Here is a 57671-nt window from a genome sequence, read left to right as displayed (position 1 = left end):
TGACGCGCTCCGGATGCGTCTGGGCATAGGCCAGTGCCAGCGCCGATCCCCAAGATCCGCCGAATACCTGCCAGCGCGCGACGCCGGTCAGGCGGCGCAGCCGTTCGATATCCTCGACCAGGTGCCAGGTGGTGTTGTTCTCCAGTTCCGCATGTGGGGTCGACCGGCCGCAGCCGCGCTGGTCGAACAGCAGGACGCGGTAGCGCGCGGGATCGAACAGGCGCCTCTGCATCGGGCTGCATCCGGCGCCGGGACCGCCGTGCAGGAACACCACGGGGATGCCGTCGGGATTGCCGCACAATTCCCAATAGATCGTGTGGCCGTCGCCAGTTTCCAGATATCCCCGGTCATAGGGTTCGATGGGCGGGTAAGGCAGGCGCGGGGATGCGGTCGTCACGATCATCGGTCCTTCACTCATTCAGGTGGGTCACTTCGGGTCCGGCGCCCGGTCGGGCGTGTCCGCGCGGGGATGCGCGCGGGCCCAGACCTCCATCAGCCGCGCCTCGTCCGCCAGGGTATAGCGCTGGGTCGTCGACAGGCTGGCATGGCCGAGCAGGTCCTGGATGGTCCGCAGGTCCGCCCCGCCCGTCATCAGGTGCGTGGCAAAGGAATGACGCAGCGCATGCGGCGTCGCGTGGTCAGGCAGGCCGGCCATGTGCCGCCACGTCCGCATCGCCCGCTGCGCCACGGCGGGTTGCAGCCGTCCCCCCCGCACGCCGGGGAACAGCGGCGCCTCGGGCAACGGCGCGGGATGCCGCGCCCGCCAGTCCAGCAGAGCCTGCCGCACCGCCGGCAGGACGGGCACCAGCCGTTCCCGCCCGCCCTTCCCGCGGATCAGCAGCGTGCCGCCGCGCGCCAGCGCATGATCGAGGTCCCGGACATCCAGGCCCAGGGCCTCGGAAATCCGCAGGCCGCATCCGTACAGCAACAGGAACAACGCCCCGTCGCGCACGCGCGCCAACGGCGTCACGGCCAAGTCCCCCACGCCCTGCGGGACCTCCAGCGCCTGGTCCCGGGTCAGGGGACGCGGCAGGGTGGCCTTCGCGCGCGGGGCGGCCAGCAGGCGCGGCGCGGGATTGGTGCCGCCATGCCGGCGCGCGAGATAGCGAAAGAACGACCGCATGGCCGACACCCGCCGCGCCCGGGTGCGGGCGGCGCGATCCTGCGTGCTGGCCCGGCCGTCGCGACGGGGCCGCAGCGATTCGGCGTGTTCGAACGCCAGCCACGCGCGCAGATCCGTCAGCGACAGGCGATCCAGCATGTCCAGGTCGACCTCGCCCCCGACATGGCCGCCGATGAAATCGAGAAAGCGGACCAGATCGCCCCGATAGGCCTCGACCGTCAGGGGCGACGCCCGCCGCTCGTCATGCAGCCAGGCCAGGAAGGCCTCGCGCGCTTCGGCCCCGGTCATGGCGCGTCCCCTACCATCACGCTGTTCCGCGACGGCAGGCGAGACACGCGGCGAAGGGAACGATAGAAAACGGCATGGCGCATGCGAGTCTAGACAAACGCGACCCGACGCGAAAGCCGGGAACGACGGTCCGGCCCCGCGTGCGGGTCCTGCTGCCGCTGCCCTTCCCCGGCCCGTTCGACTATGCCGTGCCGGACAGCCTGGCCGCCACCGGCCTGCGCCCCGGCGACATCGTGACCGTCCCGCTGGGGCGGCGGACGGAAACCGGCGTGGTCTGGGACCATGACAGCGTCCTGCCGCCCGAATTCGCCCCCCCCCCGATGCCGACGGTGGCGGACGGACGGTTGAAACCCGTCGCCGCCCGGCTGGACCTGCCCCCGCTGCCCGACGGCCTGCGCCGATTCGTCGACTGGGTCGCGGCCTATACGCTGTCGCCACCCGGACTGGTGCTGGCGATGGCGCTGCGCACGACCGCGACGATCCCCACCGCGCCCGTCCTGGGATGGACGATCGCCGACCCGCCACCACCCGGCCTGCGCGAAACGCCCGCCCGGCGGAAGGTGCTGGAGATCGTATCGGCCCACGGCCCGCTGACGGCGGCCGAGATCGCCCGCCGCGCCGAGGTTGGCCCCGGCGTCGTGCGCGGATTGGCCGATGCCGGGGCCTTGCGTCATGCCCCAATGGCGGCCCCACCCGCCTTCGTCCGGCCCGACCCGAACCATCGGCCACCGGTCCTGACGGGACAGCAGGCCGACGCCGCGCGCGACCTGCGCGCCCTGGCGGAACAGGGCGGATTCTCGGTGACGTTGCTGGAAGGCGTCACCGGATCGGGCAAGACCGAGATCTACATGGAAGCCATCGCCGCCTGCGTCGCCCGGGGGCGACAGGCGCTGGTGCTGCTGCCGGAAATCGCGCTGTCGTCGCAATGGACCGGCCGCTTCGCCCGCCGATTCGGCGCCGAACCGGCGCTGTGGCATTCCGACCTGGGGCCCCGCCTGCGCCGCGTCACCTGGCGCGCGGTGGCGGACGGCGCGGCCGCGGTCGTCGTCGGCGCGCGGTCGGCGCTGTTCCTGCCGTTCCCCGACCTCGGCCTGATCATCGTGGACGAGGAGCACGAGACCGCCTTCAAGCAGGAAGACGGCGTCACCTATCACGCCCGTGACATGGCAGTGGTGCGGGCGCGCGTGGCCGGCGCGCCGGTGGTACTGGTATCGGCGACGCCGAGCCTGGAGACGCTGGCCAATGTCGGCGCGGGACGGTACCGTCATCTGGTCCTGACGGCGCGGCATGGCGGGGCGACGATGCCCGCGGTGCGCACGATCGACATGCGCGCCCATCCGCCCGAACGCGGGTTGTTCCTCTCGCCGGTGCTGACGGCGGCGATCACCGAGGCGACGGGGCGCGGCGAACAGGCGATGCTGTTCCTCAACCGCCGGGGCTATGCGCCGCTGACCCTGTGCCGCACCTGCGGGCACCGGATGCAATGCCCGAACTGCACCGCGTGGCTGGTGGAACATCGCGTGCGCCAGATCCTGACCTGCCATCATTGCGGCTACCAGGAACCGGTGCCCCCGGCCTGCCCCCAATGCGATGCGGAGGCCAGCCTGACGCCGATCGGTCCGGGGGTGGAACGCATCACGGAAGAAGCGCGCGCGACCTTTCCCGACCTGCGGATCCTGGTGATGGCCAGCGACACCCTGCCCGGCCCCGCCGCCACCGCCGACGCCGTCGCCCGGATCGCGCGGCGCGAAATCGATCTGGTGATCGGCACGCAGATCGTCGCCAAGGGCTGGCATTTCCCGCACCTGACGCTGGTGGGCGTGGTCGACGCCGACCTGGGGCTGGGCGGCGGCGATCTGCGCGCGGCGGAACGGACGGTGCAATTGCTGCACCAGGTCGCCGGCCGCGCCGGCCGTGCCGAGGCGCCGGGGCATGTCATGCTGCAAAGCTACACGCCCGACCACCCGGTGATGCTGGCGCTGGTCTCGGGCGATTTCGAAGCCTTCATGCGGCAGGAGGCCGAACAGCGCCGGCCCGGCTTCTGGCCACCCTTCGGACGCCTGGCCGCGCTGATCGTCAGCGCCGACACCCCCGACGCCGCCGACGCGACCGCCCGCGCCCTGGGTCACGCCGCGCCGCATGGGGAAGGGTTGCAGGTGCTGGGCCCGGCCCCTGCCCCACTGGCGATCCTGCGCGGCCGCCACCGCTGGCGCCTGCTGCTGCGCACGCGCCGCGACGTCGCGGTGCAACCGTTGCTGCGTCACTGGCTGACGCTGGTGAAACCCGAACGCGGGGCGCGGATCGACGTGGATATCGACCCGGTTTCGTTTCTCTGACGGGACACTTCGACAGATTTCAGGGCACTGCCCCTTGGAAATCCAGTCGTTTTATCCGTGATCGGGGTTCAGGGCCCCAGGCCCGGGCGGGTTCGGGCAAAGCCCGATCTGCTTTCCTCGTTACTGTCACTTCAAAGAATATGATCGATCGCCGGGGATTTCCGGGGCGGAACCGCCTCGGCCCAGCCGCCGCCCAGCGCCTTGTAGAGCGTGACACTGTTGGACATGGCCTGCAGCCGGGTCGTGATCCCGCCCAGCTGCGCCGCATACAGGGTCCGCTGCGCCACCAATGTCTCCAGGTACGGGTCGTATCCCGCCTGGAAGCGGGCCAGGGCGAGGCGATATTGCCGCGTGCTGGACGCGATCAGCGCCTCCTGCGCCGAAAGCTGGCCGAGATAGGTGCCACGCCCCGCCAGGGCATCCGCGACTTCCCTGAACGCGGTCTGGATCGTCTTTTCGTATCGGGCGACCTCCTCCTTCTTGCGTGCCCGCGCCATCTTCAGTTCGGCCGTCAGGCGTCCGGCATCGAACAGCGGCAGCGTGATCTGCGGCGCCACGTTCCAGGCCCCCATGCCGCTTTGAAAAAGGCGGGTGATATTGTTGCTGGCCGTGCCGTTCGCCGCGGTGATCTGGATCTTGGGAAAGAATTCGGCCCGGGCTGCGCCGATATCGTCGTTGGCGGCCCGCAGCGCGCCCTCGGCCGACAGGATGTCCGGCCGGCGCGCGATCATGTCCGACGGCAGGCCGGGCGGCACGTCCGGAAACCCTTCGACGGTGGCAAGCGATGTCTTGGTCGCCAGCGCCTGCATCGTTTCGGCCGGCAGCGGCGCGCCGACCAGAAACTCCAGCTGGTTCAGGGCCTCGGCCCGCTGGCGCGTGTAGATCTGCAGGTTGGTTTCGGCGTCATGCAGGTCGGATTCCGCCTGTGCCACGTCAAGCTGCGTGCCGGTTCCGACCTGCGCCGTCTGCCGCACCAGCGCATAGGTGCGGCGGCGGTTGTCCAGCACGTCCTGCGTGACCAGCACCGCCTGGTTGTCGGCCGTCCAGGCCAGCATCGCCGAGGCAACGCCGGCGATCACACTGATACGCATGCTCTCGCGCGACAGGGCGTCCGCCATATAGCGGTCGAACGCCGCCTGCGACGCGCTGCGAATGCGGCCCCACAGATCGATTTCATAGGCCGAAACGCCGAAACCCACCGCATACTGGCGCATGTAGAACGGGCCGGAACTCTGCGACAGGCTCCAGATCCGGGAATATTCCTTCTGGATACTGGCGGCCGCCCCCCCATTCAGGGTCGGAAACAGAGCCGCATTTTCGATGTCGAACTGGGCGCTCGCCGCCTCGGCCTGATGCTGGGCGATCCGCAGGTCTCGGTTGTTGTCCAGCGCCATGCCGATCAGCGTCCGCATGACCGGATCCCGATAGAATTTCTTCCAATCCTGAAAACCCGTTGCGGTATCTGTCATGTCGGCGCCGTAGGCCGACCCTTTCGGCCATGACGCCGCCACCGGGGCCGTTGGACGATGATAATCCGGGATCATGGTGCAGCCTGACAGGAACACGGCCATGGCGGCCGACAATCCATAACGGCCGAAGATATCCGCACGCACGCTCATGCTCCCTTCACGTCCGGCCGGGGCGCGACCGGGCTGCCGTCGTGCAACGCCGATGGCGGATGGATCACAAGCTGGCTGCCATCCGGCAGGCCGTCCTGGATTTCGATGCGGTCGCCATAATCGCGCCCGACCGCCACACGATGCATGCGGATGCGATTGTCGGCATCGACGGTCGCGACGGACAGGCCGTCCGCCTCGTAAAGCAGGGCTTCGGCGGGAATCAGGACAGTGCGCGTGTCACGCGGCAATGCGAAACGGATAGTCGTATACAGGCCTGCCGCCAGCCGGCCGTCGCGATTGTCCAGTTCGATCTCGACCGGCAGCATCCGGCTGTCGCGTTCCAGCGCATGGCCCGTCCGCGCGACGGTGCCGGCGAATGCCTGCCCCGGCCGCTCGGGCACGATGACAACGGCCCGCGCGCCGACCGAGACGTCACGCGCTTCCTCCTGCGGCACATGCACCCGCACGCGCAGCCGGTCGGTACGCGCCACGACGAACAGCGGCTGCGCGCCCGTGCTGTCGGCGCTCACCAGGTCCCCGGCCTCGACCGTGCGGGCCGTCACCACCCCGTCGAACGGCGCCGTCACGCTTGTATAGGCCTGGCGTTGCGCGGTTTCGGCCCAGGCGGCGTGCGCGGCGTCCTGTTCGGCCTGGCGGGCCTGCTGCATGATGCGGTCGGTATCGAAATTCTGCTTGCTGACCGCGCCGCCGCCGACAAGGCCGCCCGACCGCCGCGCCGTCACCCGCGCCAGGTCGAGGTCGGCCCGTGCCTGTCCCAGCATGGCCTGGGCGTGTGCCACCTGCTGGTCCAGCTCCGGCGCGCGAATGATCGCCAGCACCTGTCCCGCCTTCACCGGCATGCCGATATCCACGAAGCGCCGTTCGATATAGCCGGAAGCACGCGCGCCGATCGCGGCCGTTTCCAGCGGCGCCGTCTCGCCCGGCAGGTCGAGCAACGCCGGATCGGTCTCCTCCCGAACCTGCATCGTCCGCACCGCGGGAACCAGTTCCTGCCTCTGCATCGCCAGGGCGCGCACGGCCACGCCCCGTTCGACATGGGCATAGACCCCATAGCCCAGGGCCGCGGCCAGCCCCAGGCCGATCAAACTCCCGGTCCGGCGTCCCGTCGCGCGCCCTTCCGTGGTCGGAGACACAGGCTCAGACATCGCTATAATCCTCCAGAATACGGCTCTCGCGCCTGCGCAGGCGGCTATAGAGCCAGGGCACCACGAACAGCGTGGCGCAGGTTCCCATCATCAGCCCGCCGATCACCGCGCGCCCCAGGGGCGCGTTCTGCTCGCCGCCATCGCCCAGCCCCAGCGACATCGGCAGCATGCCGATGACCATGGCCAGCGACGTCATCAGGATCGGACGCAGCCGCGCCTGTCCGGCGGCCAGCGCCGCCTCGGCGGCCGTCAGCCCCTCCGCCCGGCGTTCCTTGGCGAAGGTGACGAGCAGGATCGAATTGGCGCTGGCCACGCCCACACTCATGATCGCGCCCATCAGCGACGGCACGGAAAAGGTCGTGCCGGTCACGAACATCATGAACACGATGCCGCACATGGCCCCCGGCAGGCCCAGCACGACGACGAACGGATCCATGAAGGACTGGAAGTTCACCGCCATCAGCAGGTAGACCGCGACCGCCGCGACCATCAGCCCGATGCCCAGCCGTGCGAAGGCCGAGTGCATGCTTTCGATCTGGCCATGCACCTCCACGATGTTGCCGGGGGACAGTTCGTCGCGATGACGGGCGATCACGCGGTCGATATCCCGCGCGATGCTGCCCAGGTCACGCCCCTCGGCGCTGGCATCGATATCGAGCGTCGGCTGGATGTTGCTGTGGGTAATCACGTTCTGGGCCATGCCGCGCGTGATGGTCGCAACGCTGTTCAGCAACGCCGGCGTGCGATCCCGCCCCATGGCGGAGGAGACGACCGTATTGCGCAGGTCGCCCAGGTCGTTGAGGCGATATTGCGGCGTCTGCACCGCCAGCGGGTACTGGATCCCCGTATTGGGATCGACCCAGAAATTCGGCGTCACGGTGTTGGACGACGCCAGAGAGACCATGACGTTGCGCGCCACGTCGTTCAGCGTCAGCCCCAGGTCCTGCGCCCGCACCCGGTCGATGGCGATCGCCAGTTCCGGCGCCTCGATCTGCTGGTGCAGGTGCACGTCCGTCAGGCCCGGGATGCGCGCCACCTCCTGCCGGATTTCCTGCATCACCTTGCGATCGGTCACGGCATCGTATCCGGCAATGCGGATATCCACCTGCGCGGGCAGCCCGAAATTCAGGATCTGGGTCACGATGTCCGCCGGCTGGAAATAGAACACGCACTCCGGAAAGCGTTGGGCCAGCACCGTACGCAACGTGCGGATATAGTCCGCGGTCGGGTGGTGATCCTCCTTCAGGGCGACCATGATCTGGCCGTCATTCGGCCCGATCGTCGTGCCGTCGTCGAACGGCATGCTGTAGCGGAACGGAATGCCGATATTGTCGAGCAAGAGCTGGCGCTCGCCCTCCGGCACGATCTCGCGGATCGTATCCTCGACCTGGTCGAACAGCCTTTCCGTCGTCTCGATCCGCGTCCCGGCCGGCGCACGGACATGCAGCTTGAACTCACCCGCATCGATGCTGGGGAAGAAATCCTCCCCAACCTGGGAGGATATCCCCACCGCCACGACGATGACGACGAGCGCCAGGGCCGGCACCTGCCACGCACTCGCCAGAAGGCCGACCAGGATGCGGATATATCCGGCGCGCAGGCGCTCGAACCCGCGATCGAACCAGGCGCCGAACCGTTCGATCCGGCCGGGCGGCAGGCTGGCCGCGCGCCGCCGTTCGGCCTCGCGCTCCTCGGACCGCAGCAGGAGGGCGGCGAAGATCGGCACCAATGTGCGGCTGATCGCGTAGGAGGCGAGCATGGCATAGACCACCGCCAGCGCCATCGGCGTGAACAGGAAGCGCGACGGACCGACCAGGAATTCGACCGAGACGAACACGCTGGAAATCGCCAGGGTCGAAACCAGGGTCGGCAGCGCGATCCCGGCGGCCCCTTCCAGGACCGCCAGGCGCAGTTCGGCCCCTTCGTGACGCAGGCGGTGGATATTCTCGATCGTCACCGTGGCGTCATCCACCAGGATACCGACCGCAAGCGCCAGGCCGCCCAGCGTCATGAGGTTCAGCGTCTCGCCGGTTGCCGACAGAACGGCGATCGAGGACAGGATCGCAAGCGGGATCGAGACCGCCACGATCAGCGTGGAGCGCCAGCTGGCCAGGAATGCCAGGATCATGGCCGCCGTCAGCAGTCCGGCGATCACCGCTTCCGATGCCACCCCGGTGATGGCCGCCTTGACGAACACCGACTGGTCGAACAATTCGTCGATCTTCATGCCCGGCGGTGCGGACGCGCGCGTCACCGGCAGGACCGTGTTGCGGATCGCATTCACCACGTCGAGCGTGGAGGCATTCCCCGCCTTCATGATCGACAGCAGGACCGAGCGCTGCCCTTCCCGCCGCACGACGTTCTGCTGCACGGCCGTGCCGTCGCGCACCTGCGCCACGTCCCCGATGCGCAGGATCGCCCCGGTTTTCGCATCCCGCTTGAGCGGCACGTCATTGAGGCGGGCCGCCACGTCCGGCATCCCGTTCATCCGCATGTCATATTGCGTCGGGCCGAATTTCACCGTCCCGCCCGGCAGGGTCAGGTTCTGCACGTTGATCGCATTCGACACGTCAAGCGGCGTCAGCCCCGTGCCGGCGAGCTTGGCCGGGTCGATATCGACCATGACCTGCCGGATCTTGCCGCCATAGGGCGGGGGCAGCATCGTGCCGGGGATCGGCGCAAGCTGCTGACGCACGCGATAGATACCGTAATCGTACAGATCGCTTTCGGTCAGCTTGTCCGACGACAGCGACAGTTGCAGCACCGGCACGCTGGACGCGCTGTACTGCATGATGATCGGCGGCTGGACGCCGGGCGGCAGGAAGGCACGAATGGAATTCGTGGCCGAAACCGTCTGCGCCATCGCAAGGTCGACATTCACGCCGGGCTGGAAATAGAGCTTTTGCAAGACAAGTCCGGGCGTGGTCTGGCTTTCGATCGTCCGCAGATTGTTGACGAAGAAGCTTTCGGAAAATTCCGTATATGTACTGATACGTTTTTCCGTCTCGGCCGCATCCAGTCCGTCATAATACCAGACGACCGTCACCACCGGGATGTCGATGGACGGAAACACGTCCGTGGGCGTCCGGAAAATCGCTGTCACACCCAGCAAGAGGATAAGAACGCCGCCGACCAGAAACGTATAGGGTCGTCGCAGCGCGAAACCTACTATTCCCATAAATCTCTCTTTTCATGAGGCGCGGGACGCACGCGGCCATCGCCGCGGGTCATCCCTCGCACCGTCAGAATGCGAACGCCCACAGGCATGTCGCGGGTTCGATCCAGGGCGCAGCGCAATCGGGTCACACCGATTTCGCGCCCGGCTTCGTTGGTCAGAGCATCCCGTTGCGCGGCCACGTCAGCTGACTGGCCGCGATCCGCTCCATCGAGCGCACGACCTATCGTGCGACGGCGCATCGACGCGCATGGCCCGGTCCCGTCTGCGCCACGCACCGCCGCCGACGTTGTATCATCGAAAGAAAATCGCGGCCCGACCGCTTTCAATGGGAGGATCATGCAACACAGGGGACGAAGGTCGATAGAGCGATACTGCCTTTTTATTGCATGATCCGATCATGAAATAGACTTCGAACAGTCCATCCCCCGGCCATGCCGGCATGACAACAGATCGGAATTCATGATCAATCGGCTTTTGTCCGACATGGAATCGGCACAGACAATAGCACGATCCACTCAGTTTATTGCATCATCCGATCACATCGCGCCGTTGCGTTGGCCAAGCCCACCCGTCTGCGCTAGGGAGAAATGGACCTTCGGCAGGGAGAATCAGATGCATGAACCATTGACCGTTCTCCGCGACACGATCGCCCGCCATTGCCGGGATGCCAGCGCGCGGACCGCCATTCCCGGCCTGGTCTTCTATCGCGCCGACGCACCGACCACGCCGGTCGACTGCGTGTACGAACCGCGTTTCTGCATGATCGTCCAGGGCAGCAAGCAGGTCATGCTGTGCGACAGGATCTTCGATTACGACGCCAGCAACTACCTGATCGCCACCGTGGACCTTCCGGTCACCGGCCAGGTCGTGAAGGCGACGCCCGAACAGCCTTACCTGTCGCTCTGCCTGTCCATCGATCCGGCCCAGATCGCCTCCCTCCTGCTGGACATGCACGCCGCACGGACGGATCACGGCCAGCTTTGCTGCATGTGCCTGGGCGTCAGTCCCCTGACGCCGCAGATTCTCGATCCGGCGGCGCGGCTGGTCGGCCTGCTCGATACCCCGCAGGACATCCCGGTCCTGGCGCCCATGATCGTACGCGAACTGCTCTACAGGCTCCTGCACGGTGAACAGGGCAACGTCCTGCGGCAGATCGCATCGGCCGAAAGCAATCTGTCGCAGATCAACAGTGCCATCAGCTGGATCAGGCGCCATTTCGCGGAACAGTTCGACATCGCGACCGTCGCCCGGATAGCGGGCATGAGCCCCTCATCATTCCATCGCCATTTTCGGGCGGCCACCATGATGAGTCCCCTGCAGTATCGAACCCGCCTGAGGCTACAGGAGGCGCGGAAGCGCCTGATGACCGAAGGCGCCGATGCGGCGGAAGTGGGCTTTGCCGTCGGATATGACAGCCCGTCCCAGTTCAGCCGCGAATACCGGCGCATGTTCGGCAAGCCACCCGTCCGGGATGTCAACGAGATACGCGTCCAGCCCGCCGCCGACGTCAGGATGATGGCCGAATCCCTTTAACCGGGGCCACGGCGGCGGCGAACCTGGTCAGGCCTCTTCTTCGATATATGTCTGTACGATCTCCACGGCGCCGTCATTCAGCCGCGACGCCAGTACGTGGCCGAGCCAGACCGCCCCGATGCACAGCAGGATCGACAGCGCGATATTGGCAAAGGCGCGTCCCCACGCTTCGCCCCGCATCAGGTCGAGGGTTTGCAGGCTGAAGGACGAAAAGGTCGTATAGCCGCCACAAAGACCGATCATGACGAACAGGCGCGCATTTTCGGACAGGGGATAGCGCCCGTGGGCGAGCGTCAGGGTGCCGAAGAAACCGATGATGAACGAGCCGAGAGTATTGATGGCGAAGATCGTGCCCCGGGGCAGATAGCGGCTGATCGGCAGCGTGGCCACCGAGACAAGATAGCGCGCAAGCGTCCCGATGGCGCCACCGACCATCACGACGAGACATGTATAGAACGACATAACCGTTCCTCATTATGGCGGGCGGGGGCCCGGACGCACCCCTGCCGCCTGGATTGACACGGCAGGAGTCATCAGCCCTTGCGAGGGCGGTTAATGGGGGAACCCCATCCCCATGTCGGCGACTATCGCGCCACAGGCATGCCGGTGCAAGCCGGGCCACGCATGGATTTCCGCGCGCCGATTTCTGCCCGCGTCCTGTTGCGCACGACCGCTCCGCGCTACTGCGCGGCGGCGGTGTGGGTCATCGTTTCGCGGATCAGGCCGTCCACCGGGCGACCGGCCATCGTCAGGGCGACCGCCTCGGCCACGCGAATGCCGTCGATCCCTGCCGACAGGATGCCGCCGGCATAGCCCGCGCCCTCGCCCGCCGGATAGAGGCCGGCGGTGTTCACGCTCTGCCCGTCCGGACCGCGCGGGATCCGCAGCGGCGATGACGTGCGGGTTTCCACCCCGGTCATCACCGCGTCGTCCATCGAAAAGCCGCGCAACCGTCGCTCGAACATCGGCAGGGCCTCGCGCATGGCCGCCACGACATAGTCCGGCAGGCAGGTCGCAAGATCGGTCGGCGTCACGCCGGGGCGGTAGGACGGTTCCACCGTGCCCAGGTGGGTCGATGGCCGTCCGGCCAGGAAATCGCCCACGCGCTGCGCCGGCGCGCGATAGGCGCCGCCGCCCGCAAGAAACGCCTGGCGTTCCCAGTGACGCTGGAAGGCGATGCCGGCCAGCGGGTCGTCCGGATAATCGACCCCCGGCGTCACGCCCACGACGATGCCGGCGTTGGCGTTGCGCTCGGCCCGGGAATACTGGCTCATGCCGTTGGTGACGACGCGGCCTTCCTCGGACGTCGCGGCGACGACGGTGCCGCCCGGGCACATGCAGAAGGAATAGACCGCGCGCCCGTTGGCGGCATGATGCACCAGCCGGTAGTCCGCTGCCCCCAGCAGCGGATTGGCCGCCTGCGTGCCGAACCGGGCCATGTCGATGACCGATTGCGGATGTTCGATGCGCACGCCGATGGAAAAGGGTTTCGCGCGCATCTCCACTCCCGCGTCGCGCAGCATGGCGAACGTGTCGCGGGCGCTGTGGCCGATGGCCAGCACGACATGACCGGTCGGAACGATGCCGCCGTCGGACAGGCGCACGCCCTCCACCCGCCGGGCGCCGGCAGCGTCGCGGACGATCAGGATCTCCTCGACCCGGGTGCCGAAGCGATATTCGCCGCCCAGCGATTCGATCTGGGCACGGATATGCTCGACCATCGATACCAGGCGGAACGTGCCGATATGCGGCTTCGACAGGTACAGGATTTCCTCGGGCGCGCCGGCCCGCACGAATTCCGCCAGGACCTTGCGCCCGTAATGGCGCGGGTCGCTGACCTGGCTATAGAGCTTGCCGTCCGAGAACGTCCCCGCCCCGCCTTCGCCGAACTGGACGTTGCTTTCCGGCGTCAGGATCGATTTGCGCCACAGGGCGAACGTATCGACGGTGCGTTCGCGCACGATCTTGCCGCGTTCCAGGATCAGCGGCCGCAACCCCATCTGCGCCAGCAGCAACCCTGCCAGCAACCCGCACGGCCCGGCCCCGATCACCACCGGACGCCGGTATCCGTCGCGCGCCGCCAGGGCCGCGCCGTCGTCCACGACGAAACGATAGGCCGTGTCCGGCGCCAAGGCGACATGGCGGTCGTCCGCCAGCCGCGCCAGCACCGCGTCCTGGTCGTGCACCGCGCAATCGACGGTATAGACCAGCACGATCGCCCCACGCCGCCGTGCGTCATAGCCCCGGCGGAATACCGTATGGTCCAGCAAGTCCCCGGCCGGGATGCCCAGCCGCCGCACGATCTCCGCCGCCAGCGCGTCGGGCGCATGGTCGAGGGGAAGCCTGATTTCGGTCAGTCTGATCATGTCGGCGGCCAGATTCATCTCGGTTGGGGGGCGGGGATCGATAATGGGGCGGATCGCACCCTTTCCGGGCGTGCCATATCACGACGGCCGGCCGCGGCAAAAGGCCGCGTCCCGCACGCATCGCGCCCGGGGTGGCAACGCGGGGCTGGCCGCGCCGTCCGGGCTTCTGTTAGAGAAAGCCCGCCCCTCCCCGGACATCGAGACATCCAGGACGCCATGGCCGACGCGCACGACCATTCCCACACGCATCCCCACGACGATGCCGACGAGGGACATTCCCATGATCACCACCATGGACATGACCACGGGCATGGCCACGGTCACGGCTTCGGGCATCATCACGCGCACGCCCCGTCCTCCTATGGCATGGCCTTCACCATCGGAATCACACTGAACCTGGTCTATGTCGCGGCAGAGGCCGCATGGGGCGTGCTGTCCCATGCGCTGGCGCTGCTGGCCGACGCGGGGCACAACCTGTCAGACGTGCTGGCCCTGGCGGCCGCCTGGCTGGCACAGCGCCTGTCACAACGCGCCCCCAGCGCCGATTTCACCTATGGCCTGCGCCGGTCGTCCATTCTGGCCGCGCTGACCAACGCCATCGTGCTGCTGCTGGTCACCGGCGGCATCGTGTGGGAGGCGATCCTGCGCCTAGCAACCCCCGCCCCCGTTGCCGGCGGCACGATCATGGCGGTCGCGGGCGTCGGCATCCTGGTCAACGGGGTCACGGCCCTGCTGTTCGCCAGCGGCAGCCGCGACGACCTGAATATCAGGGGCGCCTTCCTGCACATGGCGGCGGACGCGCTGATGTCGCTGGCCGTGGTGATCGCGGGCGGGGTGATCCTTTATACGGGCTGGCTGCGCGTCGATCCGGTCATCAGCCTGGTGGTATCGGCCGCGATCGTCGCCGGCACATGGTCGCTGCTGCGCGATTCGCTGGACATGGCGCTGGATCGCGTGCCCCGCACCATCGACCGGCAGGGAGTCGAGGCCTATCTGCGCGCGCTGCCGGGGGTGACGGACCTGCACGACCTGCATATCTGGCCCCTCAGCACCACCGAGACCGCCCTGACCGTGCATCTGGTCCGTGCCGCCTGCCCTGGCGGCGACGCCGCACCCACCGACGACACCCTGCTGCGCGACGCGACCGAGGCATTGCGGACGCAGTTTCGGATCGGCCATCCGACCTTCCAGATCGAGACCCTGTCGGATGCCGCGCACTGTACCCTGGCCGACGCGCATACGGTCTGATCCATGCCGCAGATCAGCAAATACGCCATCGCCTGGACCAGCCTGGGCGTCAGCCTGGTTGCGCTGGCCCTGAAATACGCCGCCTGGCGGGTGACGGGCAGCATCGCGCTCTATTCCGACGCGATGGAGACGATCATCAACGTGGTCGCGGCCCTGGCCGGATTATGGGCGCTGCGCGTCGCCAGCCTGCCGCCGGACGAAAACCACACCTATGGCCATTACAAGGCCGAATATCTGTCGGCGGTGGTCGAAGGCGTCCTGGTCATCCTGACGGCACTGGCCATCGGGCGCGAGGCCTGGCTGGACTGGCAGCACCCCGTCCTGCCGCGCGCACCGCTGCCGGGCATCCTGCTGAACGGTTCGGCGGGCGTGCTGAACCTGGCCTGGGCGCTGGTCCTGCTGCGGGCCGGGCGGGCGCGGCGGTCGCCGACGCTGGTCGCGGCGGGGCAGCACGTCATGTCCGACGTCTGGACCACCGTCGGGCTGATCTGCGGCTTCACGCTGATCCCGCTGACGGGATGGGTCCGGCTGGACGCGACCCTGGCAGGCCTGATCGCGCTGAACGTCCTGCGGGTCGGGTGGGACATGATGCGGACCTCGATCGCCGGATTGATGGACGAGGCCCCCGATTCCGACACGCTAGCGGACATCCGGACCATCATCGCCGACAACGCCCAGGGCGCGATCGAGGCCCATGACCTGCGCGCGCGCATCGTCGGCGCCATGGCGTTCGTCGAATTTCACCTGGTCGTCCCCGGCGGCATGAGCGTCGACACCGCCCACGAGATCTGCGACCGGATCGAGGCCGCCTTGCGCGCGCGCATCGGCCAGGCCCTGATCCACATCCATGTCGAGCCCGAGCGCAAGGCAAAGCATGAGGGGATCGCCATCTCCTCCTGACGGGCCGGCTGGCCCCTTCCCCGTGCGTGGGACAATACAGCCTGTACCCCGAAACAGGGGTCGCGAACGGGTTCCTGTGGAACCGCGCCGACGATCCGCGGTAAAGGGGCACATGCCGCCGCACACTCACCCTGCCCCCTGCGGGCAAGGACCATCATGCCGCACATCCGAATGATGAAGACCGACCTGACTGAAATGCGCGTCCGCCACATGCGGCAGTTGCGCCGGTCCGCCCGGGTGACGACGGCGCAATGGCGGCGCAAGCTGGTGTACTGGACGGCCGCGATCTTGGTCGGGCTGGTGGCCGTGGGCTTCGCCACCGCGGCGGACGAAGCCGAGTCCCTGCGGACCCGCATGATCGCGTGGGATCCCTGGATCGTGCTGGCGCTGACACCGGCGGGGCTGGCATTGTCGTCCTGGCTGACCCGCACCCTGTTCCGCGGCGCGCAGGGCAGCGGCATCCCGCAGACGATCGCCACCCTACACCTGGAAGATTTCACGGTCGTCGACCGCCTGCTGTCGCTGCGGATCGCATTCGGCAAGATCCTGCTGACGACGCTGGGCCTGCTGGCCGGCGCCTCGATCGGCCGCGAGGGGCCGACGGTACAGGTCGGGGCCGCGATCATGCATGCGTTCGGCCGGTGGCTGAACCTGTCTGCGATCGGCATCCGGCGGGGGCTGATCCTGGCGGGCGGCGCGTCGGGCGTGTCGGCGGCCTTCAACACGCCGCTGGGCGGAATCGTCTTCGCCATCGAGGAACTGAGTCATTCCTTCGAACAGCGCACCAGCGGCACGATGCTGACCGGCGTCATCCTGTCGGGCGTCACCGCCATCGCCCTGGTCGGCAACTATACCTATTTCGGCCATACCGACGTCGTGGTGCCGATCGGCATCAGCTGGATCGCAGTGCTGGCCTGCGGCATCCTGGGCGGCGTCAGCGGCGGCGCGTTCTCGGCCATCCTGATCCGTACCTCGGCAGGACTGCCCGGCCTGCTGGGACAGTTCGTGAGCCGCCATCCGGTCGCCTTCGCCGCGCTGTGCGGCGTGGTCCTGGCCGTCCTGGGCATCGCGTCCGGGGGAATCACCTATGGCACCGGCTATGTCCAGGCGCGCGAGATCATCGCCGGGCAGACGCATTACCCGGCGTCGTTCTTCATCCTGAAATACGTCGCCACCATCGTGTCGTACTGTTCCGGCATTCCGGGCGGACTGTTCGCGCCGTCGCTGGCCGTCGGCGCCGGGATGGGCGGATGGGTGGCGCAGTTCTTGCCGCACACGACGCCGGGCGCCGTCGTTCTGCTGGGAACCGTCGCCTATTTCTCGGCCGTGGTACAGGCGCCGCTGACGGCGACGGTGATCGTGATGGAAATGTCGGACAATCAGCAGGTAACCCTGGCGCTGCTGGCGACGTCGTTCCTGGCCTATGCCGTGTCGCGCATGATCTGCGGCCATTCGCTTTACAGCGCGCTGGCCGAAAAATTCCTGGGCGTGGTGGAAAACGCCCCGCCCCCGCAGGCCGAAACGGCGGCGCCGGCACACGCGACAGGCCTACCGGACCGCGCCGTCCCCAAGGCGACCTGAAAGGTCCCGCCCTGAACGCCATACGCGTTCAGGGCGGCCATCCCCTTATCGCGCCGTCAGGTCCACGACGCCGATCTGCCCGTCCTCGGTCCCGAAGGCCAGGGCGCAGCCGTCGGGGCTGAACGCCAGCGCCGACACGGGGCCGTCCCCCGCGCCGCGTACCGGTAGCACGCGCTGCGCCGCGGCGTCCTCCAGCAGGATCGTGCCATCGGCGAAGCCCGCGGCGACGATCTCATGCACCGGGTGGCAGGCCACGCGCTGGCAGATCACGCCCGGCACGCCGGCCAGTTCGGATGGCGGCTTGCCCATCGGGCCGCCGCCGAAGAACGGCCACATCACGACGCTGTCCGCCCCGCTGGTCACCAGCCATTTTCCGGTACGGGAAAACGCCATCGACTGCACCTTCTGCGGATAACCGCTCATGCGCATGTTGTGGCCGTCGGACAGGCGCCAGCCATGCAGGTCGTTTTCCTGCATGGTGGTCACCAGCGCCTCACCGCCCGGATGGATCGCGATGCCGGTATGGCTACCCTTCCATTCCAGGCGCCGGGGCGTGTCGACCTTGGCATGCACGAACCACAGCGACGCGCCGTTATAGTGCGACGCCCCGATCCGCTTGCCCTTGGCGTCGAAGGCGATGCCGCTGACGGTCGAGGGATGTTCCAGCACCTTCAGCGTCTTCGTGCCCGTGGCATCGCGCAGTTCCACCTGCTTGGCGGAGGCGAAGGCGATCACCCCGAATTTGCCGTCCGACCAGCTTGCGACATGCTCGACCCAGCGCCGGCCACGCACCAGGTCGGTCACCGACCCGTCAGCCCCCACGCGGCGCAGGGTGTTGTCGTCGCCCCCGGTCAGGAAACCCGACGGCGCGGCATCGGCCGAAACCGACAGGATCGCACCGTCATGCACGGTCTGTACCTGCCACGCCGCCGCGTCGGCGAAATCCTCGCGCGCCGCCAGGATGATATCGCCCTCGCCGGTCACGAACGCGAACTGCCGGCTGTCGCGCGACGCGACGCAGCCGATGACATGGCCCTCGACGCCGCGCACCGCGCCGCGTGTCTCCAGCAGGCCGGGCGGCGCGCCGCCCGTCACCGACCCGCTCATTGCGCGCGGCAGCTTTCGAAACCGCGACGAAGGCGCGGACGATTGAGGTTCCGGCCGATGAAGACCAGACGGGACTCCCGCTTCTCGCCGTCCTTCCAGGGGCCGATGAAGCCGCCGTCAGCCATCATGTGCACGGCCTGGAAGGCGAAGCGCCGGTCCTCGCCGGCATAATTCAGGATGCCCTTGGCGCGCAGGATGTCCGGCCCCTGCTCCTGCAGCACTGCGCCGATCCAGGCCTGGAACTTCGCCGCATCCAGCGGTTCCTCGACCTCATAGGACACCGACGTCACGTTTTCCTCGTGGCTGTGGCTGGTGTCCTCCAGGAAACGCGGGGCATGCTGCAGCGCGCGTTGCAGGTCGAACCCGCCCTGGTCCAGCACGTCAGTCAGCGCCACGTCGCCGCGCTGTGCGCGATGCAGTCGCGCCACGGCGTTGATGGCGCGAATGCGCGATTCGATGGTCGCGATCTCGACCTCGTCCACCAGGTCGGTCTTGTTCAGGATGATGACGTCGGCGAAGGCGATCTGGTTCACCGCCTCGGGGCTCTCGTCCAGCGTCTGGAGCACATTCTTGGCGTCCACGACGGTCACGACGGCATCCAGCCGCGTCTTGCCGCGCACGTCTTCGTCCACGAAGAAAGTCTGCGCGACCGGGGCCGGATCGGCCAGGCCCGTGGTCTCGACGATGATGCCGTCGAACTTCCCGCGCCGCTTCATCAGGCTGCCGAGAATGCGGATCAGGTCACCCCGCACCGTGCAGCAGATGCAGCCGTTATTCATCTCGAACACTTCCTCGTCGGCATCCACCACGAGGTCGTTGTCCACGCCGAGTTCCCCGAACTCATTGATGACAACGGCATATTTTCGCCCGTGCTCGGCCGTCAGGATGTGGTTGAGCAGCGTGGTCTTCCCCGCGCCCAGGAAGCCGGTCAGCACCGTCACCGGCACCAGCCCGTCACTAGCCCCGGCCTGCGGTGCCTGCTGGGTCTCAGACATGTGTTCTCCTGTCATGCATCCAATCGTCCCTGCATATAGGCCCGCCGGGCAACCAGTCCCATCCCCCCGGGGCAGGAAACGTCATGCGCGGGGCGGTGATCCCCCTTCCATGCAGGCCCGGCGCAGATCCTCCAGGCGCGCGCGCGCCGCCGGGCGCGCGAAGGCCTGTGCCCGCGCCAGTCCCCGGTGCGACAGGTCGGTGCGCAATGTCTCGGACCCCGCCAGGCGCCCGATCGCCTCGATCAGGCCCGCCGCCGGCTCCGGCTCGGCCAGCAGGGCGGCGTCGCCCACCACATCGGCCAGGCCGCCGCGGGGCGACGCCACCAGGGCCGCGCCACAGGCCATGGCTTCCAGGGCCGTCATGCCGAAGGGTTCCGGCCACCGGCTGGGCACCACGACGATGGCGGCCCGGGCCATCGCCGCCAGCACCCGATCATGCGGCTGGTAACCTGCCATGCCCACGCCCGCCGCGCGCGCGCGCGGACGCAGACCAGCCAGGAACGGGGTTTCCGGCGAATCGGGCCCGAAACGGTCCGCGCCGATCATTTCCGCCCGCCAGCCCGGCAGGTCCGGCAGCAGGGCGGCGCAGGCGGCCACGAACGCATCGGCCCCCTTGTCCGCCACCACCCGGCCGGCGAACAGGATGGTCCGCTCCCGCTCGGGGACGGGCAGCGGCGGCGGCAGAACCGTCAGGTCGATGCAGTTCGGCGCCACGTCCACCGTGTGGCCCGGGGCGGCCACCCCGTCCATGAACCGGTCGCGCAGCCAGCCGGACACCGTGACGACGCGCATGCGCCGCAGGATTGCCGCGCGCTGCCCCGCGCTCCGGGCCTGGCGCATCGCCTGCGGATCGTTGTGCAGGACCAGCATCATCGGCAGTCCCACAAGGCGCCGGGCCAGCGTCACGGCGATATCGGGGCGGTTATGCACCTCGATCATCGCCGGGCGCAGGGTCCGGATCGTCCGGGCAACGGCAGCGACATAGCGCCCGCCATCCCAGAATGAGGGGACAGCCGGAGAGAACGTCACGTCATCGAACGGCACATCGACCCGCGCGCCCACCACCACATCGCCCGGACCGGCCAGGCGGTGGACCAGCAAGCCGATCGCACCGGCCTGCCCCCGCGCGAACCGTTCGCGCGGGGGCAGGATCGTTACGACCGGGCGCCTGTCCGTCATCCGGCCGTCAGGGAACGGATTCGTAACGGTCGAGTCGCCAGGATTCCGGTTCTGCCGCCGCGTCGGCATACCATTGCACCATCAGCGGGTGCGCCCGCAGCGCCGCCGCGTATTCCGCCGCCACCGGCGACAGCGCCACGCCATAGGACAGGAAACGGGCGATGATCGGCGCGTACATCGCATCCGCGACCGTCAGGACGGGGCCGAACAGGTAGGGCCCGTCCGCCCCGAAGGCCGCACGGGTTTCGGACAGGATCGTATCGATCCGCGCGGTGTCCGCCACGACATCCGGCGTCAGGCCGTCGGCCAGCGGGCGGGCATCACGGCCCAGATTCATCGGCATGGCGATGCGCAGCGCGCGAAAGCCCGCATGCATTTCCGACGCGATGCTGCGGGCATGGGCGCGCGCCACCCGCTCGGACGGCCACAGGGCCGGTGCGATTTCGGCGCAATATTCGCCGATCGCCAGGCTTTCCCAGACCCGCGCACCCCGATGTTCCAGGTAGGGCACCAGCCCGTTGGGCGACACCGCCTTGATCCCCGCCGTACCGCCCCCGCCGGCGATAGGGATTACGACCTCATCGACGTCCAGGCCGGCCGCATGGACGACCAGCCAGCCCCGCAGCGACCAGGACGAATATCGCCGTGTTCCGATGACCAGTCTGCCGTCCGTCATGTCGTTCCCCATTTTCCGCGCCGGGCCGTTCAGGCCGCCTGCGTCGCGCGCCGTCGAATGAACCCGCCGCCCAGGACCCGGCTGCCGTCATACAGGACGCAGGCCTGCCCGGGGGCCGGCATCGCGGCCTCGTCCAGCACCACCGTGGCACCATCCGCCGTCCGCCGCACGACCGCGTCGCGCGCGATCTCACGCGCGCGGATCTGCACCTTGCAGCGCAGATCGCCCTCGGGCGGCGCGATCAGCCAGTTCATGTCCCGCAGCACCATGTCCCGCACCGCGCTGCCGGCCCGGGGGCCGATCACCACGCGCCGCGCCGTGGGCTCGATGCCGACCACCATCTGCCGCGCGCCGTCGCGCATCGCCGCCGATCCCAGGCGGCGGCTCTGCCCGACCGTAAAGCGCGTGACGCCGTCATGCCGCCCTACGACCTGACCGCCGGCATCCACGATCTCGCCCCCGCCCGCCATGTCGGGGCGCAGTTTTTCGACCAGGGCGGCATAGGATCCGTCGGGAACGAAGCACAGGTCCTGGCTGTCGGGCTTGGCGGCAACGGCCAGGCCGAACCGTTCGGCCTCGGCCCGCACGGCAGCCTTGTCCGACAAATCGCCTAGCGGAAAGCGCAGGAAATCGAGCTGCGCCCGCGTCGTGGCGAACAGGAACCAGGACTGGTCGCGCTCCGCATCCACGGGGCGATGCAGTTCGGGGCCGTCCGGCCCCTCGATGCGGCGCACGTAATGGCCGGTGGCCATCGCATCCGCCCCCAGGTCGCGCGCCATGCCCAGAAGATCGGTGAATTTTACACCCTGGTTGCAGGCGACGCAGGGCACGGGTGTTTCGCCCCCGGCATAGGCGTCGGCAAACGTCTCGATCACGCTCTGCCGGAAGCGGCTTTCGGCGTCGATGACGTAATGGGGAATACCCAGCCGGTCGGCGACGCGGCGGGCATCGTGGATATCCCGCCCCGCGCAGCACGCGCCCTTGCGCGCGCCTTCACGCGAATCATAGAGCTGAAGCGTCGCGCCGAAGACCTCGTGCCCCTCGGCCACCAGCCTTGCCGCGACGACGCTGCTGTCCACGCCGCCGGACATGGCGACCATGATTCGCATGGGCAGGGTCCTTCCGCCTGTTCCTCAGGCCGTACGCGGCAGGCGCACGACCAGCCCGTCCAGCGCCTCGGTCATGACGATCTGGCAGCCGAGACGCGACGTCTTCTCCAGCCCGAAGGCCAGGTCCAGCATGTCTTCCTCGTCCTCGGTCGGTTCGGCCAGCTTCGGCGCCCAGTCGGGATCGACGACTACGTGGCAGGTCGCGCAGGCCAGCGACCCCTCGCACGCGCCTTCCAGATCGACCCCGTGCTTGTGCGCGATCTCGAGGACCGAAAGACCCAGCGGGGCGTCGACCTCGCGGCGCGTACCGTCGCTCTCGATGAAAATCATGTGCGGCATTCTGCTATCCTGGCCGTATCGTCTTGGGTGGAACCGTCATCGGCGGATTGGGCGGCGCGCTCCCGTCCCGCCGCGCGGACATCCTCCACCGCCCGGCACAGGATCGCGGCCGCACGATCCATATCGGCGGCTGAGGTATAGCGTCCCACGGCCAGACGCAAGCTCCGTGCCGCCGCATCCGCGTCCAGCCCCATCGCCGTCAGCACGTAGGAAGGCACCAGTTCGGCCGATGAGCACGCCGATCCGGTGGAGATGCACAGTCCCTCGGCCCGGGCGATCACGTCCAGCGCCCGCACGTCGGGCAGGCACAGGTTGAGGTTGGCCGGCAGGCGATGCGCCATCGACCCGTTGACCGCGATCCCCGGGATCGCCGCCTGCAACCGCGCCAGCAGGCCGTCGCGCAGGGCGCCCATCCGCCGCGCCTCCGCCACCCGGTCAGTGCGTGCGATGCGGCAGGCTTCGCCGAACCCCACCAGCAGCGGCGTCGGCAAGGTGCCGGAGCGGACCCCGCGTTCCTGCCCGCCGCCCGAGAACAGCGGGGCCAGCCGGACGCGCGGCCGCCGGCGCACATACAGTGCACCCACGCCCTTGGGCCCGTACAGCTTGTGCGCCGACACGGACGCCAGGTCGACATCCATCGCCCGCACGTCCAGCGCCGTCTTGCCCGCCGCCTGCGCCATGTCGCTGTGCAGCAGCGCGCCGGCCGCCCGCACGATCGGCGCCAGCGCCGCCAGGTCGTGCAGCACGCCGGTCTCGTTATTGGCGGCCATGATGCTGACCAGCAGGGTCGGGACCGCCAGTGCCGCGCGCAGGGTTTCGGGATCCAGCCGTCCGTCCGGGCCGACCGGTAGGATGACGGGGTCGAATCCTTCCGCCGCCAGGTCGCGCACGGCCTCCAGCACGCATTTATGCTCGGTCGCCACGGTGACGACCCGCCGGCGTGTGTCGCCCCGCGCCGCCAGATGGCGCACCGCGCCCTTGATGGCGATATTGTTGGCCTCGGTCGCGCCCGAGGTAAACACGACCTCGCGCGCATCGGCCCCCAGCAGGGCCGCGACCTCGGCGCGTGCGACCTCCACCGCGTCCCACGCGCGCCGGCCCATCGCATGGTCGGCACTGTGCGGGTTGCCGAATTCGGTGGTGAACCAGGGCAACATCGCCTGGACCACCGCCGGATCGCACGGCGTCGTGGATTGATAGTCGAGATAGAGTTCCGCCGTCATGCCCGCACCTCCTCCGTCCCCACATTCTCGGGCACCGAGACGCGGGCCGGCAACCGTGCCGCCATCGCGGCATAGGCGGCGATGAATCGTGCCACATCTTCGGTGCGCGTCGTCCAGGGCAGCGAGACGCGAATCGCCTCGCCGGCCAGCGCGCCCAGCCCCATTGCCGCCAGCACGTGGGACCGCGCGACCTTTCCGGACGAACAGGCCGATCCCGCCGATACGCAGAACCCTGCAAGATCCAGCGCGATCAATTGCGTTTCCGCCCGCCGTCCAGGCAGCGCCAGCATGGTGGTATTGGGCAGGCGCGGCCCGCCGCCCCCGCAAACAATGGCCCCACCCGCCCGCGCGGCATCGTCGATCGCGTCGCGCCACCGCGCCGGAACGCCGTCCCCGGCCGTCATGTCCCGCACGGCCTCGGCCGCCGCCGCCGCCATCGCCGCGATCGCGGGCAGCGCCGGCGTGCCGCCGCGCCGCCCCTGCTCCTGCCCGCCGCCGGCCATCATGGGGGGCAGGGTCCGGACGACATCCCCGGAGAGCAACAAGGCCCCCGCCCCTTTCGGGCCGCCGAACTTGTGCCCCGAAATCGCGATGCTGTCCGCCCCCAGCGCGGCCAGATCCACCGGAATCCGGCCCGCGGCCTGCACCGCGTCGACATGCAGCAACGCCCCGCGCGCCCGGCAGACCCGCGCCGCCTCCGCCACCGGCTGGATCGTCCCGACCTCGTTATTCGCCAGCATCAGGCAGACCAGCGCGGGACGCCCGCCACCGTCCTCGGCCAACAGGCGGTCCAGCACGTCCAGGCGGGCGACGCCGTTCCCATCCACCGGAATGACCGCGCCGGCCGGCACGGCGGCGCGCACCGCGTCATGTTCGGTCGCGCCGGCCAGCAGGCGCCGGCCGCCCCCCAGGCCCGCGATCGCCAGGACGTTGGCCTCGGTCCCGCCGGAAGTGAAGATGCAGTTTTCCGCCCGTCCACCGAACGCGGCGGCCACCTCCTCCCGCGCCGATTCCAGAATCGCACGCGCCCGCCGTCCCGCGCGATGGACCGACGACGGATTGCCCACGACTGCCGCCACGTCGGCCATCGCCGCCAGGGCCGACGCGCGCACCGGTTCGGACGCATTGGCGTCGAAATAGGAAAAATCGTCGTCCATGCCACGCATCCTTGCGTTTACCCCCTCCTGCTCTGGACGGTCGGCCCTTGCCCGCGCCATGCCGCCCATCGTCGACCGACACGATTTATCTGGCAATTGGCGATTCCGGATCGCTATATACACTCACCTGTCCGGCCGGTCGGCACCTGCCCGGTTCCCGGACAAGCACATGTTTTCATGGCTGCACGCGCCATTCCGCCCGACGCGAAGCCGACGGCGGAACCGATCGGAGGGCTGAAAAAGGGATAGTGGACTATGGCCATGTCATGCTGGAAGTCAACCGGCCCGCGCGAGCCCGCCCGTCCGGCCTCCCGAATGACTGACAGGAACGCATCCCACGCCCGACAAACCAGCATTTTGAATGGTGCGCGGCTTGCCTCACAATAATAAAAAAACGATTTCGAAGGCACTCCAGGCCCCAACGGGCCAGCGGTGCCGAAATGACCAGGTTTGACATGAAGCGGCTGCCCGATCGCGCCTCCCGGCCCGGAGGCGCCCGACGGGGCTTTTTTCTTCGCCGACAGATGACGGGGCATCGTCATCCGCAGGCCGTAACAGTAACAACTCCACCGCCATGCCCATGGGCGCGGAGAGACACATCGCGGGATACGAATGCCTGAGGTCATGTTCGCCGGCCCTGACGGCCGCCTGGAGGGACGTTATCACCATTCGAGCGAGCCCAATGCGCCGCTCGCCCTCGTTCTCCACCCCCATCCGCTGCATGGCGGCACGATGAACAACCGCATCACCTATGCGATGTATCGCTCGTTCGAGAAGATGGGTTTCTCGGTCATGCGTTATAATTCGCGTGGGGTCGGCCGGTCGCAGGGTCGCTATGACGGCGGCATCGGCGAAATTTCCGACGCCGCGGCGGCGCTGGACTGGATGCAGATGGTCAATCCGAACGCCGAGGGTCTGTGGATCGCGGGCTATTCGTTCGGTGCGTTCGTCGGCATGCAGCTGCTGATGCGCCGGCCGGAAATCACCGGCTGGATCAGCGTGGCCCCGCCGGCGAATCATTACGATTTCGGCTTCCTCGCGCCCTGCCCCTGCGGCGGCCTGATGATCGCGGGCGAGGCCGACGAGCTGGTTCCGGAACCCGCGATCCGCAAGCTGGTCGACAAGCTGAACACCCAGAAGGGCGTGGCCGTCGATTATCGCGTCTTTGCCGGCGCCGACCATGTCTTCGCCAACCATGCCGACCAGGTGGCCGACGCGCTGGAAGATCATGTCGGTACCGTCATGACGCGCGGCGCGCTGGCCCTGGCCGCGGACTGACACGGCCGGCCGAACGGGTGAAATTCCCGTTCGGCGGCAATTCCTCGGTGTTTCGTACTACCAGCCGGGCCGATGCCGGCGTCCTTGCCGGGTTCATGTCGCGGGACGGGCGTGCTAGTGCATGGCGCGACCCGTTCCGGCCCCGGCCGGCCCGATACGAAACCAGAGTGACCGATCATGCCCCAGAGCGAATTCCTCCGGGAAGCCGAAGCGCGCGGCTTCATCTTCCAGTGCACGGACATGGAGGCCCTGGACGCCGCCATGCAGGCCGGACCGGTAGCGGGCTATATCGGCTTCGACCCCACGGCCGACAGCCTGCATGTCGGCAGCCTGATCCAGATCATGATGCTGCGCCTGCTGCAGAAGCACGGCCACCGGCCGGTGGCACTGCTGGGCGGCGGCACCGCGCGGATCGGCGACCCCTCGTTCCGCGAGGAAGCCCGCATGCTGATGACCGGCGACACCATCGCGGCCAACCTGCGCGGCATCGAGGGCAGCCTGCGCCAGTACCTGTCCTTTGCGGATGACAGCACCGGGGCGGTTCTGGCGAACAACGCGGACTGGCTGGACCGGCTGTCCTATATCGACCTGCTTCGCGACGTGGGCGTGCATTTTTCGGTCAACCGGATGCTGTCCTTCGATTCCGTCCGCTCGCGGCTGGAGCGCGAACAGGGGCTGACCTTCCTGGAATTCAACTATTCCATCCTGCAATCCTACGATTTTCGCGAACTGAACCGGTCCCTGGGCGTGACCCTGCAGATGGGCGGGTCCGACCAGTGGGGCAACATCGTGTCGGGCATCGACCTGGTCCGCCGCACCGACCAGAAGCAGGTCTTCGGCCTGACGACACCGCTGCTGACCACCGCCTCGGGCGCCAAGATGGGTAAGTCCGCGCGCGGGGCGGTCTGGCTGTCGGCGGACAAGCTGCCGGTATTCGAATACTGGCAGTTCTGGCGCAACACCGAGGACGCGGATGTCGGCCGCTTCCTGCGCCTGTTCACCGACCTGCCGTTGGCGGAATGCGACCGCCTCGCCGCCCTGCGGGACGCCGAGATCAACGAGGCCAAGAAGATCCTCGCGACCGAGGCCACGGCCCTGTGCCACGGCCGCGCCGCCGCCGAGGCCGCCGCGGAAGCCGCCCGCCGCACCTTCGAGGAAGGCGCGGCGCCGGCCGACCTGCCGACCCGCCCGATCCCCGCCGCCTTGCTCGAGGCCGGGATCCCGGCTTTCCGCCTGTTCGTCGACAGCGGGATGGCGGCCAGCAATGGCGAGGCCCGGCGCCTGATCCGTGGCGGCGGCGCACGGATCAACGACGTCCCGGTCCGTGACGAAGGCGCCGTGATCTCGACCGTCGACCTGACGGACGGCGCGATCAAGCTGTCGTCGGGCCGCAAGCACCATTTGCTGGTACGCCCGGAATAGGCTGGACGAGGCGCAGGAGGGGGCAATGACCACAAACGCACCGCCGCCTGCCCCGCCTCCGCCCGTTCCCGATGCGCTATGGGCGCAGCTCGGCCGCTCGGCCTTCCGGGCGCGCTTTCACCTGGACGCACGCGACCGCGCCTATCTCGACGCGAAGGGCATCGCCAGGGTGATGTCCCATGCCGCCGATTTCATCGCCGGACGCCTGGCCCCGGCCCATCCGGCCCGCGACGGACGGCAGACCCCATGGCGGGGCCATCCCGTCTTCGTGGCGCAGCATGCGACTGCAACCTGCTGCCGGTCGTGCCTGGAAAAATGGCATCGCCTGCCGAAGGGCCGCGCGCTGGCACCGGTCGAGCAGGCCTATGTCCTGACGGTGATCCGAAGCTGGCTGGACCGCGAACAGGACCGGTAGGCCCTCGCGTCATTCCCTTTCGGTTACGGCATCGATCCAGACCCCGCCGTCGCGCAGACGGGCGTCGAATCGCCTGACAATGCATGTCGGGTGGGTCGCCCCATCGGGCCCCACGGCCCGGCCCGCTTCATCGAATGCCCACAGATGGAAGGGACAGACCAGCCGTCCGTCCGCGACATACCCGGCGGACAGGCGGGCATCACGATGCGGGCAGCGATCCGCGAACACGCGCGGCCCCCCGTCGGATGTCATCCAGACCACCAGCGCCTGTCCGCCGATCACGACGCGAACCGGCCGTTCGCGAACGGCCGCGATCCCGCACAACCGAACGCCGTCGCCTTCCGCCCCCGCGACATCCGCCATGCTTCGGCCATGCATCCGCGCCATACCCCCGTCCTGCCTGCCGATGCCGGGGTGTTGCCTAGCCCGGCGGAAGCGATCACGCTACGCTGGAAACATCAGGAATTACAGGATGACAGGTTCATGACTTCCTCATCATCCCATGACCGGCTGCTGGACCGTTTGGGCGAGGTGGCGGTCCGGATCGGGCTGAATATCGCACCGGGCCAGCAATTGCTGATCACCGCGCCGCTCGACGCGGTGCCGCTTGTCCGCCGGATCACCGAACATGCCTATCGGGCCAGGGCATCGCTGGTCACGCCGTTCTTTTCGGACGACGAGATGACGCTGGCGCGCTTTCACCACGCGCCGGATGCCGCTTTCGACGTCGCGGCGGGCTGGCTGCAGGGCGGCATGGCCAATGCCTATCGCGACGGCGCCGCGCGGATGGCCATTACCGGCGGCAACCCGGTCCTGCTGAGCAACGAGGACCCGGACCGCGTCGCCCGCGCCAACAAGGCCAGTTCGCTGGCCGGGCGCCCGGCGATGGAACTGATCACCAATTTCGCCATCAACTGGAACATCGTCGCCTGCGCAACGCCGGCCTGGGCCGCGCAGGTCTTCCCCGACGATGCGCCGGACGTGGCCCTGGCCCGACTGTGGGACGCGATCTTCCTGGCGTCGCGCGTGACGGTGGACGACCCGGTGGCGGCATGGACCGAACATAACACGACACTGCACCGCCGCGCCGACTGGCTGAACGAACGCCGGTTCGCCGCCCTGCATTTCACCGGCCCCGGCACCGACCTGACCGTGGGCCTGGCCGACGGCCACGCCTGGGCCGGCGGATCGGAACCCGCACGCAACGGCATCGTGTGCAACCCCAACATCCCGACCGAGGAAGTCTTCACCACGCCGCACGCCCTGCGTGTCGAAGGCCATGTGCGCGCCACCAAGCCGCTGTTCCACCAGGGAACGCTGATCGACGGGATCGAAGTACGCTTCGAAGGCGGCCGGATCGTGGAGACGCACGCGACCCGGGGCCTGCCGGTGCTGGAGCGGATCCTGGCGACCGACGAAGGGGCGAGCCGCCTGGGCGAAGTCGCCCTGGTGCCCCATTCCTCGCCGATCTCGCGGAGCGGAATCCTGTTCCGCAACACGCTATTCGACGAAAACGCGTCCAGCCACATTGCGCTGGGCCAGGCCTATACCAAATGCATGCTCGATACCGACGGCCAGACGCCCGAGCAGATCGTGGCCCGGGGCGCCAACAGCAGCTTCATCCATATCGACTGGATGATCGGTTCGGCCGAAATCAATGTCGACGCCATCACCCAGGATGGCGGTCGCGAACCCCTGATGAGACATGGCGAATGGGCCAATCCGGTATGAAAATGCGCATCTCCCTCCTGGCGACGGCCCTCGCCGTCGCCATTCTGCCCGCCGCGCCGGCCCTGGCGCAGCAGCAGGGCGGCCTGCCCCCCGGCGTGGATCAGGCAACGTTCCAGCGCGACATGCAGGAGGCGGCACAATATCCGTTGCCCGCCGATTTCCTGCCCCGCATGACCGCCACGATCCGCGCTATCCAGGCCGCCCGAATCGCGCCGCCGAATGCGCCGAACCTGTCGCTGGCCCAGACGATCGACCGCACCGCGTCCGTCCCCGGCCTGTCCCCGATCCTGTCCGCCCACGGCTTTACCCCGCGGGAGTTCGTGTTGGGCATCACCACCTTCGGCCTGACCGAGGCGCTGATCCAGCAGCCCCCGCCGGCCGAGGCGCATGCGCCGCAACCGAATCCTGCAAACGTGGCGCTGATCCGCAATAACCCGCAGGCAGTCCAGGCCCTGGCGCAGGCCATGGGCGGCCCGGGCGGCAGCCAGCAGTAACCGCCCGGTCCCGCAGGCGGGGCAAGGGCCCATAGGTCCTTGCCGGGCCGGGCAGTGCCCGACCTGCCTTACTCGACGGTGCCCAGCAACCCGTCGAGGGTCCGGTCGATAACGCGGGCCTCGTCATACCTGGCCAACGCGCGGGCGCGTCCGGCGGCCCCCATCCGGGCGCGCAATGCCGCATCGCGGACCAGACGCGTCAGCGACCGGGCCAGCGGATCGACCTCGCCGGCCGGCACCAGCAGGCCGGTCCGTCCGTTGACCACCTGCTCCCGCGGTCCGCTGATATCGGTCGCTACCACAGGCAGGCCGGTCAGCATCGCTTCGATCACGGACATGGGCAGCCCCTCGAAATGGCTCGGCAGGGTGAAGATATCCGCCGCCGCCAGCAGGGCGGGAATGTCCCGACGATATCCCAGGCAGCGCAGACGCCCCCCCAGCACGCGCCGCGCCTCGGCAAAGCACGCGTCCAGCGCCTGCCCGTGATCCGAGGCCAGGCGTTCGCCGACCACCCACAGCATCGCGTCGGGTACATGGGCCATCGCCGCCAGCAGTTCGGGATAGCCCTTATGCCGGACCAGCCTGGACACGACGACGATGACCACCGCGTCGTCGGGAATGCCCAGTTCGGCCCGGACGCGCGCGCGCGCCTGCGCGTCCGGATGGAACTGTGCGGGATCGCGCCCGTTGCCCACCGCCAGGGCAGCCGGATGGATATGCAGGCGCCGGGCGTCGTCGGCTTCCTGGGACGACACGGTCAAATACCGGTCGGTGATTCGCCCCGCGCACCATTCCAGCACCAGCGACATGCCGCGCCGTACGCGTGAACCCGGCTGGTTGAACAGGAAGCCGTGGCAGGTATAGGCCACGCACGGCACGCCGCACAGCCGCGCCGCCAGGCGGGCCAGCAGGCCGCTGATGGGCATGTGGGCATGCACGATGTCCGGCCGTTCCCGTCGGATCAGGCGAATGAGCGCGATCAGCGCCCGTCCCTGCGCCAGCGGCGAGAAAGACCGCGCCATCGGCAGCGCTTCCACCCGAAATCCCTCGGCGCGGACATCCGCCAGCAATGCCCCATCCGCACAGACGCCGACAACCTCGTGCCCGCGCGCACGCAGGCCGCGCATCAGCGGCAGCAGGAAATGCCGCAGAGAAAAATCGACGTTCGTGATCTCGAGAATCTTCATCGTTCCGGCAAGCGGCCCTCGGAAACTGCTTTTCAGGAAAACCTGCCGGGCAGAAGTGCAGCGCTGTGTGGCACGCCCGGCGCGTATTTCACGGGGGTGGAGCGGAACCCGGAAAACGCACGTCGGATCGCCGCCCGTGCGCTTTTACAGACAGACCCTTAGCCATCGGTCCGCATCAGGGCCCAGCGCACGACCTGCCGCGTCCGTCCCCCGGCCTCCGTCGGACCACTCGCGGCAACCTCCGGCGTCGATGGCGCAGGTGCGGGGGCTTCCTCGGCTGCCGGCTGTTCGGATGCAGAGTCCTCGGTGGCAACTGGAGCCACCCCGCCGTTTTCGGCGCTTTCGGTCCCGGGCGATTCTCCAGCCATTTCGGTCCCCGGTTCTGTCTCCACCGCGATCGGGGGGGACTCGGCCGGCCCCTCCCCGTCGCCGGGCCGGACCCTGACGACGATCTGACGGGTCCGTTCCGGCGCCGTCCCGCCGAAATAGACGCTTTCCTCGAGGCCGACGATGCCGCCATCCGCGCGGAATCGCCAGATTCGTCCGCCGACATCCAGAACGATCACCTGGGCGTCGGCATCCAGTTCGGCCTCGACCGACGGATGCAGATGGAACCGCAAGACGAAGGACTGAAGGCGCTCACCCTCCACGACCTCCTCGCCGCGTAAATTCTCGCCGCCGTCGCCCAGGTAGAGACGTCGCCGCCATGATGCCCCGAACGACGCATGATAGCCGTCATGGGCCAGATCCAGCCAATGGGACCCGTCCTGCGCAAACTGTTCGACCGTCACATGCGCCGGGCGCCGCTGGATCCCGCCCTGCGGGGCGAAATCGGAGGACGAGCTGTCTTCCAGGACCAGCAGCGAATGGGCGGCGCTCTCGCGCAGGGCACGACGCCATTCCGGCAGTTGGCCGGCCCCGCAATTGACGATCAGCCGCTGCCGCGCGACCGAAAACTCGAACGACAGGGTACCGGCATGGGCCTCTTCGTCGAAGCCCGGCGGCGGCGGTGCGGCGGCGTCGACCAGCAGCAGCGAGCGCCCGACCTGCAGGCGGATGAAACCGCCATCGGGCATCGCCGTCGCAACCACCCGCGCCCGCGTCGCCTGCGACAGGACCATCTCGATCATCGCGACGCTGCCGGCATGGCTGCCGTTGAACAGCGCCAGGCCGCCATCGCCATGTCGCAGCGCCCGCAGCACCGGACTCATCCGGTCCAGGGCCAGGGCCAGGGAATCCGGCACCGCGATCTGCGCCGCCTGCAGCATCACCCGCATTTCCGCCAGTTCGCGCAGCGCCAGGAACTGGATCTCCGGACTGCGCTGGACATGACATCCGTCCTGCAGGACCTGACGCGCCAGTTCTCCGTCGATATAGCGCATGAAGCGGGCCAGGAAACCGTTATGGTCCGGCATCGCGACCGCCGCGGCCAGCAGGCCCTTGAACGCCGTCAGCACCCGCCAGTCATGCGAATCGGGCGGCAGAAGGGCGGCCAGCGTCCGGCCCTCGGTCAACAGGCGCGTCATCAGGCGCTGGCGAAAGGCGTCGTCGGCGGACGCGGCAAAGAAATCGTAATGGCCCAGCCAGGACGCCAGCCTGGCCCCCGTCACCGCGCAATCGCGAACCATCGGGTCGGTCGGCGGGTGGGACAGCCAGTCATTGACCAACGCCCGCGCCTGCAGCCGCGCCGAATCGGTGCCAACGGCACGCAGGTCGCGCAGCCAGGTAAATCCATGCAGATGGGCACGGAAACGCTCGGGGTAGGAGAGATCTTCCCACCGGCCGGGACCGATGCGGCGGGTGACGCCGGCATGGGTCAGGCTGCCCTTTACCAGGCGCGCGCCCGACGCGGGGTCGCCGGGCCACAGGTCGCGAATCGCGTGAACGGGGGCAGGCGGCACGCGGCCCAGCCCCGCCAGGGACGGCAGGCGCGCCAGCGAAAGGCGCGCATCCTGGCTCCATCGTCGCAGGACCATCAGGCCCCTCTCATCCCACGGCGTCCGGTCATCCTCCCGACGACCGCAAGCCCGGTTTTCGTCATTCGGGCCGTCGTCCCGCCTCGCGCAAGGCAGTGATCGCCCGGCCGTAATCCGGCTGGCCATAGACCGACGTGCCGGCCACGAGCATGTCTGCGCCGGCCGCCGTGGCCAGGGCAGCGGTCTCGACATCCACGCCGCCATCGACGCCGATGCGGATATCCCGTCCGGTCGCGTCCGCCATGCGCCGCAGGGTACGGATCTTGTCCAGCTGGCTGGTCAGGAATTTCTGACCGCCGAATCCCGGATTGACCGTCATGACCAGGATCATGTCCACCAGGTCCAGCACCTCGGCCACCGCCTCGGGCGGGGTGGCGGGGCACAGGGCGATGCCCGGCTTGACCCCCAGCGCGCGCACATGCTGAAGCGACCGATGGGTATGCGCCCCGGCCTCGATATGCAGATGGATATGGTCGGCCCCCGCGCGGGCGAACATTTCCAGGTACGGGTCGACCGGCGCGATCATCAGATGCACGTCGAACACCAGGCCGGATTGCGGCCGCAGCGCCTTGATCAACTGCGAGCCGAACGACAGGTTCGGCACGAAATGGCCGTCCATCACGTCCAGGTGCAGCCAGTCCGCACCCGCGCGTTCGACGGCAATCACTTCCTCGGCCATGCGGGAGAAATCGGCCGACAGGACACTGGGGGCGACGAGGGGAGGAAAATGAGCAGGCATGGCCATAGTGTAACAGGAAATCACAGCCTCGGTGCAAGCGGTTGCGTGCGCGCTGCGCCGTACCGCCCGATCACGTTATCCTAGCGACGGCGAAACCGCGCGGCGAAGAACCCGTCCATGCCGCCCTGCTCCGCCCACAGCCCGGGATGTGTCCGCAGCCAGCCTTCGGGCGTCCGGGCCTCGGGCAGGGCCGCAAGCTCCTCCAGCGTGAAAGGGTCGGGCTCCAGCCCCATCGCGATCGCCGCGCGAACGCGCTCCGGCCCTTCCTCGGGCTGGAGCGAGCACACGGCATAGACCAGGCGCCCGCCGGGACGCAGCATGTCCCGCGCCGCCGCCAGCAGGCGGTCCTGCCCCGCGGTCAGGGCCGCCAGGTCGCGCGGACGCTTGATCCACAGCACGTCGGGATGCCGGCGCGCCGTGCCCGTTGCCGAACAGGGTGCATCCAGCAGGACGGCGTCCAGCGGGATGTCCGGCCGCCACGCGACCGCGTCGCCCTGCACCGTCACCACGCGTTCGATCAGTCCCAGCCGATCCAGATTTTCGCGCAGGCGCGCCATCCGCCCGGGCTCCCGCTCCACCGCCGTGACGTCGGCGCCGGCCAGCGCCAGCTGCGCCGTCTTGCCCCCCGGCGCCGCGCACAGGTCGGCGACCCGCTCGCCGGGGCGGACGGCCAGCAGGCGTGCCGGCAGGGCCGCCGCCGCGTCCTGCACCCAGAACGCCCCGTCGGCATAGCCCGGCAGGTCGGCGACGCGGGTTCCCGCCGGCAGGCGCACGCTGCCCGTCGGCAGGATGATCCCATCGGGCGGACCGGCGGCGCCGGGCCGCAGGGTCAGGTCAAGCGGAGCCTCCTGCCCCAGGGCCTCGGCCACCGGGCGGGCCAGTTCGCCCCACGAACTCCACAGCCAGGGGGGTACGTCCAGTCGGGCCTGATCCAGCCCCTCCAGCGCGCCGCTGCCCGCCTGCGCGACGCGGCGCAGCACCGCATTCACCAGGCCCGCGAATGGCGTCAGGCCCCGCCGACGCGCCAGGGACACCGCCGTGCCGACGGCCGCGTGCGCCGGGGTGTCCAGCAGCAGAAGCTGCGCGACGCCGATCAGCAGCACCACGCGCACGGGCGCAGGGGGCTCCTTCTTCAGGAAGGGTTCGAGCACCATACCGGCCGTGCCCATGTGCCGCAGGACGGTGGCCGCCAGCCGGTGCGCCGCCGCGCGGTCGCGCGCATCCGCGTCCTTCGCCGCCGGCGAATGCTCCAGGCTGGTTTCCAGCATCCGCCGGTGCTCGACGACGCCCAGGACGATGTCGAAGGCGATATCGCGCGTCGGATCGGTGTCGGCCACGCGCGGCCGGCTCCTTGGTCCCTGGCTCATGATCCTGCGGCCTCGCCCTTTTCCCAGTCCCTGGATTACGTTTCGAGCGTGCGTCACCGCACGACGGTTCGAGGCGTGCGTCACCGCACGACGGTTCGAAGCGTGCGCTGATGGCACGACCCGGCCGGCGCCGCCAGCCCCCAGCCCCGAAAACCGGCCCCGGCCGCACGAAAGACCCCCCGGCCCCCTTGACCCGTGGCCCTGCCGGGCCAACCGTAACGCGATGATCCCGTCCCTGCCCGACCCCGCCGCGCCCGTCGCCGAGGCGCCCGCGACCGATGCACCAGCCGCCTCCGGCACAGCCGTGGCCGGGGCGCTGGCGAACATCCGCGCCCGGATCGCCACCGCGGCACGGCAGGCGGGGCGCGACCCCGCGGGGGTGACCCTGGTCGCCGTCTCGAAATTCCATCCGCAATCCAGCGTCATCGCCGCCCTGCAGGCCGGCCAGATGGTATTCGGCGAAAACCGCGTGCAGGAAGCCGTGGCGAAATTCCCGCCCCTGCGCGCCGAATGGCCCGACATGCGGCTGCACGTCATCGGCGGCCTGCAGACCAACAAGGCGCTGGATGCTGTGCGGATCGCCGACATGATCGAAAGCCTGGACCGCCCGGCGCTGGCCGACGCGATCGCGCGTGCCGCCGACCGCGCGGGGCGGCTGCCGGACCTGCTGGTGCAGGTCAATACCGGCGACGAGGCCCAGAAGTCCGGCGTCCCGCGCAACGAGGCCGATGCCTTCGTCACGGCCTGCCGCCGCCGGTTCGGCGACGCGGTGCGCGGGCTGATGTGCATCCCGCCGGCCGACCGGGATCCCGCCGCGCATTTCCGCTACCTGGCGGAACTGGGCGGCCATCATGGCCTGACCGTCCTGTCGATGGGCATGTCCGCGGATTTCGAGGCGGCGATCGCCGCAGGGGCGACCCATGTGCGCGTCGGCAGCGCGATCTTCGGCCATCGGCCTCCGGCTCCTGCGAATGGGCGGGTCCCGGCAACTCACCTTGCCGCCCCCGGATCATGACGCTATGCGAGGACAAGGTCGGCCTGCCCGCCGTTCCCCCTACCTGAACAGCGGAGACGTCACGACATGACGCCAGCCTCGGGCGATCCCGCCCCCGGACCCACGCCCGCCGCCCCGGCCGGGCCGCACGCACCCGGGGACAGCTCGCCGGCCAGAAAGGCTCCGCAGGTTACGGAATTCGGTGCCGACCAGCACGAACATGCCGCCAATCCGGTCGGCTTCGCGGCCCTCATGGTCGTGCTGGGCGTGGTGTTCGGCGACATCGGCACCAGCCCGCTCTACGCCCTGCGTTCCACCGTCATGATCGTTTCGCAGCATCACCAGATCGAACCGTGGGAGGTGCTGGGGGTCGAAAGCCTGATCATCTGGTCCCTGATCCTGATCGTCACCGTCAAGTACGTCCTGCTGGTCATGCGGGCCGACCACAACGGCGAAGGCGGCATCATCTCGCTGATGTCGCTGGCGCAGCGCGTATCTGAAAACAACCGGCTGAAGCTGCTCCTGGGCATGGTGGGCATCGCGGGGGCCTGTCTCTTCTTCGGCGACGGGCTGATCACCCCCGCAATTTCGGTCCTGTCCGCCATCGAGGGGCTGGAGGTCAGCTTTCCCGCCGCCCACGGGCTGGTGATTCCCCTGGCGATCCTGGTCCTGATCGGGCTGTTTTCGGTGCAGTCCTACGGCACCGGCAAGGTCGGCACCGTCTTCGGACCCGTCATGCTGGTGTGGTTCAGCATGCTGGGCATCCTCGGCGCGCTGGAAATCCTGCGCCATCCCGGCATCCTGATGGCGATTTCCCCGGTCTACGCGATCCGCTTCATCGCGTTTCACGGCTGGCTGTCGTTCATCGCGCTGGGGTCGGTGGTACTGTCGGTCACCGGCGCGGAAGCGCTCTATGCGGACATGGGCCATTTCGGCCGGCAGCCGATCCGCTATGCGTGGCTGTTCTGCGTCCTGCCCTGCCTGGCCCTGAATTACCTGGGCCAGGGGGCCCTGATCATCGCCACCCCGTCCGCGCTGAACAATCCGTTCTTCCTGCTGGGTCCGCACTGGATGCAGATCCCGATGATCGTGCTGTCGACGATGGCGACGGTGATCGCCAGCCAGGCCGGGATCTCGGGCGGGTTTTCCCTGTGCCGGCAGTTGATCCAGCTGGGCTACCTGCCGCGCATGCGCATCACCCATACCAACAAGAACGAGGAAGGGCAGATCTACCTGCCTGAATTCAACCGGTTCCTGATGGTCGGCGCCTTGCTGCTGGTCGTCTCGTTCCGCAGCTCGGATGCCCTTGCCTCGGCCTACGGCATTGCGGTGACGGGCACGTTCATGTGCACCTGCGTGCTGGCGATGGTGGCGTTCCGCAGGCTCTATCACTGGTCGCGCCCGGCGGCCGTCGCGACGTTCGGCGGCTTCTTCATCATGGACAGCGTCTTTTTCGCGTCCAACGCGCTGAAGATCCCGCAGGGCGGCTGGGTGCCCGTCCTGCTGGGCATCACGCTGACGCTGATGATGACGACGTGGAAACGCGGCCGCGGCCTGATCATGAGCCGGCAGAAACTGGACAGCCTGCCGGTCAATTCGTTCCTCGCCCGGCTGCCGCAATCGCGCACCATCCGCGTGCCCGGCACCGCCGTGTTCATGACCGCCACGCCCGAATTCGTACCGACCTGCCTGCTGCACAATCTGAAGCACAACAAGGTGCTGCATGAACATGTGCTGTTCGTGACCGTCCAGACCCTGGACCAGCCGGAGGCCGCGCGCGGCCATCGCGTCGCGTTGCAGGAACTGGCCCCGAACATCTATCGCGTGATCCTGCGGTACGGCTTCATGGAAACGCCCAACCTGCCCCGCGCGCTGGAAGACCTGAAGGCCAACGGCATCGATTTCGACGTGCTCCAGGCGTCCTACTTCACCAGCCGGGAACTGCTGGTCCGTTCCTCGGTGCCGAAGATGTCGCGCTGGCGGATGTCGCTGTTCCTGCTGATGGCGCGCAATGCCACCCCCGCCACAGAATTCTTCCGCATCCCGCCGGACCGCGTCGTCGAACTGGGCGTGCGGCTTGCCATCTGACGCCATCCTGCCCGCCGGGGCCGAGCCCCTGGCGCTCTATGTGCACTGGCCATTCTGCCTGGCCAAATGCCCGTATTGCGATTTCAACAGCCATGTCCGCGACATCATCCCGCAGGCCCGCTTCGCCGCGGCGCTGCGGCGCGAACTGGCGCACGAGGCCGCGCGCCTGAACGCCCAGGGCGGACGACGCCGGCTGGCCTCGATCTTCTTCGGCGGCGGCACGCCCTCGCTGATGGCGCCCGACACCGTTGCCGCCCTGATCGCGGACGCCCGCGCCCTGTTCGACGCGGCCCCGGACCTGGAAATCACCCTGGAGGCCAACCCCACCAGCGTCGAGGCCCAGCGCCTGCGCGCGTTTCGCGACGCCGGGGTCAACCGGATCTCGCTGGGGATCCAGAGTCTGGACGAGGCGGCACTGCGCCTGCTGGGACGGGAGCACTCGGCGGTGCAGGCCGTCGCCGCGCTGGACTTGGCGCGCACCCTGTTCGACCGGATTTCCTTCGACCTGATCTATGCCCGCCCCGGCCAGTCCCTGGCGGACTGGCGGGCGGAACTGGACCGGGCGTTGTCGCTCGTCTCGGACCATCTGTCCCTGTACCAGCTGACGATCGAGCCCGGCACCCGGTTCGAGGGACTGCACCGCCAGGGCCTGCTGGCCTTGCCCGACGAGGACGACGCCGCCCGCCTGTATGAGGAAACCGCCAGCGTGGCCGCCCGCCACGGCCTGCTGGGCTATGAGGTTTCGAACTACGCGCGGCCGGGGGCTGAGAGCCGCCATAACCTGACCTACTGGCGCTATGGCGATTATCTGGGTATCGGTCCCGGCGCGCATGGCCGCATGACGCTGGATGGCAACCTGCACGCCACCCGCCGCCACCGCGCGCCCGAACCCTGGGCCGAGCGGGTCGAGCGCCACGGCACGGGCCTGATGCAGGACGAAATCCTGTCCCCCCGCGACCGCGCGCGCGAAATGCTGCTGATGGGCCTGCGCCTGACCGAGGGAATCGACGAGGCCCGATTCGCCCGGCGCACCGGACTCGCGATGGCGGACGCCCTCGATCCCGCCATTCTGGAAGCGGCGACGGAAGAAGGCTATCTTCGCCGCGACGCAACGCCGGACGGGACGATCCTGCGCGCCACGTCGTCGGGTCGCCTCCGGCTGGAGGCGCTGCTGGCGGCGCTGGTGCTGTAAGGGCGCCCGTCCGACGCCCCACCCACCGTCTCACAGGACCCGCATGACCCCCTTCCCCTCCCGCGCCCGCCATCGTTCCGTCCCCGACATGCTGCGACGGGGGGCGGCGGCATTGCTGGCCGCCGGCCTGCTGGCCGGAGGGACATCATCGGCGGCGCGGGCCGCCGAACCGCAATTGGTGATCGAGGACAATGATTTCCTGGGTCCGGGCGGGTCCGACCAGCAATCCATCATTCCGTTGCTGTTCAATCCTGCCGTGAAGGTCCTGGGCTTCACGATCGCCAGCGGCGACGCCTGGGAAAACCAGGAATCCGCCCATCTGCGCCGGTTCCTGGAAATCATCGGCCGGACCGACGTCCCCGTGGCCGACGGCGCCGTCTATCCGCTGATCAACAGCGTGCCCATGATGCGCCTGCGCGAACAGCAATTCGGCATCATCCCATGGAAAGGCGCATGGGGCGGAATCGGATCGATCGACGGCACGCCGTCGGTCCAGCCGCCGCTGCCCCACCAGAAGGAAGGCGACCCGACGATGCGTCCCGTCGATGAAAGCGCCGCGCTGTTCCTGATCCGCCAGGTCCATGCCCATCCGCACCAGGTCACGATCGTCGCCGCCGGACCGCTGACCAACCTGGCGCTGGCGATCCGCATCGACCCGACCTTCGCCGCCACCGCCCGGCAACTGGTGTTCATGGGCGGCCTGCTGGACACCAGCATGAAATCGGTGACCGGGAACGCGGATTTCGCGTCCGACTTCAACATGATCTTCGACCCCGAGGCCGCCCATATCACGCTGACCGCGCCGTGGGCGGCGATCACGGTCGTCGGCAACGTGTCGAACGACCTGATGATGACGCGCGACTATCTGAAGCAGATCATGCGGAAGAAGACGCCGATGACCGACTATATCGGCGCCTATTACGACCCGCTGCCGATGTGGGACGAGATGGCCACCGCGATCGCCGCCGATCCCACCCTGGTCACCGCGTCGGTCGAAGCCTACATGGACATCGATATCTCGAAGGGCCCGAATTACGGCCACGCCTATGTCTGGCCCGACCAGACGGCCCCCAAGGCGATGGGCGTGCGCAAGGTCCGGATCGTGCAGTCCATCGATTCGCGGCGATTCCTCGACACGTTCCTTCGTCAGGCCCAAAGTGACGTGCCAGTACACGCCGCACCCGTCCACCACTGAGGACACGCCCCGCAATCATGCTCCACCTGGTCAAGCTCGCGGTCGGGATCACGTCCCTCGACGACCTGGCGCATCGGCAGCAGACGATGATGGACGGCGCCGGCGACGGGCTGGACGGCACGCGCATGGACGGACGTCCCTGGCTGCGGACCCGGATGTTCCCTCGCCGGGCGGAGGACATCCTGGCTGGCGGGTCGCTCTACCGCGTCATCGGCGGGATGATCCTGTGCCGCCAGCGGGTCGTGGACATCCGCCCCGATGTGCGTGAGGATGGGGCGGCTTGCGCCCTGGTGGTGCTGGACCCGTCGATCGTCCCGGTCACGCCGCGACCGATGCGGCCGTTCCAGGGCTGGCGCTACCTGTCCCCTGCCGACGCGCCCGCCGATTTCGGCGGCACGACCGGCGCGGGCGGCGCCTTGCCCGAGGCCCTGCGCCGCGAACTGGCCGGCCTGTGCCTGATCTGAACGCCTGTCTGGAAATGCGCGCAGCTGGCGATCCGACGCGCATTTCCAAGCAGGCTCCGGCCGCCCCCGCGCGCAGGATTGCGCGAAACGCTGCCCGGGCGCAGCATGCCGCCATGGCCGGACGCCCCATGCCATCCGATTGCACCGCCCCCACCGACGCGCCGCGTGCATCCGGCGGGCGCGGCAATGTCGCGCGGGGGGCGGCGATCCGTCTGTCGCTGCTGTGCGCGGCGGCATCGCTGGCGGCCTGCAGCAGCGGGCCAGCGTCGCGCTATTCCCGCTATTACGCCCGCAACGGGGCCTATCGCGCACCCGGCCCGGCCGAGGATCCCTGGCGGCCCTATATCCTCGATGCATCATCGCGCTTCTCGGTCCCGCAGGAGTGGATCAGGGCGGTCATCCAGCAGGAATCGGGCGGCCACGAATATCTGGACGGCGAGCCCATCACCTCGTCCGCCGGGGCGATGGGCCTGATGCAACTGATGCCGCAGACCTACGCGGACATGCAGCAGCAGAACGCGCTGGGCCCCGATCCGTACGAACCGCATGACAATATCCTGGCGGGGACCGCCTATCTCCGTCAGATGTACGACCGATACGGCGCGCCGGGCTTCCTTGCGGCCTATAATGCCGGACCCCAGCGGCTGGACGATTATCTGCAGACCGGGCGCGCCCTGCCGAACGAAACCGTCAACTACCTGGCGTCGGTGACACCCAACCTGGGCAATGCCGTCGCCCTGAGCGGCCCGCTCGCCGCCTATGGCGGGGCCACGCAGATGGTATCGGCCTCGCCGACGGCCCTGCCGATCGTCATGGCGTCCGCCACCCGTCCCGCATCGCCCGCGCTGCCGGTAGTCGTTACCCCGACCATCGCCAATCCGACCGGCGGTCAGCCCGTGCAATACGCGGCGTACGTCCCCCGTGCACGGATCGGGCGCGCCGCGCGGTGCGCGCAGAATCCGGACTCGGCATATGACCCCGACGCGCCATGCCCGCCGGCGTCAGGCCCAGCAGGGACGCTTCCGCCGCCCAGCCCGACCGTGCCCGAAGTCCTCGCCCCTCCGATCGCATCCGCGCCGCGCATCGTGCCTGCCGTGATCCGCATGCCCGCCGCGCCGCACGTGCTGCCGTCGGACGGCGTGAATTACGGCCAGTGGGCGGTCCAGGTGGGCGCCTTCACGTCGGAAGGCCAGGCCCGCTTTGCCAATACCATGGCCCGACAGGCGGCGTTCACCGCCCTGAACGGCGCACGCAGCGTCGTGCAGCCCGTCCCCCTGGCCGGCCGTGCCCTCTATCGCGCCCGCCTGTCCGGGCTTGCGCAGGGCAGCGCGGCCTCGGCCTGTTCCACGCTGCGCCAGCAGGGCCTGGCCTGCATGGTCATTCGTCCCGGACAGTAGAATCCGCCGCCAGCACGGGGGGCAGGGTGCCGGGCACGTGCATTTCCGGCAGATGCAGGGCGACCTGCCGCACCAGATTGGCCGAATGGGGCCCCAGCGAGACGGCGTAATCACCCGCCGGCACGACCCATTCCAGGGTCGGCGCATTCCAATGGCCCAGCAGATGCGCATCGATGCCCACCGACAGATGCGCGCCCTGCCCCGGCGCCAACTGCACCGTACGCCAGCCCACCAGCCGCTTGGGCGCGTCCCCCGCCCCGGCCGGCAGGTCCAGATAGACCTGCGGCACGTCCCGGCCGGCGCCGCTGCCGGCATTCGTCACACCGAACGACACGACCAGCCGCGTCCCGTCGCGGGTGACGCGCAAATCGGAATAGGCGAAGCGCGCCCGATTCGACAGGCCGTATCCAAAGGGGAAGAGCGGCGCGACATGCGCGCGGTCGAACGCCTTGTATCCGGCCCGGCCGAAATCGGCTGGCGCACGGCCGCCCGTGAAGGTCGCCGGCAGCCGTCCAGCGAAATCCCTCTGCCCGGTCAGAAGCGCCGCCAGCGCCGACGCACCGCCTCCACGCCACGACCAGGCCTGCACGACACCGTCGACCAGGTCCAGCCACGGCATCGGCCGATCCGGATCGTCGGACAGCAGGACGACTACGACATGGCCGCCATTGCCGGCGATCGCGGCGATCAGTCGGTCATCCTGGGGCCCGTCGGAAAAGACCAGCACACGGTCCGCCTTCGCCGCGTCGGCAGCCACCACGCCGTCACCCGGAGAATCGGCCGCCACACGAACGCCCAGGCCCGTACGCCGCATCGCCTCCGCCACCGCGCGCGCCGCATCGTGCGTTCCGTTCGTGCCGACCACCAGGACCGGCGCGGCCTGCGTCCCGCCCAGCGGCAGGACGGCATTCTCGTTCTGCAGCAGGACCGCACCCTCGGCCACCTCCTCATCCAGAAGCGGGTCGCGCGCGGATGCCGGGCTCGATGCGCCATGGGGGGCGACATAAGGCGGCGGCCGATCGATCACCCCCGATTCGTCGAGGGTCCGCAGGATCCGCTCCGCCATCGCATCCAGCCGGGTCCACGGCACGGCCCCGGTCCGCAGGGCCTGGCGCAGCGCCACGACATACAGGCCGTCCGCAGCTGGCGCCCCCTCCAGGTCCACCCCGTCGGCGATGCTCGCCAGCAGGAACGGCAGGCGCGACGCCCCGTCGCCATCGGCCTCGCGGTCCGCGACTTCGGCGACCATGCCGCCGAATCGCCAGCCGTCACGTATCGTCCGCCCCATCCCGTCCATGTCGCCGCACGGATGGGCGGCGGCAACGACGGCCCGGCACAGGATCCCCCCGCCACGGGCCTGTCCGATCGCCAGGTAGAGGCCCAGCATCCGATCCTCGGTCATGCTTGGGGGCGTCGCGCCGGTACCGGCATCGTCACCCCCGAACAACGGCAGCACATGGCCGGACATCAGGCCGGCGGCCATCGCCCCCATCACACTGCCGGCCAGCAACGGGTCCTCGCCATCGCGCGCACGTCCGGCGCCCGTCGGGCCGACACCCCCCACCGGCAGGATCGCCTGCCCGGTCGCCCGCACCGATCGGGCAGACGCCTGCCCGACCCGATGCGCCAGTCCGACATCCCAGCTTGCCATCAGCGCCAGGGGCGATGCGGCGCCCCCTGCGTCCTCCAGTGCCATGCGCACCGTCGGCAGGCCGACCCTGGGAATGCCCGGCAGGGCGACGATGGTCGGCTGGCCCGCCTGGGGACGGGGCATGCGAAGTTGCACAAGCGCCAGCTTATCCTCCGGCGTCAGGCGCGCCAGCAGGGCCGCCAGCCTGGCCGGCCGTTCGACGCCTCCGGCCGACGCAATCCCCCGGTCCCCGATCATGGCAACACTGACCGCCATCACGACCGCCAGGGCCCTGCACCCACGTCCCTGTCCGGCCCGCCGCCTCTTCACGCCCGTCACCCGTACCACCCTCGTCCTGCTTTCTTGTCATTGGAGGCGCGCGCAACACCTCGACCGTGTGCCCCCTGCATCGCCGGCCCCGCAGCATTTCGCAACACCCCATGCCTCAACGCGCATGTGGCGAAAACGTCGCTACCCACATGCTTCGATCCGCGGCCGCATGAACACTCTTTTCAAGCGAAACGGAACAGAGAAGAAGGACGTCCGCATCGCCCCTTCCTGTGCGATGCCCCTTCTCCGGAACCCATCATCGTGCCCCTGCCCCTCCTTGCGCTTGCCTTGGCGTCCTTCGGTATCGGGACGACCGAGTTCGTCATCATGGGCCTGCTGCCGCAATTGTCCGCCAGCCTGCATGTGTCGATTCCCGCCGCGGGACAGCTTGTCTCGGGCTATGCACTGGGGGTGACGGTCGGCGCGCCGATCGTGGCCGTCGCCACCGCGCCGCTGCGGCGCAAGACTGCGCTGCTGGTGCTGATGGGCATGTTCATCTTCGGCAACCTCTTCTGCGCCCTGGCGCCGGGATATGGCCTGCTGATGGTGGCCCGCGTGATGACCGCATTCTGCCACGGCGCATTCTTCGGCACCGCCGCCATCGTGGCGGCCGACCTGGTGCCCCGTGAAAAGCGGGCACAGGCGCTGTCCCTCGTCTTCGCCGGGCTGACGCTGGCCAACGTGTTCGGGGTGCCGTTCGGCACGGCACTGGGCCAATGGGCAGGATGGCGCGCAACTTTCTGGGCAGTGTGCGCCATCGGGGTCGTGGCCCTGCTGGCGATCGCGGCGCTGCTGCCGGGCGGCGACGGGCATCCGCCCGCCCGCGTCCTGGCCGAACTGCGCGTGCTGCGCCGGACGCAGGTGCTGCTGACCATGGTGATCTCGACCGTCTGCTCTGCCAGCCTGTTCAGCGTGTTCACCTATATCGCCCCGTTCCTGCAGACCCGGGCCGGCCTGTCGCCGCATTTGGTCACCATCGCCCTGCTGCTGTTCGGGGCCGGCATCACCATCGGCAACCTGCTGGGCGGCCGTCTGGCGGACTGGAAGCTGCTGCCGTCGGTGATCATGACCCTGGTCGCTTCGATCGTCGTGCTGCTGGCCTTTCTCGTGACCAGCCGGATGGCGGTGCCGGCGATGGCGACGCTGTTCCTGTGGGGGGTGATCGTCTTCACTCTCATCCCGCCGCTGCAATACCGGGTGGTGCAGCAGGCGGCCGAGGCGCCGAACATGGCCTCCACGCTCAACCAGGGCGCCTTCAACCTGGGCAATGCCGTAGGGGCCTGGATCGGCGGCATGGTCGTGCCGACCGCATGGTCATATGGCGGGCTGCCGGTCGTGGGCGCGGCCCTGGCGCTTCTGGCACTGCTGCTGGTGCTGTGGGCGCAGGCGTCCGAATCCGGGACCGCACAGGCCTAGCCGGATCCCCGCGCCGACAGGAGAAAATCGAGAAAATCGCCGGGCGACTTGGCGGGGCTGGCGGGCCGGGATATGAAGGCGGCATCTAAACCGGCAGGACCGTGGCACGCTCGTCGCCGAAGCAGGCAGGATACGCCACGGCGGCCGGTCCATATACGGGTCCATACCCGAGGGGGCCACAGGGGCATCATGACCGTTCGACCGCCATTCGTCGCCATTCGCCGTGCCCTCTCGCCATGGGGGCGCGTGCGTTCCGCCATGCTCCTCGTCCCCGTCATGGCCGGTCTGTCGGCCTGCTCGGGCTCGTCGCACCGCGGCGATACCGGCCTGGCCCTGCCCCGCAACCACCTGATCAACGAAGACCGGTCGGCGAACGGCGGCGACGACCAGCTCGCCAACAACGGCGTCAATGCCTATCTGTGGCGGGGCGCGATCGACACGCTGTCCTTCATGCCCTTCGCCTCGGCCGACGCCGTCGGCGGGGTGATCCTCACCGACTGGTACACTCCGCCCGCGACGAAGAACGAACGGTTCAAGATCACGGCGTATGTCCTGTCGCGCAACCTGCGGTCCGACGCGATCCGGGTCTCGGTCTTCCGTCAGGCCCTGACGGATGGGCAATGGATGGATACGCCGGTCGCGCCGAACACCGTGTCGGACATCACCTCCAAGATCCTGACCCGTGCGCGGCAGCTGCGCGCCGACGGCGGCGGCCACTGATCCCGTCCCCCGTCCCGGCGCGCGTGTACCGGGACGGGGCCACGACCTTTCCGTTCCGCACCGGTGACCCGGCCGCGCGCCTGGCCGCCCTTCCCTTCTTCCGCCTATCAGGGCCCACGCGCCCCGGACCGAAATCATGACCGAGATCTCCCCCGCCCCATATGATTTCCGCACCGCCGAGCCGCGCTGGCAGGCGGAATGGGAACGGGCGGGGGCCTTCGACGTGCCCGACGTCCCCCCCGCCGACCGGCCGAAATATTACGTGCTGGAGATGTTTCCCTACCCGTCGGGACAGCTCCACATGGGTCATGTCCGCAACTACACGCTGGGCGATGTCGTCGCGCGCTACAAGCGCGCGCGCGGCTATTCGGTCCTGCATCCGATGGGGTGGGACGCGTTCGGCCTGCCCGCCGAAAACGCGGCGCGGGAACGCGGCGTGCATCCGCGCATCTGGACGCTGGATAATATCGCCACCATGCGCGGAACGCTCAAGCGCCTGGGCTTCTCGTTCAACTGGGATCGTGAAATCGCGACCTGCCTGCCCGATTATTACGGCAAGCAACAGAAGCTGTTCCTGGACATGCTCCAGGCCGGCCTGGTGGAACGGCGCGAAAGCTGGGTGAACTGGGACCCGGTGGACCACACCGTCCTGGCCAACGAGCAGGTCGTCGACGGCTGCGGCTGGCGGTCGGGCGCCCTGATCGAAAAGAAGCAGTTGTCGCAATGGTTCCTGCGGATCACCAAGTTCGCGCCCGACCTGCTGGACGGCCTGTCGCACCTGCCGCGCTGGCCGGACCGGGTCCGCACCATGCAGGAACGCTGGATCGGCCGGTCGGTCGGCGCGCGCGTGCGCTTCGCGCTGCACAGCCCGCCTGCCGGGTTCGACACGGACCTCGATTCCGTCGAGGTTTTCACCACCCGTCCCGACACGCTGTTCGGCATGGCCTTCATCGCCGTCGCCGCCGACCATCCGCTGGCCGCCCGGGTCGCGCAGACCAACCCCGAAGCCGCCGCCTTCATTGCCGAATGCCGGCGCCTGGGCACGTCCGAGGAAGCGATCGAAACCGCGGAAAAGCGCGGTTTCGACACCGGCCTGCGCGTATCCCATCCCTTCGCGCCCGATCAGACCTTCCCGGTCTGGATCGCGAATTTCGTACTGATGGAATATGGCACCGGGGCAATCTTCGGCTGCCCCTGCGGCGACCAGCGCGATCTCGATTTCGCCCATGCCTACCACTTGCCGTTCCGCCCGGTCGTGTTGCCGCCCGGCGAGGACGCGACGAATTTCACCATCACCGGCAAGGCATGGGATGGCGACGGCACGCTGTTCAACTCCGGGTTCCTCGACGGGCTGGACACGGTCCAGGCCAAGGCCGAGGCGATCACCCGCCTCGAAGGGATGGGCGTCGGCCGGGGCGTCGTGAACTGGCGCCTGCGCGACTGGGGCATTTCGCGCCAGCGCTACTGGGGCTGCCCGATCCCGGTCATCCATTGCGCGTCCTGCGGCGCGGTGCCGGTGCCGGACGACCAGTTGCCGGTTGTCCTGCCCGAGGACGTGACGTTCGACCGTCCCGGCAACCCGCTGGAACATCACCCGACGTGGAAACATGTCGCCTGCCCCCGTTGCGGGGCCGACGCCACGCGTGAAACCGATACATTCGACACATTCGTCGACAGTTCCTGGTACTTCACGCGTTTCACCGCGCCGCATGCCGCCGCCCCCACCGTGCGCGCGGCCGCCGACGGCTGGCTGCCGGTCGACCAGTATATCGGCGGCATCGAACACGCGATCCTGCATCTGCTTTATGCCCGCTTCTTCACCCGCGCGATGCGCGAGACCGGGCATGTCGGCCTGGACGAACCGTTCGACGGCCTGTTCACCCAGGGCATGGTGAACCACGAAAGCTACCGCGACGCCGATGGCAGCTGGCTGTACCCCGATGAGGTGGAACGTCGGGGAGACGGCGCCGTCCGCCGCGATACCGGCATGCCGGTCACGGTCGGCCGTGTCGAGAAGATGTCCAAATCCAAGCGGAACACCGTCGCCCCGGTCGCCATCATCGAACGGTTCGGTGCCGACACCGCCCGCTGGTTCGTCCTGTCCGACAGTCCGCCGGATCGCGACATGGAGTGGACCGAGGCCGGGGTATCGGGCGCCGCGCGATTCCTGCAGCGCCTGTTCCGTACGGTCCGCACGGTGGCCGAGACCGTACCCGACGTCGCGGCACGACCCGAAACCCTGTCCGACGCTGCCGACACGCTGCGGCGCATCACCCATCGCACGATTGCATCGGTGGGCGACGCGCTGGACGGATTCGCCATCAACGTCGCCGTGGCACGCCTGCATGAACTGACCTCCGCCCTTGCCGATTCCGAGCGCACGGCAGGACAGGACGGCATGGATTTCGCCCGCCGCGAAGCCGCGCGGACCCTGTGCCTGCTGACGGCCCCCATGGTTCCACACCAGGCCGAGGAAATGCTCTCGATCCTGGAGCCCGGCCAGGCGCCGGCCGTTCAGCGCGCATGGCCCGAAACCGACCCGGCGCTGCTGGTCGCCCGACAGGTGACCATCGCGATCCAGATCATGGGCAAGCTGCGCGCCACGATCGATGCCCCCCCCGATGCCCCGGCCGCCGACATCCTGGCGCAGGCCGAGGCCGAACCGAATATCGCGCGCCTGCTGGACGGGCGAAAGATCGTCAAGCGCATCCACGTGCCCAACCGTATCGTCAATTTCGTGATCGCGGGCTGACCGGATGATCCTTTCCCCCTTGTCCCGCCAGACCTGCCTCCGGTACGCATACCGGACCGTGGCGGCGGCTGTGCTACTGGCCCTCGGGGGATGCGGCTTTCAACCCTTGTACGGCAGCAGCGGCGAAACGGCGGATGGGGGTACGATTCCGGATAAGCTGCGACAGGTCTATGTCGCCGGCATTCCGGAACGGTACGGCCAGGAACTGCGCCTGTTCCTGCAACAGGACATGGCCGGATCGGCCCCCGAGAACCCGACCGGCTATACACTGCAGGTCAGTTCGTTCGTCATGAACGAAAGCCTGGACATCCATCAGGACAATACGTCGGGCCGGACCCGCGCCACCGGCCACGCCCACTGGATCCTGCAGACCGTGGCGCCGGCTCCGGTCGTGCTGGCACAGGGCGATGCCCAGGCCATGGACGGCGAAAACGAAACCTACGAACAATATTTCGCCCAGAACCTGAACCAGGCCACACTGGCCCGGCGGGTCGCCAATGCGCTGGCCGAACGGATCACCCAGCAGGTCGCGATCTGGTTCCGGACCAAGGCCCCGCCCCCGCAGCAGCACGTGGCAGGCCCGCGGCCCAGCTATGTCGACCCCAACGTCATGCCCAATTCCAGCACCGACATACAGGAGCAATCGGTGGGCGAGGACGGCATGCCCGCGATGGCGATCGGGCGCACCAACCCCAACCCCTCGGGCACGAGCGAGAGCCAGCCCGCGAACGGAACGATAGGCAACCAGTGAAGGTCGACGCGCGCTCGGCCGCCCGCATCCTGCGCGAACCGGGGGCCTTGCGCGTCATCCTGCTGCACGGCGACGATACCGGCCTGGTCCGCGAACGCGCCCGCACGGCCGCCTTGGCCGTGGCGCCCGACCTGGACGATCCGTTCCGGGTCGCCGTCCTGGACCGCGACGCCCCCGACCGGCTGGAAGAAGAGGTCTTCGCGCTGTCGCTGACCGGGGGGCGGCGCGTCGTCTGGGTCCGTGACGCCACGGATGCGATGACGGCCCCCCTCAAGCACTGCCTGGGACAACCCTCCGATACGCTCGTGATCGTCGAAGCGCCTGGCCTGGCCTCGCGCTCGCGCCTGCGCACGCTCGTCGAGGCCCATGCCGAAGCGGCCGCCATCGCGTGCTATCCCGAGGAAGGCCGGGCGCTGGAGGCATCGATCCGCCAGATGCTGGCCGCCGAGGAAATCCGGATCGACCCGGACGCCCTGTCGTGGTTCGCCGGCCTTCTGGGCCCGGACCGCGCCGCCACGCGGGGCGAGGTGGAGAAACTGGCCCTCTATGCTGGCCGGGGCGGACAGCTTTCGCTGGATGACGTGCGCACCTGCATCGGCGACGCCGCAGGCGTGTCGCTGGAGGACGCGGCCTTCGCCGCGACGGCCGGCGACCGGGCGGCGGCCGACACGGCCATCGAACGCGCCCTGGCCGAAGGCACCAGCCCCATCGCCATCGCACGCTCGCTACTCTCGCACCTGCACCGTCTGCGCCGGGCGCGAATCGCGATGGATTCGGGGCAGAGCCGTGCCGATGCCATGCGCGGCCTGCGTCCCCCGGTCTTTTTCAAACGCACCGAAGCCTTCGGCCAGGCCCTCTCGCTCTGGACCGCCGACCGCCTGATGGACGCCGCCGAGCAGACCCAGCATCTGGAACGGGAGTGCAAGCAGACCGGCGCGCCGGACCTCACCTTGTGCCGCCGTCACATCGCCCGCCTGGCCGGCACCGCGATGATGCTGCGGCGGGAACGATAAGCCTTCCGCTCGTCACACATCGGCTGATCGCCCCTGCCCGTCCCTCCCCGCCCGGAAACCTTGGCGACGAACGCTTGCCCGAATCCCGGTGGTCGTCTAGACAGGCATCTGTGTGTCCGCGTAGCTCAGCAGGATAGAGCACAGGATTCCTGGTTCAAATTGGGCGTCGCGGTGGGAAACCTCGTGACGGATCTGCTCAAATTCGGGGAACGCTGCGGCCGCGCGCCATGCCGATCCCGAGCCAAGCCCGGCTCCGGCCGGGAAGGTGTAGAGACTGGACGGGCAGCACCTAACGGCCCTCGGGCCCAAGGTGAAGGGACAGTCCAGACCACGAACGCCATCACCCGATGGCGGCGGCGAAAGCCGAAGTGGGATGAATCCTGGGGCCGTGGGTTCGAATCCCGCCGCGGACACCACATACCCCGCCAATTCTGACAGGTCCTACATGTGTCTCAGCCCCCGGACCTCGAAAAATTCTTCGCCAGGATCACCCAGGACCCACCGCTTGCCCGGCGCTTACGCCCTGCCATCAACCGTTTACTGGGACACGATGATAGAGCCGATCTGTCGGATCTCTTCTCCGATCATTATCTTGCTAACCATCCGGAACTGACACGACCTGACATCCGTTCGCCTGATATTCTGGATATTCGGCACGTCGCCGAAATCGTTCCGCTGACTGACGCCTGGACCGCGGAACTACCACCACCGAATTGCCTGACGCCCGAACACCCGCAGGCCCTGCCCGACCATGTGACGGCGCGTCATCTGCCTGCGATCGACGGATATGTGTCGAATGTCTCCGGCTTCGAACTGTCATTTCGCCACGATCTGCCCACCTGTCTGCGGCGGACAGAGGACGGACGCAATGTCGTCGTTCCGCTGTCCAGCCCCGGTCACGACGGCCTGTATCTGCAAGGAGGCCTCGCGGCCCTGAAGGGCGAGCGGATCCATATCGAACGGGTAGCGATGATTCACGACCATTTCGTGGGCAATAATTACTGCCACTGGGTGCTGGATTGGCTTCCGCGGCTCCATCTGCTGGAACAGACGGGCGCCAACCTGCGGGACCATACCTTCGTCTTTCCTCGTGCCCTCGCCCCCTTCCAGCGACAGAGCCTGGACGCCCTGGGAATCGGACCCGGGCAGATCATCGAAATCCCCAAAGATCCGGACCAGACACACCGCCCGATTGTCGCCTTCCGCCACTTTGTCGCGACATCCACGATACGATCGTCGTACGCCCATGCGTTGCACGGCGGGGCCCGATGGGCCGCTGATTTTTTGCAAACCCGGCTGGCACGGCGCATCCGACCCGCGGGAATTCGCAATATCATCATCGAACGCCGGCGCACCCGCCGCCTGATCCTGTCCCGCGCCGACCAGCGTCGATTGAGCCGCAATGGCTTCGTTTCGATCGATCCGGAAACCCTGACCCTTGCCGAACAGATCGCCCTCTTCCGGGGGGCTAGGCGCATTATCGCTGCCCACGGGGCCGGTCTGGCCAATCTGGTTTTCTGCCGTCCCGGTGCCCGCGTGCTGGAAATCTTTCCTCCCGATTACTCAACCCCTGCCTACTGGCTGACGGCCGTCGCCGCAGGGATGAAATACAGTTGTGCCGTCGGCACGCGCGTCCTACGCCCCGATGTGCGACATATCCGGGATCATGACATTCTTCTTTCTCATGACGTCTTGTCCAAATGGATGATCTCTTGAAAGAGGAACGCCGATTTTTATTGGATTTAATATTTCAACACGCGCCATTCAATTCATCATGATACATTCGTCTCCGAAATAATTTCTTTCGGAAACGATTTGGCCCGACGAAGCTCTGAGCGCTCCGCACTCGTCCTTCCTTTGCAACCGGGCGCCCCCCAGCCGCAATCCTTTCACGAGGACGAAATTCATGCTGTTGTTAGCAGCTAAGACAGTCGCCGGACGAACCCTATCAAGTTGGAAAAAGATTCCGGCAAAATGACGCATTTTACCGAAGAGACCGCAATGGCTGAAAGAACGACCCCCTCGGACCTCGCTGCATGGGAACTCGACGGCAGCCTTCATGAGGCCGAAGGACTGCGTCTGTTCCTTGCAGACAATGACCGTCTCCAGCACCGACTGATCAACCAGGGCATGCACGAACCGGCGGAAACCGCCTTGATGGGGAGTGTTGTGCAGCGAGGATGGACCTGCCTGGATATCGGCGCCAATATCGGATGGCATAGTCTGCTTCTCGGCCGCCGGGTGGGGCCGGAGGGATGCGTACATGCCTTCGAACCGATGCCAATCAGCCGCACGCGGCTGCTGCGCAATATCGAATTGAACAATGCCAACAATATCGTCGTCAGTCCGCTTGCGCTTTCAAGCAAGGCAGAGGTCAGCCATCATGCGATGATGGCGGGCGTGCCTGTCCTGGAAGGACGGTTGAATCTGGGGGGCTGGAGCATGAAAGACCCCGTGAACGGCGCAGCCGCCGATACGGTCGAAGTCCATTCAACGACTCTGGATCGCTATGTCGCCGAACAGGGAATCAAGCATGTTCATTTCATCAAGATGGACATCGAGGGATACGAAAGCCGCGCCCTGCAAGGGGCCCACGCCGTCATTTCCAAGAACCGACCCTATATCGTCATGGAAGCGACATATGACGGCGACGATCGCACACGCGGCAATGTCGAGAAGCAGCTGAACATCCTGATGATGGCTGGCTATACGATCTGCGTCATCCGCAAGAACCCGTGGCCACATATCAGGTCCTTCCCGAGGCCTGATTTCCAGACCCCGTTTCATGTCAATCTGTTCTGCTATCATGGACCGAAATGTGATGCGCATCCGTGAAAGAGACGGTCACGGGGAACGGCGATCGGCTGTGGCAGGCAGTCCGGCCGACGCGCCTACCGATAATATATCTCGCGAACGCATCGATAACGAATGCGACGTAAACGAAGCCACTCCATGTCGCAGTAGAATAGGAAGGGCGTGGGGCGCTTCCCCTCCCGAATCGTACCTGTACCTGCACGAATCAAAAAACTGTGTCTTGGTGTGAATAATGGCCTGACATTTGGGGGCTATGCGCGTCGACAAATCCGACCCTCATCCTGACAGAAAGCACCCATCGCGATTTGCGCCGGAAGCCTGTAGAGTGTGAATTGCAAGCTAAGGAGTTCCGGGTATTGACAAGCCATTTCCCGACCGTTTCCCCTGACCCGACGGATCTTCGCGCAACCACTCAGGCCGCATCCTTGTCGATGGCCAGGGGTGATCTCGAGACCGCGGCGCGGATCATTCAGGCAGCCATCGACCATAACGACCGTCCGGTCGGAATGCTGCTGCGACTGGCCGATATCCGGCAGAGACAGGGTTATTTTGATAAAGCCGGATCCTTGCTGCGCGAGGCCATTGCCTCGCAGCCGACCGTGCCGGACGGTCATTTCCAGATCGCCAGATGGTATCTCGCCACCGGCCGAGTAGACGAGGCCGTTGCCTCCGCCGCGCGGGCGGCGGAATTGTCGTCCGAACCCGCCAAGGCGCTGCGCCAGTTCAGCGGGTTGCTGATTGCCGCCAACGATCTGCCACAGGCCCTGAAGCGGGCGCAGGAAGCCGTCGCCCTGGCGCCGATGGACCCGTATAGCCACCAAGCGGTTGCCCAGGTGCATTTGCGGCGACAGGATTTCGCCGCCGCCGAGGCGGCATTGGCACGGGCGCTTGAAATCGCGCCGCAGGATCCGTTTCTTCTTCGCGGGATGAGCGATGTAGCCGCACGAGACGGCGACGTGTCGCGGGCGCTCACCCTGGCCCGTAGCGCACTCAGTCACGATCCTCAATCCATTCCGTCTCATCTGCATCTCGGGCGTCTGCATATGCAGGCCGGAGAACTGGAGGAGGCGCAAAATGTGCTTACGCGCGCACTCGCCCTGCAACCCGAGCATATCGGCGCGCTGAGGCAACTGAGCGACATCAAGGCCAGGCAATTCGACCTGAAGGCCGCGCTGTCCCTGCTGGACCGGGCGATGGCGCTTGCCCCGCGCGACGCCATGATCGCCAGCGCCAAGTCCGGCCTGCATATCCGTGCCGGAGAGTTGCAGGCAGCCGAGGATGCCGCCCGGCAGGCCCTGGCATTGTCACCCGCCTCGCCCCAACTGAAACAGCGACTGAGCGACGTTCTGGCACGTCAGGGCAGAATGCCGGAGGCTCTCCAGCTTGCCGAAGCGGCGGTAGAGGCCGCGCCTGCGGATATCGGCAGCCTGTTTCACCTCGTCAACCTTCATACCAACGCGGGTCGACTGGATACGGCTGCAAGCCTGATCGAACGGGCGATGGAACGCTCGCCAAACGACGTGATGGTGCTGCGTCGCGCATCGGACCTCGCCCGGCGCCAAAGCCAGTTCCCCCACGCCATCGACCTGGCCCGCAAGGCCATCGCCCTGAATCCGCTCGATGCGTCGTCCTACCTCCATCTCTCAACCATCATCCTGTATTCAGGGGATCTGGCGGAAGCCGAGAGGGTGGCCGAACAAGCACTCGCCCTGCAACCCGAGCATGTCGGTGCACTGAGGCAACTGAGCGACATCAAGGCCAGGCAGTTCGACCTGAAGGCGGCACTATCCCTGCTGGACCGGGCGATGGCGCTTGCCCCGCGCGACGCCATGATCCCCAGCGCCAAGTCCGGCCTGCACATCCGTGCCGGAGAATTGCAGGCCGCCGAGGATGCCGCCCGGCACGCCCTGGCATTGTCACCTGCCTCGCCCCAACTGAAACAGCGACTGAGCGACGTTCTGGCGCGTCAGGGCAAAACACCGGAAGCGTTCCAGATTGCCAAAGCGGCGGTAGAAACCGCGCCTGCGGATATCGGCAACCTGCTTCACCTCGCCAACCTCCACGCCAACGTGAGCGATCTGGATATAGCCGCAAGCCTGATCGAGCTGGCCCAGAAGAACGCTCCCCGGGACGTGACCGTTCTACGCCGTGCATCGGATATCGCCCGACGCCGCAGTCAGGTTTCCCGTGCCATTGAACTGGCACAGCAGGCTATCTCTCTGAATCCGCGCGACATCTCATCCTATCTTTTCCTGTCAACCATTCTGCTACGCTCAGGCGACATGACAGGGGCCGAGGAGGCGATTTCCCGGGCCTTGGCTCTGCAACCCGATCACATCGTCTGCCTGAAGACGCTGAGCGACATCAAGGCCCGGCAATTCGATCTAGAGACGGCTCTTGCCCTTCTGGATCGGGCTATCGCGCTCGATCCGCACGACGCAATGATACCTAGCATGAAAGCGGGCCTGCATGTCCGGAGCGGCGATCTGCAGGCGGCCGAGGAAGCCGCCGAGACGGCCCTGGCCATAGCGCCGGAATCGTTCCTGCTCCAGCGCCGGTTGAGCGAGGTCTTGATACGGCAGAACAAGATGCCGCAAGCCTTCCACTTTGCCGAAGCCGCGGCGGAGAGCGCGCCCTCGGAGGTTGGCAATCTTCTGCACCTCGCGAACCTGCATATGCGTTCGGGCCAGTTGGACATGGCGGCGAATCTGACCGAGCGGGCGCTGCAGATCTACCCACGGGATATCAAGGTCCTGCGTCGTGCCGCCGACATCGCCCGGCGCCGTGAAAAATTTCCGCAGGCCGTCGATCTGGCACGCCAGGCCATCGATCAAAATCCTCAGGATCCCGCTTCCTACCTTCTGTTGTCGGGCATTTTTCTGGAGATGGGTGAAACGGAGGCCGCCGAGACCCAAACGCGCGAAGCGCTGGCCCTGGCCCCCGATTATCCGCCGCCCATGGTTCGACTGGGCGAAATCGCCGTGCGACGGGGCGAACTGGAACCGGCGCTCTCATGGTTCCAGAAGGCAGTAGATACCGTCCTGACGCAAGGGTTGACGGATATCGCCGCATTCCGCCACCTTGCCGCGCTTTATAGCAATCTCGGTCAAGCCGATTGCGCCGAAGCCATTCTCCGTCAGGGCGCGGAAGCATTGGACAATGCCGATCTCATGACCCGTCTGG

Annotated in this window: 45 protein-coding genes and 1 riboswitch (1 of these 46 running past the window's edge); of the genes, 24 read left to right on the top strand and 21 right to left on the bottom strand. The window is 68.0% G+C overall.

The window, feature by feature from the left end; genetic code table 11:
* Nucleotides 1-397 carry the start of a prolyl aminopeptidase gene (gene pip / locus HLH28_RS16285; RefSeq protein ID WP_338029755.1) on the bottom strand. The gene continues 566 nt to the left of window position 1, outside the view, so only the first 397 of its 963 coding nucleotides appear in the window; it begins with the start codon at nt 395-397; its stop codon lies beyond the left edge, outside the window.
* A gap of 30 nt (nt 398-427) precedes the next feature.
* Entirely contained in the window at nt 428-1411 is a 984-nt protein-coding gene (locus HLH28_RS16280; protein WP_182961149.1) for a tyrosine recombinase XerC, read from the bottom strand.
* A 74-nt stretch (nt 1412-1485) separates the two neighbouring features.
* Between HLH28_RS16280 and HLH28_RS16275 the strand changes: the two genes are divergently transcribed.
* Nucleotides 1486-3747: a primosomal protein N' gene (locus HLH28_RS16275; RefSeq protein ID WP_182961147.1), complete on the top strand. Its 2262-nt coding sequence runs from the start codon at nt 1486-1488 to the stop codon at nt 3745-3747.
* A 131-nt stretch (nt 3748-3878) separates the two neighbouring features.
* Here HLH28_RS16275 and HLH28_RS16270 read toward each other — a convergent pair whose 3' ends face one another.
* The 3 genes from HLH28_RS16270 to HLH28_RS16260 are packed head-to-tail and all read right to left on the bottom strand — an operon-like array spanning nt 3879 to nt 9710.
* Entirely contained in the window at nt 3879-5366 is a 1488-nt protein-coding gene (locus tag HLH28_RS16270; RefSeq protein ID WP_182961145.1) for an efflux transporter outer membrane subunit, read from the bottom strand.
* Nucleotides 5363-6532, bottom strand: coding sequence for an efflux RND transporter periplasmic adaptor subunit (locus HLH28_RS16265; RefSeq protein ID WP_182961143.1), 1170 nt, complete (start codon nt 6530-6532; stop codon nt 5363-5365). The genes HLH28_RS16270 and HLH28_RS16265 overlap by 4 nt, the downstream gene beginning before the upstream one ends.
* Entirely contained in the window at nt 6525-9710 is a 3186-nt protein-coding gene (locus tag HLH28_RS16260) for an efflux RND transporter permease subunit (RefSeq protein WP_182961141.1), read from the bottom strand. Before HLH28_RS16260 ends, HLH28_RS16265 begins: the two co-directional genes overlap by 8 nt.
* Before the next feature lie 612 nt (nt 9711-10322).
* Between HLH28_RS16260 and HLH28_RS16255 the strand changes: the two genes are divergently transcribed.
* The gene (locus tag HLH28_RS16255) at nt 10323-11243 is read left to right on the top strand and encodes an AraC family transcriptional regulator (protein ID WP_182961139.1); all 921 of its coding nucleotides are present in this window, start codon (nt 10323-10325) and stop codon (nt 11241-11243) included.
* A gap of 27 nt (nt 11244-11270) precedes the next feature.
* Here the strand turns inward: HLH28_RS16255 and crcB are convergent, their stop codons facing one another.
* Nucleotides 11271-11705 (bottom strand): fluoride efflux transporter CrcB, encoded by a 435-nt coding sequence (gene crcB / locus HLH28_RS16250; protein ID WP_182961137.1) that lies wholly within the window; start codon nt 11703-11705, stop codon nt 11271-11273.
* Nucleotides 11706-11760: 55 nt separating this feature from the next.
* Nucleotides 11761-11826, bottom strand: a riboswitch (Fluoride riboswitch).
* A gap of 97 nt (nt 11827-11923) precedes the next feature.
* Complete coding sequence (locus tag HLH28_RS16245) at nt 11924-13609, bottom strand: NAD(P)/FAD-dependent oxidoreductase (protein WP_182961134.1); 1686 nt, start codon at nt 13607-13609, stop codon at nt 11924-11926.
* Nucleotides 13610-13825: 216 nt separating this feature from the next.
* Here HLH28_RS16245 and HLH28_RS16240 point away from each other — a divergent pair, with 216 nt between their 5' ends.
* From HLH28_RS16240 to HLH28_RS16230, 3 genes are all read left to right on the top strand, one after another.
* Nucleotides 13826-14857 carry a cation diffusion facilitator family transporter gene (locus tag HLH28_RS16240; RefSeq protein ID WP_182961132.1) on the top strand — a complete coding sequence of 344 codons (1032 nt, stop codon included), beginning with the start codon at nt 13826-13828 and terminating at the stop codon, nt 14855-14857.
* Nucleotides 14858-14860: 3 nt separating this feature from the next.
* Nucleotides 14861-15757, top strand: coding sequence for a cation diffusion facilitator family transporter (locus tag HLH28_RS16235; protein WP_182961130.1), 897 nt, complete (start codon nt 14861-14863; stop codon nt 15755-15757).
* A 210-nt stretch (nt 15758-15967) separates the two neighbouring features.
* Nucleotides 15968-17338: a chloride channel protein gene (locus tag HLH28_RS16230; RefSeq protein WP_182961161.1), complete on the top strand. Its 1371-nt coding sequence runs from the start codon at nt 15968-15970 to the stop codon at nt 17336-17338.
* Between the two features lie 45 nt (nt 17339-17383).
* Here the strand turns inward: HLH28_RS16230 and HLH28_RS16225 are convergent, their stop codons facing one another.
* The 8 genes from HLH28_RS16225 to HLH28_RS16190 all read right to left on the bottom strand — a co-directional run bounded on the left by HLH28_RS16225 (nt 17384) and on the right by HLH28_RS16190 (nt 25132).
* A complete protein-coding gene (locus HLH28_RS16225) occupies nt 17384-18445 on the bottom strand; it encodes a WD40 repeat domain-containing protein (protein ID WP_182961128.1) in 1062 nt (353 codons plus the stop codon).
* Nucleotides 18442-19440: a CobW family GTP-binding protein gene (locus tag HLH28_RS16220; protein WP_182961126.1), complete on the bottom strand. Its 999-nt coding sequence runs from the start codon at nt 19438-19440 to the stop codon at nt 18442-18444. The genes HLH28_RS16225 and HLH28_RS16220 overlap by 4 nt, the downstream gene beginning before the upstream one ends.
* A gap of 81 nt (nt 19441-19521) precedes the next feature.
* Nucleotides 19522-20619 (bottom strand): glycosyltransferase family 4 protein, encoded by a 1098-nt coding sequence (locus tag HLH28_RS16215; protein ID WP_182961124.1) that lies wholly within the window; start codon nt 20617-20619, stop codon nt 19522-19524.
* Nucleotides 20620-20626: 7 nt separating this feature from the next.
* Nucleotides 20627-21295 carry a glutathione S-transferase gene (locus HLH28_RS16210; protein WP_182961122.1) on the bottom strand — a complete coding sequence of 223 codons (669 nt, stop codon included), beginning with the start codon at nt 21293-21295 and terminating at the stop codon, nt 20627-20629.
* Nucleotides 21296-21324: 29 nt separating this feature from the next.
* Nucleotides 21325-22404, bottom strand: coding sequence for a tRNA 2-thiouridine(34) synthase MnmA (gene mnmA, locus HLH28_RS16205; RefSeq protein WP_182961119.1), 1080 nt, complete (start codon nt 22402-22404; stop codon nt 21325-21327).
* A 24-nt stretch (nt 22405-22428) separates the two neighbouring features.
* Entirely contained in the window at nt 22429-22743 is a 315-nt protein-coding gene (locus HLH28_RS16200; protein WP_182961117.1) for a ferredoxin family 2Fe-2S iron-sulfur cluster binding protein, read from the bottom strand.
* Nucleotides 22731-23966, bottom strand: a complete 1236-nt coding sequence (locus HLH28_RS16195) for a cysteine desulfurase family protein (RefSeq protein ID WP_182961115.1) — start codon at nt 23964-23966, stop codon at nt 22731-22733. The genes HLH28_RS16200 and HLH28_RS16195 overlap by 13 nt, the downstream gene beginning before the upstream one ends.
* Complete coding sequence (locus HLH28_RS16190) at nt 23963-25132, bottom strand: cysteine desulfurase family protein (RefSeq protein WP_408869861.1); 1170 nt, start codon at nt 25130-25132, stop codon at nt 23963-23965. The genes HLH28_RS16195 and HLH28_RS16190 overlap by 4 nt, the downstream gene beginning before the upstream one ends.
* Nucleotides 25133-25735: 603 nt before the next feature.
* On the opposite strand from HLH28_RS16190, the gene HLH28_RS16185 reads away from it, so the two are divergent.
* The 3 genes from HLH28_RS16185 to HLH28_RS16175 all read left to right on the top strand — a co-directional run bounded on the left by HLH28_RS16185 (nt 25736) and on the right by HLH28_RS16175 (nt 28238).
* Entirely contained in the window at nt 25736-26401 is a 666-nt protein-coding gene (locus HLH28_RS16185) for an alpha/beta hydrolase (RefSeq protein WP_182961111.1), read from the top strand.
* A gap of 177 nt (nt 26402-26578) precedes the next feature.
* Complete coding sequence (tyrS, locus tag HLH28_RS16180) at nt 26579-27823, top strand: tyrosine--tRNA ligase (RefSeq protein WP_182961109.1); 1245 nt, start codon at nt 26579-26581, stop codon at nt 27821-27823.
* Between the two features lie 25 nt (nt 27824-27848).
* Nucleotides 27849-28238 (top strand): DUF4186 domain-containing protein, encoded by a 390-nt coding sequence (locus HLH28_RS16175; protein ID WP_182961107.1) that lies wholly within the window; start codon nt 27849-27851, stop codon nt 28236-28238.
* A gap of 9 nt (nt 28239-28247) precedes the next feature.
* Here the strand turns inward: HLH28_RS16175 and HLH28_RS16170 are convergent, their stop codons facing one another.
* Entirely contained in the window at nt 28248-28601 is a 354-nt protein-coding gene (locus HLH28_RS16170) for a Rieske 2Fe-2S domain-containing protein (protein WP_182961105.1), read from the bottom strand.
* A gap of 120 nt (nt 28602-28721) precedes the next feature.
* Between HLH28_RS16170 and HLH28_RS16165 the strand changes: the two genes are divergently transcribed.
* Both HLH28_RS16165 and HLH28_RS16160 read left to right on the top strand, forming a co-directional pair.
* Nucleotides 28722-29969 carry an aminopeptidase gene (locus HLH28_RS16165; protein ID WP_182961103.1) on the top strand — a complete coding sequence of 416 codons (1248 nt, stop codon included), beginning with the start codon at nt 28722-28724 and terminating at the stop codon, nt 29967-29969.
* 2 nt (nt 29970-29971) lie between these two features.
* Nucleotides 29972-30463 (top strand): hypothetical protein, encoded by a 492-nt coding sequence (locus HLH28_RS16160; protein WP_246396297.1) that lies wholly within the window; start codon nt 29972-29974, stop codon nt 30461-30463.
* Between the two features lie 68 nt (nt 30464-30531).
* On the opposite strand, the gene HLH28_RS16155 is transcribed toward HLH28_RS16160, so the two are convergent.
* The 4 genes from HLH28_RS16155 to HLH28_RS16140 form a co-directional block, all read right to left on the bottom strand.
* Nucleotides 30532-31650, bottom strand: a complete 1119-nt coding sequence (locus tag HLH28_RS16155) for a glycosyltransferase family 4 protein (protein WP_182961099.1) — start codon at nt 31648-31650, stop codon at nt 30532-30534.
* A gap of 158 nt (nt 31651-31808) precedes the next feature.
* A complete protein-coding gene (locus tag HLH28_RS16150) occupies nt 31809-33626 on the bottom strand; it encodes a heparinase II/III family protein (RefSeq protein ID WP_182961097.1) in 1818 nt (605 codons plus the stop codon).
* Between the two features lie 61 nt (nt 33627-33687).
* A complete protein-coding gene (gene rpe / locus HLH28_RS16145; protein ID WP_182961095.1) occupies nt 33688-34365 on the bottom strand; it encodes a ribulose-phosphate 3-epimerase in 678 nt (225 codons plus the stop codon).
* Between the two features lie 80 nt (nt 34366-34445).
* Nucleotides 34446-35732, bottom strand: a complete 1287-nt coding sequence (locus tag HLH28_RS16140; protein WP_182961092.1) for an RsmB/NOP family class I SAM-dependent RNA methyltransferase — start codon at nt 35730-35732, stop codon at nt 34446-34448.
* Nucleotides 35733-35955: 223 nt separating this feature from the next.
* Here HLH28_RS16140 and HLH28_RS16135 point away from each other — a divergent pair, with 223 nt between their 5' ends.
* From HLH28_RS16135 to HLH28_RS16110, 6 genes are all read left to right on the top strand, one after another.
* Nucleotides 35956-36747 carry a YggS family pyridoxal phosphate-dependent enzyme gene (locus tag HLH28_RS16135; RefSeq protein WP_182961090.1) on the top strand — a complete coding sequence of 264 codons (792 nt, stop codon included), beginning with the start codon at nt 35956-35958 and terminating at the stop codon, nt 36745-36747.
* A gap of 66 nt (nt 36748-36813) precedes the next feature.
* Complete coding sequence (locus HLH28_RS16130; protein WP_182961087.1) at nt 36814-38814, top strand: potassium transporter Kup; 2001 nt, start codon at nt 36814-36816, stop codon at nt 38812-38814.
* A 7-nt stretch (nt 38815-38821) separates the two neighbouring features.
* Entirely contained in the window at nt 38822-40006 is a 1185-nt protein-coding gene (gene hemW, locus HLH28_RS16125; RefSeq protein ID WP_246396309.1) for a radical SAM family heme chaperone HemW, read from the top strand.
* 88 nt (nt 40007-40094) lie between these two features.
* Nucleotides 40095-41201: a nucleoside hydrolase gene (locus HLH28_RS16120; protein WP_182961159.1), complete on the top strand. Its 1107-nt coding sequence runs from the start codon at nt 40095-40097 to the stop codon at nt 41199-41201.
* Between the two features lie 17 nt (nt 41202-41218).
* A complete protein-coding gene (locus tag HLH28_RS16115; RefSeq protein ID WP_182961083.1) occupies nt 41219-41665 on the top strand; it encodes a DUF1489 family protein in 447 nt (148 codons plus the stop codon).
* Nucleotides 41666-41793: 128 nt separating this feature from the next.
* Nucleotides 41794-43062: a lytic transglycosylase domain-containing protein gene (locus tag HLH28_RS16110; protein WP_182961081.1), complete on the top strand. Its 1269-nt coding sequence runs from the start codon at nt 41794-41796 to the stop codon at nt 43060-43062.
* On the opposite strand, the gene HLH28_RS16105 is transcribed toward HLH28_RS16110, so the two are convergent.
* A complete protein-coding gene (locus HLH28_RS16105) occupies nt 43043-44968 on the bottom strand; it encodes a glycoside hydrolase family 3 C-terminal domain-containing protein (RefSeq protein ID WP_182961079.1) in 1926 nt (641 codons plus the stop codon). The genes HLH28_RS16110 and HLH28_RS16105 overlap by 20 nt on opposite strands.
* Before the next feature lie 315 nt (nt 44969-45283).
* Here HLH28_RS16105 and HLH28_RS16100 point away from each other — a divergent pair, with 315 nt between their 5' ends.
* From HLH28_RS16100 to HLH28_RS16065, 8 genes are all read left to right on the top strand, one after another.
* The gene (locus tag HLH28_RS16100; RefSeq protein WP_182961077.1) at nt 45284-46438 is read left to right on the top strand and encodes an MFS transporter; all 1155 of its coding nucleotides are present in this window, start codon (nt 45284-45286) and stop codon (nt 46436-46438) included.
* Nucleotides 46439-46627: 189 nt separating this feature from the next.
* Entirely contained in the window at nt 46628-47158 is a 531-nt protein-coding gene (locus HLH28_RS16095) for a DUF3576 domain-containing protein (RefSeq protein WP_182961075.1), read from the top strand.
* 136 nt (nt 47159-47294) lie between these two features.
* Complete coding sequence (leuS, locus tag HLH28_RS16090; protein ID WP_182961073.1) at nt 47295-49910, top strand: leucine--tRNA ligase; 2616 nt, start codon at nt 47295-47297, stop codon at nt 49908-49910.
* Nucleotides 49911-49914: 4 nt separating this feature from the next.
* Nucleotides 49915-50661 carry a hypothetical protein gene (locus tag HLH28_RS16085; protein ID WP_182961071.1) on the top strand — a complete coding sequence of 249 codons (747 nt, stop codon included), beginning with the start codon at nt 49915-49917 and terminating at the stop codon, nt 50659-50661.
* Nucleotides 50658-51674: a DNA polymerase III subunit delta gene (holA, locus tag HLH28_RS16080; protein WP_182961069.1), complete on the top strand. Its 1017-nt coding sequence runs from the start codon at nt 50658-50660 to the stop codon at nt 51672-51674. The genes HLH28_RS16085 and holA overlap by 4 nt, the downstream gene beginning before the upstream one ends.
* Nucleotides 51675-52121: 447 nt before the next feature.
* Nucleotides 52122-53390 (top strand): glycosyltransferase 61 family protein, encoded by a 1269-nt coding sequence (locus HLH28_RS18415; protein ID WP_182961067.1) that lies wholly within the window; start codon nt 52122-52124, stop codon nt 53388-53390.
* A 237-nt stretch (nt 53391-53627) separates the two neighbouring features.
* Nucleotides 53628-54509 (top strand): FkbM family methyltransferase, encoded by an 882-nt coding sequence (locus tag HLH28_RS16070; protein WP_182961065.1) that lies wholly within the window; start codon nt 53628-53630, stop codon nt 54507-54509.
* 335 nt (nt 54510-54844) lie between these two features.
* A partial coding sequence (locus HLH28_RS16065) for a tetratricopeptide repeat protein (RefSeq protein WP_182961063.1) occupies nt 54845-57671 on the top strand: 2827 nt, incomplete at its 3' end.

It is taken from the genome of Gluconacetobacter tumulisoli, assembly GCF_014174155.1.
GTDB lineage: Bacteria > Pseudomonadota > Alphaproteobacteria > Acetobacterales > Acetobacteraceae > Gluconacetobacter > Gluconacetobacter tumulisoli.
This window is presented reverse-complemented; position numbering and strand designations above follow the sequence as displayed.

Excerpts from the sequence above, each read along its gene's own strand:
- HLH28_RS16275 (WP_182961147.1), top strand. The coding sequence starts at position 1,486 with ATGGCGCATGCGAGTCTAGACAAACGCGACCCGACGCGAAAGCCGGGA.
- HLH28_RS16195 (WP_182961115.1), bottom strand. The coding sequence starts at position 23,966 with ATGACGGCGGAACTCTATCTCGACTATCAATCCACGACGCCGTGCGAT.
- HLH28_RS16215 (WP_182961124.1), bottom strand. The coding sequence starts at position 20,619 with ATGACGGACAGGCGCCCGGTCGTAACGATCCTGCCCCCGCGCGAACGG.
- HLH28_RS16265 (WP_182961143.1), bottom strand. The coding sequence starts at position 6,532 with ATGTCTGAGCCTGTGTCTCCGACCACGGAAGGGCGCGCGACGGGACGC.
- HLH28_RS16210 (WP_182961122.1), bottom strand. The coding sequence starts at position 21,295 with ATGACGGACGGCAGACTGGTCATCGGAACACGGCGATATTCGTCCTGG.
- HLH28_RS16185 (WP_182961111.1), top strand. The coding sequence starts at position 25,736 with ATGCCTGAGGTCATGTTCGCCGGCCCTGACGGCCGCCTGGAGGGACGT.
- HLH28_RS16235 (WP_182961130.1), top strand. The coding sequence starts at position 14,861 with ATGCCGCAGATCAGCAAATACGCCATCGCCTGGACCAGCCTGGGCGTC.
- HLH28_RS16085 (WP_182961071.1), top strand. The coding sequence starts at position 49,915 with ATGATCCTTTCCCCCTTGTCCCGCCAGACCTGCCTCCGGTACGCATAC.
- HLH28_RS16115 (WP_182961083.1), top strand. The coding sequence starts at position 41,219 with ATGCTCCACCTGGTCAAGCTCGCGGTCGGGATCACGTCCCTCGACGAC.
- tyrS (WP_182961109.1), top strand. The coding sequence starts at position 26,579 with ATGCCCCAGAGCGAATTCCTCCGGGAAGCCGAAGCGCGCGGCTTCATC.
- HLH28_RS16220 (WP_182961126.1), bottom strand. The coding sequence starts at position 19,440 with ATGTCTGAGACCCAGCAGGCACCGCAGGCCGGGGCTAGTGACGGGCTG.
- HLH28_RS16170 (WP_182961105.1), bottom strand. The coding sequence starts at position 28,601 with ATGGCGGATGTCGCGGGGGCGGAAGGCGACGGCGTTCGGTTGTGCGGG.
- HLH28_RS16140 (WP_182961092.1), bottom strand. The coding sequence starts at position 35,732 with ATGAGCCAGGGACCAAGGAGCCGGCCGCGCGTGGCCGACACCGATCCG.
- HLH28_RS16165 (WP_182961103.1), top strand. The coding sequence starts at position 28,722 with ATGACTTCCTCATCATCCCATGACCGGCTGCTGGACCGTTTGGGCGAG.
- HLH28_RS16175 (WP_182961107.1), top strand. The coding sequence starts at position 27,849 with ATGACCACAAACGCACCGCCGCCTGCCCCGCCTCCGCCCGTTCCCGAT.
- HLH28_RS16230 (WP_182961161.1), top strand. The coding sequence starts at position 15,968 with ATGCGGCAGTTGCGCCGGTCCGCCCGGGTGACGACGGCGCAATGGCGG.
- HLH28_RS16240 (WP_182961132.1), top strand. The coding sequence starts at position 13,826 with ATGGCCGACGCGCACGACCATTCCCACACGCATCCCCACGACGATGCC.
- HLH28_RS16225 (WP_182961128.1), bottom strand. The coding sequence starts at position 18,445 with ATGAGCGGGTCGGTGACGGGCGGCGCGCCGCCCGGCCTGCTGGAGACA.
- HLH28_RS16120 (WP_182961159.1), top strand. The coding sequence starts at position 40,095 with ATGCTGCGACGGGGGGCGGCGGCATTGCTGGCCGCCGGCCTGCTGGCC.
- crcB (WP_182961137.1), bottom strand. The coding sequence starts at position 11,705 with ATGTCGTTCTATACATGTCTCGTCGTGATGGTCGGTGGCGCCATCGGG.
- HLH28_RS16135 (WP_182961090.1), top strand. The coding sequence starts at position 35,956 with ATGATCCCGTCCCTGCCCGACCCCGCCGCGCCCGTCGCCGAGGCGCCC.
- mnmA (WP_182961119.1), bottom strand. The coding sequence starts at position 22,404 with ATGCGAATCATGGTCGCCATGTCCGGCGGCGTGGACAGCAGCGTCGTC.
- HLH28_RS16110 (WP_182961081.1), top strand. The coding sequence starts at position 41,794 with ATGCCATCCGATTGCACCGCCCCCACCGACGCGCCGCGTGCATCCGGC.
- HLH28_RS16260 (WP_182961141.1), bottom strand. The coding sequence starts at position 9,710 with ATGGGAATAGTAGGTTTCGCGCTGCGACGACCCTATACGTTTCTGGTC.
- HLH28_RS16130 (WP_182961087.1), top strand. The coding sequence starts at position 36,814 with ATGACGCCAGCCTCGGGCGATCCCGCCCCCGGACCCACGCCCGCCGCC.
- HLH28_RS16105 (WP_182961079.1), bottom strand. The coding sequence starts at position 44,968 with ATGGCGGTCAGTGTTGCCATGATCGGGGACCGGGGGATTGCGTCGGCC.
- HLH28_RS16190 (WP_408869861.1), bottom strand. The coding sequence starts at position 25,132 with ATGCGTGGCATGGACGACGATTTTTCCTATTTCGACGCCAATGCGTCC.
- HLH28_RS16270 (WP_182961145.1), bottom strand. The coding sequence starts at position 5,366 with ATGAGCGTGCGTGCGGATATCTTCGGCCGTTATGGATTGTCGGCCGCC.
- rpe (WP_182961095.1), bottom strand. The coding sequence starts at position 34,365 with ATGCCTGCTCATTTTCCTCCCCTCGTCGCCCCCAGTGTCCTGTCGGCC.
- leuS (WP_182961073.1), top strand. The coding sequence starts at position 47,295 with ATGACCGAGATCTCCCCCGCCCCATATGATTTCCGCACCGCCGAGCCG.
- HLH28_RS16200 (WP_182961117.1), bottom strand. The coding sequence starts at position 22,743 with ATGCCGCACATGATTTTCATCGAGAGCGACGGTACGCGCCGCGAGGTC.
- HLH28_RS16155 (WP_182961099.1), bottom strand. The coding sequence starts at position 31,650 with ATGAAGATTCTCGAGATCACGAACGTCGATTTTTCTCTGCGGCATTTC.
- HLH28_RS16095 (WP_182961075.1), top strand. The coding sequence starts at position 46,628 with ATGACCGTTCGACCGCCATTCGTCGCCATTCGCCGTGCCCTCTCGCCA.
- HLH28_RS16160 (WP_246396297.1), top strand. The coding sequence starts at position 29,972 with ATGCGCATCTCCCTCCTGGCGACGGCCCTCGCCGTCGCCATTCTGCCC.
- HLH28_RS16255 (WP_182961139.1), top strand. The coding sequence starts at position 10,323 with ATGCATGAACCATTGACCGTTCTCCGCGACACGATCGCCCGCCATTGC.
- HLH28_RS16280 (WP_182961149.1), bottom strand. The coding sequence starts at position 1,411 with ATGACCGGGGCCGAAGCGCGCGAGGCCTTCCTGGCCTGGCTGCATGAC.
- HLH28_RS16150 (WP_182961097.1), bottom strand. The coding sequence starts at position 33,626 with ATGGTCCTGCGACGATGGAGCCAGGATGCGCGCCTTTCGCTGGCGCGC.
- HLH28_RS16245 (WP_182961134.1), bottom strand. The coding sequence starts at position 13,609 with ATGATCAGACTGACCGAAATCAGGCTTCCCCTCGACCATGCGCCCGAC.